At 50.4% G+C, this 57,671-nt stretch carries 52 protein-coding genes, 1 tRNA gene and 1 pseudogene (1 of these 54 cut by a window edge); 24 read left to right on the top strand and 30 right to left on the bottom strand.

Annotated elements, in window-relative coordinates:
- Together IE073_RS10930 and IE073_RS10925 are read right to left on the bottom strand one after the other, a co-directional pair.
- Positions 1-152, bottom strand: partial view of an MBL fold metallo-hydrolase gene (locus IE073_RS10930; protein ID WP_189585612.1) — the beginning only. Its footprint begins 790 nt before the window's first position; 152 of the gene's 942 nt are visible here — the first part of the coding sequence; it begins with the start codon at positions 150-152; the stop codon falls past the left edge of the window.
- Between the two features lie 75 nt (positions 153-227).
- Positions 228-1,229 (bottom strand): 2-hydroxyacid dehydrogenase, encoded by a 1,002-nt coding sequence (locus tag IE073_RS10925; RefSeq protein ID WP_189585609.1) that lies wholly within the window; start codon positions 1,227-1,229, stop codon positions 228-230.
- 93 nt (positions 1,230-1,322) lie between these two features.
- Between IE073_RS10925 and IE073_RS10920 the strand changes: the two genes are divergently transcribed.
- Positions 1,323-1,868, top strand: a complete 546-nt coding sequence (locus tag IE073_RS10920) for an SH3 domain-containing protein (protein WP_189585606.1) — start codon at positions 1,323-1,325, stop codon at positions 1,866-1,868.
- Positions 1,869-1,886: 18 nt separating this feature from the next.
- Here the strand turns inward: IE073_RS10920 and IE073_RS10915 are convergent, their stop codons facing one another.
- The 6 genes from IE073_RS10915 to petA (IE073_RS10890) all read right to left on the bottom strand — a co-directional run bounded on the left by IE073_RS10915 (position 1,887) and on the right by petA (IE073_RS10890) (position 6,943).
- Complete coding sequence (locus IE073_RS10915) at positions 1,887-2,798, bottom strand: S-methyl-5'-thioadenosine phosphorylase (protein ID WP_189585602.1); 912 nt, start codon at positions 2,796-2,798, stop codon at positions 1,887-1,889.
- A gap of 54 nt (positions 2,799-2,852) precedes the next feature.
- Positions 2,853-3,371, bottom strand: a complete 519-nt coding sequence (locus IE073_RS10910; RefSeq protein ID WP_189585599.1) for a CBS domain-containing protein — start codon at positions 3,369-3,371, stop codon at positions 2,853-2,855.
- 145 nt (positions 3,372-3,516) lie between these two features.
- Complete coding sequence (locus tag IE073_RS10905) at positions 3,517-4,380, bottom strand: cytochrome c1 (RefSeq protein ID WP_189585596.1); 864 nt, start codon at positions 4,378-4,380, stop codon at positions 3,517-3,519.
- Between the two features lie 46 nt (positions 4,381-4,426).
- Positions 4,427-5,710, bottom strand: a complete 1,284-nt coding sequence (locus tag IE073_RS10900) for a cytochrome b (protein WP_189585593.1) — start codon at positions 5,708-5,710, stop codon at positions 4,427-4,429.
- 4 nt (positions 5,711-5,714) lie between these two features.
- Entirely contained in the window at positions 5,715-6,254 is a 540-nt protein-coding gene (gene petA / locus IE073_RS10895; protein ID WP_189585590.1) for a ubiquinol-cytochrome c reductase iron-sulfur subunit, read from the bottom strand.
- Between the two features lie 137 nt (positions 6,255-6,391).
- Positions 6,392-6,943 (bottom strand): ubiquinol-cytochrome c reductase iron-sulfur subunit, encoded by a 552-nt coding sequence (gene petA / locus IE073_RS10890; RefSeq protein ID WP_189585586.1) that lies wholly within the window; start codon positions 6,941-6,943, stop codon positions 6,392-6,394.
- 80 nt (positions 6,944-7,023) lie between these two features.
- Between petA (IE073_RS10890) and IE073_RS10885 the strand changes: the two genes are divergently transcribed.
- The 9 genes from IE073_RS10885 to IE073_RS10845 all read left to right on the top strand — a co-directional run bounded on the left by IE073_RS10885 (position 7,024) and on the right by IE073_RS10845 (position 14,849).
- On the top strand, positions 7,024-7,485 hold the full coding sequence (locus tag IE073_RS10885) for a tRNA (cytidine(34)-2'-O)-methyltransferase (protein ID WP_189585584.1): 462 nt from the start codon (positions 7,024-7,026) through the stop codon (positions 7,483-7,485).
- A 9-nt stretch (positions 7,486-7,494) separates the two neighbouring features.
- Positions 7,495-8,670 carry a DUF2891 domain-containing protein gene (locus tag IE073_RS10880; RefSeq protein WP_189585581.1) on the top strand — a complete coding sequence of 392 codons (1,176 nt, stop codon included), beginning with the start codon at positions 7,495-7,497 and terminating at the stop codon, positions 8,668-8,670.
- A gap of 17 nt (positions 8,671-8,687) precedes the next feature.
- Positions 8,688-9,560 carry an oxygen-dependent coproporphyrinogen oxidase gene (hemF, locus tag IE073_RS10875; protein ID WP_189585578.1) on the top strand — a complete coding sequence of 291 codons (873 nt, stop codon included), beginning with the start codon at positions 8,688-8,690 and terminating at the stop codon, positions 9,558-9,560.
- Between the two features lie 400 nt (positions 9,561-9,960).
- Positions 9,961-10,575 carry an HAD-IA family hydrolase gene (locus IE073_RS10870; RefSeq protein WP_189585575.1) on the top strand — a complete coding sequence of 205 codons (615 nt, stop codon included), beginning with the start codon at positions 9,961-9,963 and terminating at the stop codon, positions 10,573-10,575.
- Between the two features lie 80 nt (positions 10,576-10,655).
- Positions 10,656-11,216 (top strand): tetratricopeptide repeat protein, encoded by a 561-nt coding sequence (locus tag IE073_RS10865; protein WP_189585572.1) that lies wholly within the window; start codon positions 10,656-10,658, stop codon positions 11,214-11,216.
- Positions 11,217-11,286: 70 nt separating this feature from the next.
- The gene (gene fabA / locus IE073_RS10860) at positions 11,287-11,817 is read left to right on the top strand and encodes a bifunctional 3-hydroxydecanoyl-ACP dehydratase/trans-2-decenoyl-ACP isomerase (RefSeq protein ID WP_189585570.1); all 531 of its coding nucleotides are present in this window, start codon (positions 11,287-11,289) and stop codon (positions 11,815-11,817) included.
- A gap of 2 nt (positions 11,818-11,819) precedes the next feature.
- Positions 11,820-13,034 carry a beta-ketoacyl-ACP synthase I gene (gene fabB, locus IE073_RS10855; protein WP_189585568.1) on the top strand — a complete coding sequence of 405 codons (1,215 nt, stop codon included), beginning with the start codon at positions 11,820-11,822 and terminating at the stop codon, positions 13,032-13,034.
- Between the two features lie 69 nt (positions 13,035-13,103).
- Complete coding sequence (locus IE073_RS10850; protein ID WP_189585566.1) at positions 13,104-13,913, top strand: MipA/OmpV family protein; 810 nt, start codon at positions 13,104-13,106, stop codon at positions 13,911-13,913.
- 105 nt (positions 13,914-14,018) lie between these two features.
- Positions 14,019-14,849, top strand: a complete 831-nt coding sequence (locus IE073_RS10845) for an enoyl-ACP reductase FabI (protein WP_189585564.1) — start codon at positions 14,019-14,021, stop codon at positions 14,847-14,849.
- 144 nt (positions 14,850-14,993) lie between these two features.
- On the opposite strand, the gene IE073_RS10840 is transcribed toward IE073_RS10845, so the two are convergent.
- The 3 genes from IE073_RS10840 to IE073_RS10830 all read right to left on the bottom strand — a co-directional run bounded on the left by IE073_RS10840 (position 14,994) and on the right by IE073_RS10830 (position 17,420).
- The gene (locus IE073_RS10840) at positions 14,994-15,974 is read right to left on the bottom strand and encodes a DUF3137 domain-containing protein (RefSeq protein WP_189585562.1); all 981 of its coding nucleotides are present in this window, start codon (positions 15,972-15,974) and stop codon (positions 14,994-14,996) included.
- A gap of 718 nt (positions 15,975-16,692) precedes the next feature.
- Positions 16,693-17,055 carry an aspartate 1-decarboxylase gene (panD, locus tag IE073_RS10835; protein ID WP_189585559.1) on the bottom strand — a complete coding sequence of 121 codons (363 nt, stop codon included), beginning with the start codon at positions 17,053-17,055 and terminating at the stop codon, positions 16,693-16,695.
- A 161-nt stretch (positions 17,056-17,216) separates the two neighbouring features.
- Entirely contained in the window at positions 17,217-17,420 is a 204-nt protein-coding gene (locus IE073_RS10830) for a zinc-finger domain-containing protein (protein ID WP_189585557.1), read from the bottom strand.
- Between the two features lie 94 nt (positions 17,421-17,514).
- On the opposite strand from IE073_RS10830, the gene IE073_RS10825 reads away from it, so the two are divergent.
- From IE073_RS10825 to IE073_RS10815, 3 genes are all read left to right on the top strand, one after another.
- Positions 17,515-18,465: an ABC transporter ATP-binding protein gene (locus IE073_RS10825; protein ID WP_189585555.1), complete on the top strand. Its 951-nt coding sequence runs from the start codon at positions 17,515-17,517 to the stop codon at positions 18,463-18,465.
- Positions 18,462-19,451, top strand: a complete 990-nt coding sequence (locus IE073_RS10820) for a Gfo/Idh/MocA family protein (RefSeq protein ID WP_189585553.1) — start codon at positions 18,462-18,464, stop codon at positions 19,449-19,451. Before IE073_RS10825 ends, IE073_RS10820 begins: the two co-directional genes overlap by 4 nt.
- 63 nt (positions 19,452-19,514) lie before the next feature.
- A complete protein-coding gene (locus IE073_RS10815) occupies positions 19,515-20,909 on the top strand; it encodes an MATE family efflux transporter (protein ID WP_189585551.1) in 1,395 nt (464 codons plus the stop codon).
- On the opposite strand, the gene IE073_RS10810 is transcribed toward IE073_RS10815, so the two are convergent.
- Entirely contained in the window at positions 20,854-21,228 is a 375-nt protein-coding gene (locus IE073_RS10810) for a DUF1491 family protein (RefSeq protein ID WP_189585549.1), read from the bottom strand. The genes IE073_RS10815 and IE073_RS10810 overlap by 56 nt on opposite strands.
- Before the next feature lie 118 nt (positions 21,229-21,346).
- Here IE073_RS10810 and IE073_RS10805 point away from each other — a divergent pair, with 118 nt between their 5' ends.
- Positions 21,347-24,064, top strand: a complete 2,718-nt coding sequence (locus IE073_RS10805) for a cellulose biosynthesis cyclic di-GMP-binding regulatory protein BcsB (protein WP_189585547.1) — start codon at positions 21,347-21,349, stop codon at positions 24,062-24,064.
- A gap of 91 nt (positions 24,065-24,155) precedes the next feature.
- On the opposite strand, the gene IE073_RS10800 is transcribed toward IE073_RS10805, so the two are convergent.
- Positions 24,156-25,769, bottom strand: a complete 1,614-nt coding sequence (locus IE073_RS10800; RefSeq protein ID WP_189585545.1) for a sensor histidine kinase — start codon at positions 25,767-25,769, stop codon at positions 24,156-24,158.
- Between the two features lie 190 nt (positions 25,770-25,959).
- On the opposite strand from IE073_RS10800, the gene IE073_RS10795 reads away from it, so the two are divergent.
- Positions 25,960-26,376 carry a SufE family protein gene (locus tag IE073_RS10795; protein ID WP_233350021.1) on the top strand — a complete coding sequence of 139 codons (417 nt, stop codon included), beginning with the start codon at positions 25,960-25,962 and terminating at the stop codon, positions 26,374-26,376.
- On the opposite strand, the gene IE073_RS10790 is transcribed toward IE073_RS10795, so the two are convergent.
- The 6 genes from IE073_RS10790 to hpf all read right to left on the bottom strand — a co-directional run bounded on the left by IE073_RS10790 (position 26,373) and on the right by hpf (position 33,067).
- The gene (locus tag IE073_RS10790; RefSeq protein WP_189585541.1) at positions 26,373-27,227 is read right to left on the bottom strand and encodes a hypothetical protein; all 855 of its coding nucleotides are present in this window, start codon (positions 27,225-27,227) and stop codon (positions 26,373-26,375) included. The two genes, IE073_RS10795 and IE073_RS10790, sit on opposite strands and share 4 nt — an antisense overlap.
- Positions 27,228-27,279: 52 nt before the next feature.
- Positions 27,280-27,873 carry an HNH endonuclease gene (locus IE073_RS10785; RefSeq protein ID WP_189585539.1) on the bottom strand — a complete coding sequence of 198 codons (594 nt, stop codon included), beginning with the start codon at positions 27,871-27,873 and terminating at the stop codon, positions 27,280-27,282.
- A gap of 212 nt (positions 27,874-28,085) precedes the next feature.
- A complete protein-coding gene (locus IE073_RS10780; protein ID WP_189585537.1) occupies positions 28,086-29,609 on the bottom strand; it encodes a Ppx/GppA phosphatase family protein in 1,524 nt (507 codons plus the stop codon).
- Positions 29,610-31,763: an RNA degradosome polyphosphate kinase gene (locus IE073_RS10775; protein WP_189585535.1), complete on the bottom strand. Its 2,154-nt coding sequence runs from the start codon at positions 31,761-31,763 to the stop codon at positions 29,610-29,612.
- An 87-nt stretch (positions 31,764-31,850) separates the two neighbouring features.
- Entirely contained in the window at positions 31,851-32,321 is a 471-nt protein-coding gene (locus IE073_RS10770) for a PTS sugar transporter subunit IIA (protein WP_189585532.1), read from the bottom strand.
- Positions 32,322-32,497: 176 nt separating this feature from the next.
- Positions 32,498-33,067 carry a ribosome hibernation-promoting factor, HPF/YfiA family gene (gene hpf / locus IE073_RS10765; protein ID WP_189585529.1) on the bottom strand — a complete coding sequence of 190 codons (570 nt, stop codon included), beginning with the start codon at positions 33,065-33,067 and terminating at the stop codon, positions 32,498-32,500.
- 109 nt (positions 33,068-33,176) lie between these two features.
- On the opposite strand from hpf, the gene IE073_RS10760 reads away from it, so the two are divergent.
- Positions 33,177-33,977, top strand: a complete 801-nt coding sequence (locus IE073_RS10760) for a TspO-related membrane protein (protein WP_505744192.1) — start codon at positions 33,177-33,179, stop codon at positions 33,975-33,977.
- Here IE073_RS10760 and IE073_RS10755 read toward each other — a convergent pair.
- Genes IE073_RS10755 through metG form a run of 4 tightly spaced genes read right to left on the bottom strand, consistent with a single transcriptional unit; the run spans position 33,974 to position 37,215 of the window.
- Positions 33,974-34,459, bottom strand: a complete 486-nt coding sequence (locus IE073_RS10755; RefSeq protein WP_189585523.1) for a DUF805 domain-containing protein — start codon at positions 34,457-34,459, stop codon at positions 33,974-33,976. The genes IE073_RS10760 and IE073_RS10755 overlap by 4 nt on opposite strands.
- Positions 34,459-34,893, bottom strand: coding sequence for a DUF805 domain-containing protein (locus tag IE073_RS10750; protein WP_189585520.1), 435 nt, complete (start codon positions 34,891-34,893; stop codon positions 34,459-34,461). The genes IE073_RS10755 and IE073_RS10750 overlap by 1 nt, the downstream gene beginning before the upstream one ends.
- A 27-nt stretch (positions 34,894-34,920) precedes the next feature.
- Positions 34,921-35,430 carry a DUF805 domain-containing protein gene (locus IE073_RS10745; protein ID WP_189585517.1) on the bottom strand — a complete coding sequence of 170 codons (510 nt, stop codon included), beginning with the start codon at positions 35,428-35,430 and terminating at the stop codon, positions 34,921-34,923.
- A 54-nt stretch (positions 35,431-35,484) separates the two neighbouring features.
- Positions 35,485-37,215 (bottom strand): methionine--tRNA ligase, encoded by a 1,731-nt coding sequence (gene metG, locus IE073_RS10740; RefSeq protein ID WP_189585514.1) that lies wholly within the window; start codon positions 37,213-37,215, stop codon positions 35,485-35,487.
- Positions 37,216-37,425: 210 nt separating this feature from the next.
- Between metG and IE073_RS10735 the strand changes: the two genes are divergently transcribed.
- From IE073_RS10735 to IE073_RS10725, 3 genes and pseudogenes are all read left to right on the top strand, one after another.
- Positions 37,426-37,501, top strand: a tRNA-Thr gene (locus IE073_RS10735).
- Positions 37,502-37,757: 256 nt separating this feature from the next.
- Complete coding sequence (locus IE073_RS10730; protein ID WP_189585511.1) at positions 37,758-38,765, top strand: hypothetical protein; 1,008 nt, start codon at positions 37,758-37,760, stop codon at positions 38,763-38,765.
- 467 nt (positions 38,766-39,232) lie between these two features.
- Positions 39,233-39,900, top strand: a pseudogene (locus IE073_RS10725) (IS6 family transposase).
- Positions 39,901-40,177: 277 nt separating this feature from the next.
- On the opposite strand, the gene IE073_RS10720 reads toward IE073_RS10725, so the two are convergent.
- The 7 genes from IE073_RS10720 to IE073_RS10690 form a co-directional block, all read right to left on the bottom strand.
- A complete protein-coding gene (locus IE073_RS10720) occupies positions 40,178-41,641 on the bottom strand; it encodes an SLC5 family protein (RefSeq protein ID WP_189585508.1) in 1,464 nt (487 codons plus the stop codon).
- A gap of 38 nt (positions 41,642-41,679) precedes the next feature.
- Positions 41,680-43,545, bottom strand: coding sequence for a beta-galactosidase (locus IE073_RS10715; RefSeq protein ID WP_189585505.1), 1,866 nt, complete (start codon positions 43,543-43,545; stop codon positions 41,680-41,682).
- The gene (locus tag IE073_RS10710; RefSeq protein ID WP_233350016.1) at positions 43,542-45,752 is read right to left on the bottom strand and encodes an alpha-galactosidase; all 2,211 of its coding nucleotides are present in this window, start codon (positions 45,750-45,752) and stop codon (positions 43,542-43,544) included. Before IE073_RS10710 ends, IE073_RS10715 begins: the two co-directional genes overlap by 4 nt.
- 9 nt (positions 45,753-45,761) lie before the next feature.
- Complete coding sequence (locus IE073_RS10705) at positions 45,762-46,523, bottom strand: SapC family protein (RefSeq protein ID WP_189585499.1); 762 nt, start codon at positions 46,521-46,523, stop codon at positions 45,762-45,764.
- Positions 46,524-46,532: 9 nt separating this feature from the next.
- Complete coding sequence (locus IE073_RS10700; protein WP_189586308.1) at positions 46,533-48,053, bottom strand: tryptophan halogenase family protein; 1,521 nt, start codon at positions 48,051-48,053, stop codon at positions 46,533-46,535.
- A gap of 87 nt (positions 48,054-48,140) precedes the next feature.
- Positions 48,141-50,909 (bottom strand): TonB-dependent receptor, encoded by a 2,769-nt coding sequence (locus tag IE073_RS10695; protein WP_189585495.1) that lies wholly within the window; start codon positions 50,907-50,909, stop codon positions 48,141-48,143.
- A gap of 327 nt (positions 50,910-51,236) precedes the next feature.
- On the bottom strand, positions 51,237-52,016 hold the full coding sequence (locus IE073_RS10690; RefSeq protein WP_189585492.1) for a DeoR/GlpR family DNA-binding transcription regulator: 780 nt from the start codon (positions 52,014-52,016) through the stop codon (positions 51,237-51,239).
- Between the two features lie 179 nt (positions 52,017-52,195).
- Here IE073_RS10690 and IE073_RS10685 point away from each other — a divergent pair, with 179 nt between their 5' ends.
- Genes IE073_RS10685 through IE073_RS10665 form a run of 5 tightly spaced genes read left to right on the top strand, consistent with a single transcriptional unit; the run spans position 52,196 to position 57,665 of the window.
- Entirely contained in the window at positions 52,196-53,278 is a 1,083-nt protein-coding gene (locus tag IE073_RS10685; protein WP_189585489.1) for a galactose-1-phosphate uridylyltransferase, read from the top strand.
- A gap of 2 nt (positions 53,279-53,280) precedes the next feature.
- Positions 53,281-54,345 carry a galactokinase gene (gene galK / locus IE073_RS10680; protein WP_189585486.1) on the top strand — a complete coding sequence of 355 codons (1,065 nt, stop codon included), beginning with the start codon at positions 53,281-53,283 and terminating at the stop codon, positions 54,343-54,345.
- Between the two features lie 33 nt (positions 54,346-54,378).
- The gene (gene glpD, locus IE073_RS10675) at positions 54,379-55,896 is read left to right on the top strand and encodes a glycerol-3-phosphate dehydrogenase (protein ID WP_189585483.1); all 1,518 of its coding nucleotides are present in this window, start codon (positions 54,379-54,381) and stop codon (positions 55,894-55,896) included.
- 1 nt (position 55,897) lies between these two features.
- On the top strand, positions 55,898-56,911 hold the full coding sequence (gene galE, locus IE073_RS10670; RefSeq protein WP_189585481.1) for a UDP-glucose 4-epimerase GalE: 1,014 nt from the start codon (positions 55,898-55,900) through the stop codon (positions 56,909-56,911).
- Positions 56,912-56,963: 52 nt separating this feature from the next.
- On the top strand, positions 56,964-57,665 hold the full coding sequence (locus IE073_RS10665) for an IS6 family transposase (RefSeq protein ID WP_189586305.1): 702 nt from the start codon (positions 56,964-56,966) through the stop codon (positions 57,663-57,665).
- Positions 57,666-57,671 lie beyond the last annotated feature (6 nt).

Below are 57,671 nucleotides of genomic sequence, written 5' to 3'. Positions count from 1 at the left end.
CCTAAATCCTGACTGGTGATATTCGGCTCCGACGGTTTTTCTAAAGATGCTTGCGCGGTCGTTTGAGCTGCGGGCTCGGTTGCATCGGCGCTAGTCTCGGTCTGGGAACAGGCTGCCAGCAAAAGTGTCGAGGCAAGTAAAATATGTTTCATCGGGCGTTCTCTTTAAATGGCGATAATTAAAGTACGGCGGCATAGAGCCCAAGGATTGAAAGACCCGTCCAGGACCTATGAGGCGACTTGAAAACTTGCTCCTGGGGGAAGGACACGGTTGGGGCATGCATGATGATCCATCATCGCACGAATATTGATCAGGACCAGTTCCCCCATCTCACGACGGCTCTCATGGGTGGCTGACCCAATATGCGGCGCGAGAATCACATTTGGCAGATCAAGCAGATCGGGATGCGGCTCTGGTTCACGCTCATACACATCGAGGCCTGCACCAGATATCGTTTGGTTTCGGATAGCGGCGGCAAGAGCCGCTTCGTCGATGATTTCGCCACGGGCTGTATTCACGATATAACTATCAGGGCGCATTTTTGACAAACGCTCTGCATTTATCAAATGGTGGGTGTCTGGAGTCGCGGGGCAATGAATTGAGACAAAGTTTACGTCACCTAACATCGCGTCAAGATCGGCATGCCATGTCGCGCCAAGTGTCGCCTCAATGCCTTTCGGAATACGACGACGATTATGATAGTGAATATCTAGACCAAAGGCGTGGGCGCGGCGCGCCAGAGCTTGGCCTATACGGCCCATGCCGATAATCCCTAATTTCCCGCCACGAACCCGATGACCCAACATATGCGTGGGGCCCCAGCCCTTGAATTCTCCTGCTCGCAAGCGTCGGTCGCCCTCGACAAGGCGGCGCGGTACCGCAAGGATAAGAGCCATAGCCAGATCGGCCGTATCTTCGGTCAAAACCCCAGGCGTATTTGACACAGTGATGCCGCGCCCGTGGGCGCTGGCGACATCAATGTGGTCTGTCCCTGCCCCAAAATTGGCGATCAAGCGCAGGCGTGGCGACGCATTGGCGATAACGGTGGCGTCAATACGATCAGTAACGGTAGGCACAAAAACATCACAATCCGAAATCGCCGCGGCTAGCTCCGATTGGCTCATCGGGCGATCATCAGGCCGTAAGACGGTTTCAAATAGATCCGCCATTCGAGTTTCAACCTCCTGAGGGAGGCGGCGAGTAACGACGACTTTGGGCTTAGATTTCATACGCTATGTTTGGACTGGAGTTGTCGCAATTGCAATGCAGAGCTGGTTAAGAATTAGGCATTGCTTAACCAAATCAACTGCACATCTGTGATTATGCGCAAGATCACTCTCACTCTCGTTTCCGCCCTAGTTTTGGTTTCGCCCGCTGTGGCGCAAGATCGCGTAGAGCGCGTCGTCCAACCTGTACCAGCGTCTACAACCGAAAATCTATATCGCGTCAACGCGGATCGCACCCCGTCGGGGTTTGACGTCCCACGTTTTGTGAGTTTGAAATTTTCTCGGGTAAACGGACGCACAGGACCTAGTCGTGACCATCCGGTTGCATGGCAATATCAACGCCGCGGACTTCCGTTGTTGATTGTTGCAGAAACGGAAATGTGGCGCAAAGTTCGCGATATCTCCGGCGACGAAGCCTGGGTTCATAAACCGACACTTTCCGGTGCACGCACGGTGATTGCGACTCGCCAAGCCACGCTTCGCTCGCGGCCAAACGCAAAGGCGCGCGAGGTTGCCCGAACGGACGAAATGGCGCTACTGCGCCTCGAGACATGCCGAGACGGATGGTGCGAAGTAAAAGCCGAAAACGGCCTGAAAGGCTGGGCGCGTCAAGAGGGACTATGGGGCGCTTCCCGGCCCTAAATTTCCCAGACGCCGCCGTTAGGATTGTGCGAGATACCGCTTTGCCACGGCATCTAACATGGCCATGCGTTTGGGGTCTCGCGCCTCTTGCGGTGTAATAATCGCAACATCAAGATTTGTCTCAATCCCCGACGCACAAGCCGAACGCGGCCTATCCTGCAAGGTTTTGATCAGGTTCAAAACAGTCTTTTGCGCCATCGCCGAGTTTTTCTGCATCATCGCAATGACGCTCGCGACATCCACATTGCCGTGCCCTGCGTGCCAGCAATCAAAATCTGTGACCATGGCCATTGTCGCATATGGAAGCTCCGCCTCGCGGGCGAGTTTGGCTTCGGGCATATTGGTCATGCCGATAACATCGCAACCCCATTGGCGGTACATATGGCTTTCAGCCTTGGTTGAAAACTGGGGACCTTCCATCGCGAGATAGGTTAGGGATTTGTCTTCTGTTGGGCGGTGAACATTTGCCCCCGCTTGATCGGCAGCATCGGCCGCCAGCGCGGACAGACGCGGGCAAATTGGGTCAGCGACACTGACATGCGCGACACAGCCTTTCCCGAAAAAGCTCTTCTCGCGGGCGAAAGTGCGGTCGATCATTTGATCAACCATCACGAAGTCACCCGGGACATAGTCAGCCTGCAAACTGCCCACTGCGGAGATGGAGAGGACGTCTGTACACCCAGCGCGTTTGAGCGCGTCAATATTCGCGCGGTAGTTCACATCGGATGGTGAGAGCGCGTGACCCCGCCCGTGGCGAGGCAGGAAACGGAGTCGGACACCCTCTATCTCGGCAAAAAGAATGTCATCTGACGGAGCCCCCCAAGGCGTGCTGATTGAGACCCATTCAGGATTCTCCAACCCTGGCAAATCATAGAGGCCAGACCCGCCCAGAATACCGAGGGTCCATTGGGTGTGAGGTGCGTTGGTCATGGGGCCCAATAGCCTTGAATTACCTTCACGCAAAGGGGCGGATTGCTTGTTTATCTAGCGTACCGACACCACGACAAGGATCAGACAGATTAAAGCATAAGCCAACATCCCGAACAGGATAATGCTTTGCTGAGAGTTTCTGGAAACCGTCGAACGCGCCAAAGTAGAGACCTGATTCAGAAGCTGTGGCCAAGTATAGGAGACAAAATCACCTTGGCTCATCACAGAGACGAGGCGGTCATCTGCGTCGACAATCGGGAGACGACGAAAACGCTCATTAGACATGATGCGAAGCCAATCTGTAAGATCATCGTCCTCGCGCGCCTTGCGCAATTCTGTCGACATAATGGTAGATACGGCTGTTTTTGCCGGGTCTAATTCAGGCGCCATCACGCGCTTGAAAATATCTCGCTCGGTCATAAGACCCAGAACCCGTTGCTCCGCATCCACAACAATGATGGAGCCAAAGTTTTTGTCCGCCATCAGCTTTACGGCGTCTAGAACGCTCGTATCGGGACTGCAGGTGAGTGGGATGGGCTTATTATCATATTCGGGGCGATCTTTGATTTTCATGACTGACCTTTTTTGAAGTTACAGTCTTTATACGCGCGAAAAGGCATCAGAGGTCGAAAACGCCCAAGTCTCTGAAATTTGCAATCCCCCAAAACAAAAAAACCCGATCGAATGACCGGGTTTTTTGTTCAATATATGTTGAAGCTTAGTGCTTCACATTTCGCCATACACGCTTGTAGGACAAGAAGAGTAGAAGCGAGAGGATGATTAGATAGATGAGTGTCATCAAACCTACGCTCTTGCGCTGTTCCATTTTCGGGTCCGCTGACCAAGCCAGGAACTGAACCAAGTCATGAGACATTTGCTCCACAGTGGCTTCAGGAGCTGCAATCGTCTTTAGCTCACCATGGTCGTTAATCTCTACAGGGTCATAATCAACTAAGCCTTCGGACAATGGTGCGGCCATCGCAATTTTGCCGCCATCCATGACAGGGTTCCAATGCAAGCCAGGCGTGATTTCGACACCCTTCGGAATTGGCGACCCGTAAGCGAGCATCAAATTATAGACATAATCTGCGCCATTATTCCGCGCTTTCACCATAGATGAAAGATCGGGCGGAATGGCACCGCCGTTTGACGCGCGCGCTGCGGCGTCATTCGGGAAGATCGGCGGGAAGTAATCCGCCGTAATACCGGGTCGTTCAATGACGTCGCCGGTCTCATTGTCGATGTCTTCAATCGTCCAATCTGCCGCGAAATTTTTCACATATGGATTATCATTCGGGTTTTCGAAATCGGCCAAATAGAAAGGCGCGCCTTTGTCGCCCAAGTGACGAAAGGCCACATATTTTAGGCTATGACAGGATGCACAGACTTCGCGGTAAACCTTATAGCCGCGCTGAGCCGCAACCATGTCATATTTACCGAATGGGCCGTTAAAGGACCAATCTGGATGCTCCATTTTATAATCGGATTCAACGCCGCCACCCGCTGCATATGCAATGCCGGTTACAGAGGCCGCGGCAACAATAGCGCCGAGGATGAAATTTTTCGTGGTCTTGAACGCCATGTCTACGCGGGTCCTAACGAGAAGGGAAAATAAGGGTCAGACCCGGCTATTCAGCCGGGGCTAGGCCTGCAGTTGAGTGATTTTCACCCAATACAGCTTTAGTGATGGAATCAGGTCGTTTCTTCGGCGTCTCGACCAGGCCGAGTATCGGCAAGATCACAAGGAAATAGGCGAAGTAATAAACCGTCGCCGCCTGTCCCAGACGATAGAATGTAATACCAGCGTCTTTGCCCAATGGAATTGCGATGTCATCGGGGACACCCGCACCACACCAACCAAGGATGAAACACATCACGATGAAGAGGATGAAGAACCAACGTGCCACGGGACGGAAACGCATAGAGCGAACTTTGTGCGTGTCGAGCCACGGCAAGACGAAGAGCACAACAATCGCACCAAGCATCAACAGGATACCGAAGAGTTTAGACGGCACAGCCCGCAAGATCGCGTAGAAGGGTAGGAAGTACCATTCCGGCACGATATGCGCTGGCGTCTTCATAGCGTCCGCTTCGATGTAATTATCTGCATGGCCGAGGGCATCTGGCAGGTAGAACAAGAAGACCGCAAAGATCACGAGGAAGACTGCAATCGCAAAGGCATCCTTTACAGTGTAGAACGGATGGAACGACAATGTATCGGACTCTGTTTTCTCAGAAATACCAATCGGGTTGTTTTGACCGACATGATGCAACGCCCAAACGTGCAAGCCGACAAGCGCAGCAATCACGAAAGGCAGCAAGTAATGTAACGCGAAGAAGCGGTTCAATGTGGCGTTATCAACGGCGTAACCGCCCAAGAGCCACTGCTGTAGGCTTTCGCCGACAATTGGAACCGCGCCAAAGAAGCCCGTAATCACGGTCGCACCCCAGAAGGACATTTGTCCCCAAGGCAATGTGTAACCCAAGAACGCTGTCGCCATCATGACAAGATAAATCGCACAACCCAGGATCCAGATCATTTCACGTGGCGCTTTGTAAGACCCATAATACAGGCCTCTGAACATATGCATGTAGACAGCAAGGAAGAACATCGACGCGCCAACAGCATGCATGGATTGTAGCAACCAACCGAAAGGTACGTCGCGGCGAATACGCTGTACGGACGCAAAGGCGAGATCGACGTCAGCAACGTAATGCATCGCCAAGATTACACCAGAGAGGATTTGAACCACAAGGCAAAGTGCCAAGATGCCGCCAAATGTGTACCAATAGTTCAGGTTACGGGGCGACGGAAATGTCATAAAGTCCGCACCCATGCGGATGATCGGCAAACGCTGATCCATCCATTTCGCGGCGGCGTATTTAGGCTCGTATGTTGAGGGGCCAGACATAAATCTATCCTACCTTGATCACTGTTTCGTTCACAAACGAATATGGTGGAATGACCATATTCGTGGGTGCTGGACCCTTACGGATCCGGCCTGATGTATCGTAGTGCGAACCGTGGCAAGGACAGTACCAACCATCATAATCACCTTGCTCGCCAACAGGCACACACCCGAAGTGAGTGCAAACACCCACCATCACAAGGTATTTAGGGTCTACGGCACCATTTGGCCCTGCGACCAATCGTGCATCATCTGTTTCTGGGTCTTTGAGGTCCGCCATATCAACTGACTCGGCCTCGGCGATCTCTTTTGGTGTCCGGTGACGGACAAATACGGGCTTACCGCGCCATAACATCTTCAACTGTTGGCCTTCAGCCACCTTGGACAGGTCGATCTCAATCGATCCAGCCGCCAATGTATCAGCAGCCTTGCCCATTTGCGCCACAAGTGGCCAGCCAACGGCAGCAGCACCGGCAGCTGTTACAGCTCCTGTCGCCAGAAAAATAAAGTCGCGCTTGGAGCCGTCTTCGGGTTGATTTTCGGACATGCGGGCGTCCACTCCTTGTTAGCCTGTGAACAGGCGAAATTTCATAATCGGGGCGGTGTTTAGACTGATAGAACGCGTATTGCCAGTGGGTTTTCGCGGCAATGCGACGCAATTTGGGGATGGATTGCAGTTAAGGCCTAAGACGGGTTTAAATAAGCGATGCTAATCACCGTGTCCGACACCCATTTATACGGCGGAATGGCCATATTTGTTGGGGCTGGAGGCTTCCGAACTCGGCCTGACGTATCAAAATGTGCGCCGTGACAGGGACAGTACCAACCGTCAAAATCACCGGCTTCACCGACCACGAAACAGCCAAAATGCGTACAGATCGGCACGAACACCAAGAATCGCGGATCAAATGATCCGTCGGGCTTGGGCCTCAATCTGGATCTATCCGTGGCGGGATCAATCATATCGGCGTCATCATCGGCCTGCGCCGCCGCGATTTCGGCAGGCGTACGATAGCGGATCGCGACGGGCCGCCCGACAACATGAACCAAAATTTGCTCGCCCGCCTGCAACTTGGAGAGATCAACATCTAACCCATATTTGGCAACAGTATCCCCAGCAGGTGACCATTGCCCCACGAGGGGTTTCGCCACCGCAGCCACACCGATCGCGGCAACGGCCCCCGTTGCAATGAATAAGAAGTCGCGACGGGGTTTTGCAGGCTTGGGGTCTTCCATATTACAACCCTAGCAACATATCTCCGATTTGCGGTACCTCTTATTTTGCAATTCGGCTTTGCGAGGGTTAAGCGCGCGGCATGTCCAAACCACTCACCGTCGTTTTATATCAACCCGAAATCGCCGGGAACGTTGGCGCCGTAATGCGGAGCTGCGCGTGTTTTGGCGCAGGGCTGACGCTGATCGAACCTTGCGGCTTTCCCTTGGGCGACAAACGCATGCGCCGCGCGGCGATGGATTATAAAGTCGCGGGCGGTTTGCAAACCGCTTTGGGTTGGGACGAATATCTGGCCGCGCCTCGCTCTGGCCGCCGCGTTCTGCTGACCACCAAGGGCGCAACGCCTTTGCAAGATTTCAAATTTGAGGCCGGCGACACGCTGATTTTCGGCGCGGAAGGCTCTGGCGTGCCGCAAGAGGTGCATGATTCAGTGGATGCGCGCGTTGTGATTCCAATGATGGCGGATGCGCGGTCGCTTAATCTGTCAAACTCTGTCGCCGTGACGCTCTTCGAAGCCTTGCGACAGACCCAGACGTTACCCTAGAGACAGCCCATGAAACATCTTATCCTGCCAACTCTGATTGCTTCAGCTTTGACCCTGTCCGCTTGCTCCCAAGCCGAAACGCCGAAACAGGATGCGCCCTCGGATGTGTCATTGGACGTGTCTTTATCAACACCAACCTTAACGCCTTTCTCAGGCCAGATTTCGCCAGAGCTCGCAGATCGCTTTTCGCGTTTGGCTTTAGACTGCGTGCAAAAGGAGTTTCCGAATAAAATCTCTCGTACCACCGACACAGCAGAAGAGATCGGCGCACCGCGAGAGCTCTTCCCCGTTTTTTACGGCTGTTTTGATTGGCACAGCGCCGTGCATGGACATTGGCTCCTCATTCGCTTGCTGCATGTTGGCGATCAAGACGCGGCGTGGCGTGACGAAGCTATCGCCAAACTCGACACAAATCTCACGCCAGAGAATGTTGCGGGCGAGCTGGCGAATTTCCGACGCGCCGCCCGTGGGTCCTGGGAACGCCCCTATGGCTGGGCCTGGGTTCTGCAACTGACGGCGGAACTGCGCGAATATGATGACCCGAACGCAAAGCGGTGGCTCGCGGCCCTAGAACCCCTAGAGGCTGATATTGTCGCGGCGACCAAAGACTGGTTACCCAAGCTCGCCTATCCGATCCGTCTGGGCACGCATAACCAAAGCGCGTTCGCCATGACGCTCATGTTGGATTGGGCAGAGACCGCAGGCGACGAAGCGTTCGCGACATTGATCAAAGCCAAAGCCAGTGAGTTTCACATGGGCGATGCAAATTGCCCCATCGGGTACGAACCCTCTGGAGAAGACTTCCTTTCGCCCTGCCTCATGACCGCTGATCTCATGCGGCGCGTGATCGACGGTACAGACGCTTATGAGGCTTGGCTCAACCTAAACCTGCCTGATATCCCGACAGACGGATCAACGGACTGGTTGCCACCCGCCATTGTTAAAGACGCAAGTGACGGAAAGCTTGTCCATCTCGACGGCGTAAACCTGTCTCGCGCGTGGAACCTTTACAACATCGCGCGGGCGCTACCTGAAACTGACGCCCGTCGCGCCAGCTTGATCGCGACAGCGGATATCCACCGTGATTCAGGTATCGCATCGGTATCAGACGAACATTATTCGGGCAGCCATTGGCTTGCGAGTTTTGCGACCTATCTTGTGACAGATAGAGCCGCGACTCAGTAACAGAAAAACGAGACCTCATGACCGACCCTTTCGCTCAGAAGAAAGAGACCGCAGCGGCTTGGTTCAAATCCCTGCGTGATCAAATTTGCGCAGAGTTTGAAGCTCTCGAACGCGAAGCCCCCAGCGACCTCTATCCCGGTGAACCGGGCACCTTCGTTTATGAAGATTGGCAACGCCAAGTCGAAGACGGCGGCGGCGGCACGGGCGGCATGTTGCGTGGTCGTTTGTTTGAGAAATGCGGTGTCCACATCAGTGTCGTCAAAGGCGAATTTAACGAAGAAATGGCGGCCCGCGTTCCGGGCGCTGATAAAGACCCGCGCTTTTGGGCAGCAGGCATTTCCTTGATCGCGCATATTGTCAATCCGCGCGTGCCTGCGGTACATATGAATACACGTTATATTGTGACGACCAAAGATTGGTTCGGCGGCGGCGGTGATCTAACGCCGACCCAAGCCGTTGATCGCAATCAGGACAGCCCTGATGCCAAAGCCTTTCACGCGGGTATGAAAGCCGCCTGCGACGCCCACGCAGTTGCGGATTATCCGAAGTTCAAAGACTGGTGCGATGAATATTTTCATTTGCATCATCGCGACGAACCGCGCGGCATTGGCGGCATATTCTATGATCGTCATAATAGTGGCGATTGGGACGCTGATTTTGCCTTCACCCAAGACGTCGGTCGCCATTTCATCAAAACCTATGCCGACATCGTCCGTGGACGGATGGATGAGCCATGGACAGAAGAAGAGCGCGAGGAACAACTCATCACCCGTGGCCGCTATGTGGAGTTCAACCTCCTCTGGGATCGCGGCACAACATTCGGTTTGAAGACAGGCGGGAATGTGAAGACGATTTTGAGCAGCATGCCACCGGTTTGTAAGTGGCCGTGATGAATCAAGAAGACAAAACAGCTTTTGTCAAATCATACAATCGAAACTGGTTCGTTTTTCTAGCCTTGCTCGCGATCCACGCACTAATTCTTATTGCCACATTTGGCTCCATTTTTGATGTGGTTTTTCGCGGTCCTGATTACAACTTGGAGCTTACGGCATTCTTATTGCTCATTAACTTCGGCTTCATTCCAATATATGCTCGAGTTCTAGGTAGATACAAAAACTTGGACTGCCCAACTTGCTACGCGAGTTTATTGGAATTCGAAAGGTATGAAAAATCAGGATTGAATGACCCTCATCCATCTCCTGATGGTAAACTTCTTTCAATTTATACCATTTGCCCCAAGTGTGGCTCCGATTGCCGAGATCAATTTCAAATTTCCAAAAGTTCGATATCATGACCAATAAACCCAAAGTCCTTATGTTCGATCTCGGTGGCGTTATTGTCCCTTGGGTCGGACTCATCGAGCTATCGAAAATCTGCGGTATCACCGCCGACGAGGTGAACGCCCGTTTTGCCGATAGTGATGTCTTTGCCGCCTATGAACGCGGACATGTACCAGACTTTATCTTTCTGGCTGAGCTTGTCGATATGTTTGATCTGGACCTAAAAGACCCGCGTTTCAAAGACCCTGCCGCGCTGTGGAACAGCTGGGTTCATGCACCTTATCCAAACACGTTAGAGACATTGGCCACGCTTAAATCGCGGTTCACGACCGCGTGTCTGTCCAATACGAATGCCCTGCATTGGGCGCATCTGAACACGATGTTCAATACGTCGGAGACGTTCCATCATGATTTCGCCTCCCATCACCTCAACGAGGCCAAGCCAGACGCGGCCTGTTATACCAAGCCTCTAAAAATTATGGGCGTCGAGGCGAAAGATGTTTGGTTCTTTGACGACACAATGGCCAATGTTGAGGCCGCCAGACGCGTCGGCATCACCACCCATCATGTCGACCGCGCCGTGGGCGTTTTACCCACATTACGAGAGCTAGGATTGATCGACTAAGCCCCTGAAACAGAGCGTGATTAGGAGAACGTCTAGATTTATGTTATGAGAAAAAGCAACATATCAGCAGGGAGATTATCATGCCACGTTTCGCCGCCACCCTTCTCACCCTCACCGCCGTCGCATTTGCATTGCCTGCACAAGCTCAACTTATCGTTCTTGGCAACGGTCAAGCCGCCATGTGCTACAATGACACCATTTCGGGTGACAAAGGCACGTTTTCAGCGATCCACACGTGCACGGAAGCCTTAAAAGAAACGATTTCTGCCAAGGACCAAGCCGCGACTTACGTCAATCGGGGCGTACTTTACATGCGCAAAGGCGATCAGGTTCGGGCCGAAGCGGATTACGCTAAAGCCCTGCAAATCCAGCCTAATTTGACTGAAGCCCATATTAATCGGGCCGCCTCCCTCATCCGCCTCAAAGATTTTGACGGCGCCCTCGCCGCGCTCGACACGGCGTTGAAAGATGAAGATTTAGCCAAGCGCCCCGAAGCGCTTTATAACCGTGCAATCGCGCTGGATTGGAAAGAAGATTATCGCGGGGCGTATTTTGATTTGAAAGAGGCTTTGGCCATTCGACCCAATTGGGCGCCGGCTCAAGAGCTAATTTCGCGCTATAATGTTCAACCCGCTGGATAAAGCCCATTTCGCTTTGCCTTGGCGAGCCTGAGCGTTTATGATCGAGGGACGTTACACGGACCCTCGATTCATGATTAAAATCCAATCTTCTTATGACTATGATGATCTTATCGTCAGCGGCAAAGAATCCCTCTTTGGCGAAGGCAATGCGAAACTCCCTGCCCCGCCGATGCTTATGCTCGACCGGATCATCCAAATTGATGATACAGGCGGCGCACATGGCAAAGGCCAGATCATCGCAGAACTTGATGTTAACCCAGACCTTTGGTTCTTTGGCTGCCATTTTATCGGCGACCCCGTTATGCCAGGTTGCCTTGGCCTAGACGCCATGTGGCAACTCGTGGGCTTCTGGCTCGGCTGGACAGGTGGTCAAGGTCGCGGTCGCGCACTGGCAGGTGAAATTAAATTTACAGGCCAAGTCACCCCGGACATCAAAAAAGTCCGTTACGAAATAGATATTAAGCGCTCCATCCGACGCAAGCTCGTCCTCGGCATTGCCGATGGCCGCATGTATGCTGATGACGAGCTGATCTATCAGGCCAAAGACCTGCGGGTGGGTCTGTTCGTTCCCCCCTCTGAATCCACAGAAGAGAAAGCATAGCTATGCGTCGTGTTGTTGTTACCGGACTGGGTATTGTCTCTTGCATAGGCAATGATGCCGATACCGTTGCCGCTAATCTCAAAGCTGGGAATTCCGGCATTGAGCGCGACGACAAAATGGTAGAGCTGGGCTTCCGCAGCCAAATTTCTGGCCGACCAGACTGCGATTATAAAGAGATCATCTCAAAGCGGTCCTACCGCTTCATGGGTGATGCTGCGGGTTGGGCCGCAGTTGCGATGAAAAATGCCATCGAAGATGCAGGATTGGAAGACGATCAGGTTTCCCACCCCCGCACAGGCATTATCGCGGGTTCGGGTGGTCCCTCATCGCTCGAAATCGTGCGCGCGGCCGATATCACGCGTAAGAACCTCAGCCCCAAACGCATTGGGCCGTTCGCCGTGCCAAAAGCGATGTCCTCGACGGTGTCGGCGACCTTGGCCACGCATTACAAAATTCTTGGCGTGAACTATTCCATTACTTCCGCGTGTACGACGTCTTTGCACTGCATCGGATCAGCTGTCGAGCAAATCCAATGGGGCAAGCAAGACATCATGTTTGCGGGCGGTGGTGAAGAGCTGGAATGGTCCATGTCTTCCCTATTCGACGCTATGGGCGCGATGAGCAGCAAGTATAATGACACACCCAAAGAGGCGAGCCGCGCATTTGATGAAAACCGTGACGGCTTTGTTATCGCGGGCGGTGCCGGCATGTTGGTTCTGGAAGAATATGAGCACGCCAAAGCGCGCGGCGCAAAAATCTACGCCGAAGTTGTCGGCTATGCCGCAACATCCGATGGCTATGACATGGTGGCCCCATCTGGCGAAGGCGCAGAACGCGCCATGCGTCAAGCGCTCGAAACTGCAGGTCTTGAAACCGTGGACTATATCAACCCGCATGCGACCAGCACACCCGTTGGCGACATTGCCGAAACCAACGCCATTGAACGCGTCTTCGGCCTAGATGGCCCCTATGTTTCGGCGACTAAATGTCTGACAGGACACAGCCTCGGCGGTGCGGGCGTTCAGGAAGCGATCTATACGTTGTTGATGATGGACCGTGGTTTCGTGGCCCCGTCAATTAATGTGACCAAGCGTGATCCTGAAATCCCAGCGATCAACATCGCCTATGAAATGGTAGAGACAGAAGTCAAAACAGCCATGTCCAATAGCTTCGGCTTCGGCGGCACAAATGGGAGTGTCATTTTCGCGAAAGTCTAACTCACGCTAAATTGACGCAACACTTTAACGTTCGGCGCGTAGGACATCTGTAACACACAGGATTGTTCTATGCGCCGTTTCTCCTTTATCGCTCCATTTCTCTTCGCCGCTTTGGTTTCCCCACTACCAGCGACAGCGCAAGATTCGATCTTTGACATCCCTGAAGCAGAACAACTGACCTTCGCCGATGTTGGGGTCGCGGCCGTTTCTCGGGAGACTTACGTCGGGTCGAGCGAAAGCGAGATTTCGGTCCTTCCCTATATCAACGCCCAATATAAGGGACGGTTCTTCGCCAATGCAGCCCTTGGCGCGGGCGCTTACGCTATTCGCAATAAGAACTTCCGCCTCGGCGGGTCCGTGCATTACTCGCTCGGTCGGGATGGCGCGGATACCCCGTTGAACTCGGATGCATTCGACGTGGACGGGGGCTTTTCGGCCAATCTCTCCTCCCGTCTCTATACGCCCGTCGCCGCCATTGATGTGGTGGGCAGTGTCCCGCTGTCGGGTGACTTGGACGGCTTCCGCGTTGATACGTTAGTCACGACACAATTCTTCCTGTTCGATAAAGCCCTTCAAATCACGCCCGGTGTTCGCGCGACCTATCATTCGGATGGATATCTGGACTCGCTCTACGGGATCACAGATGCGCAGCTGGCCAGTGCTGCCTTACCCGAAAATTCGGATATCACCGCGCTCGGCTTCAAATCAGAAGTCTCGACCTTGGGCGCGCACGCGGCAGCCTATTACGATCTGAGCCACGATCTTCAGCTGATCGGGATCGTCAATTACTCGCGCCTGATCGGCGACGTGCGCGATACACCGCTGGCGCCGAAGAAAAATGGGCTGACCGCTGCGGTCGCCATTGCGCGCACGTTCTAAAGGCGGGAAAAAGAGTTTCCGAAGTTGAAACTCTTCACTGGTTTTGACGGCCTGAACTGACTATCTTGAGCGCTATACTCCCGATGGTAAATGAAGAGACCTCACATGGCAGACCAATCCTTCCCAACTGGAACCCTGATGGCCGGCAAACGCGGCCTGATTATGGGCGTGGCGAATAAGAACTCCATTGCTTGGGCCATTGCTCAGCAACTTGCCGCACAAGGCGCAGAATTGGCCTTCACCTATCAGGGCGACAAATTACTTCGCCGCGTGAAACCGTTGGGCGAAAGCGTTGGGGCAGACACATTCCTAGATTGCGACGTGACAAATGACGACGACATGGACGCCACCTTTGCAGCGTTAGAGGCCAAATGGGGCAAGATCGACTTCCTCGTCCACGCCATCGCCTTTGCCGGCAAAGACCAGCTCGCAGGTTCCTTCATTGAACAAACAACGCGTGCAGGCTTCAAATCTGCGCTCGATATTTCAGCTTACAGCTTCGTCGACGCAGGCCGCCGCGCCGCCGCCATCATGAATGATGATGGGGCGATGATTACGCTGACCTATTTGGGTTCCGAACGTGTCATCCCGAACTACAACGTCATGGGCGTCGCCAAAGCCGCGCTTGAAGCTTGTACCCGCTATATGGCGGCTGACCTTGGTCCGCGCGGCATTCGCGTCAATGCGATCTCTGCGGGTCCGATTAAAACACTCGCTGCGGCGGGTATCGGCTCTGGCCGTCACATGTTCCGCTTCAACAAAGCCGCCAGCGCCATGCAGGACAATACAGATTCCAAAGGCGTCGCGGGCGCCGCGCTCTACCTCCTCTCCGACCTCGGTCTCTCCTGCACAGGCGAAACCCATCACGTAGATGGCGGTTTCCACGCCATCGGCATGCCGCAAGAAGATGCGCTTCGCGCAAGTTTGGCAGAGTAGTCAACTCACGCCCAACGCTTTCGCATTGCCGCCCACGTGGCGGCAATGCGCTAAGACATCATTTTCGGATAGGGGACCAATTAGGCTCCTAAGCAGGCCTTGGTTGAAAGGCTTTTATTAAGTGATTTTAAGCCGCTCGCTATTTCAAGCAGCGGTCGACTGTGGGGTCACTGAGATACGCGCTTGCGGTTTAGATACGCCGTCGACGACATCGTAAATCGCAGCGAGAGCATCCAGTACATTCTGCGTTCTTTCCGGCTTGTCTAAACTTGTGAACATAGACCCGACCCCCAGTCTAATACGGGTCTCGATCGCGATCAAAAGTTGGTTTTCTGCAAATCCAAATCGAATTGATTTCCCATCAAAGGCATGTTCCAGATCTACTAACCTCTGCATGAAGTCGGGGGCGAGCAAATATCGCGCCTCAACTTGGTCCGTACCATAGACTTCAAACATTTTTTCAAAAACCGGATCTGCAAAACCGATACGTTTCATACCGCGCCGTTTCCGTCGATTGAATACCCCTTTATCCGGAAACACGACTGTTTGGCCTTGAAACTTCTGCGGAAATGTTAGGGAAATAAACTGCCCCTTAAACCAATATTTCCATGGACAAAATTCATACACAGCCTCATCAGCTCTACTGAATGTGGCATAAAAAAATTGAAAATAGGCTCCGTGAATTTTACCTGTAATATGATCTTCAATTGTTGCTGAATTATATTTCGGAGCAAAACCTAGGTTGACGAAATCTGTTAACCCGTAAGATAATAGATCGGATTTCTTGAGCCGCTGATCATGGAAATAAGTCCAATTCCTAAATCGACAAAATCCACCTAGAATACTCTCTTTCGTTTCTACATCGAAACGACGTTGATGGTAGATAATGCAATAAGCTACGTAGAAGGGCATCTGAATAACGAAGCAAATTACAGCCAATTTCAATGAAAACCCTATAAGAAGGAAAATTAGAAAAAAGAGAGGCGAGATAGCGACACTGAAGAAAGTGTTTCTGACTATTGTTTTTCTTTTGACTTCTTCCCGCCTTAGCCTTGGGCCAATGACTTGGAAATAGAACGGACTAAAGCCATCGAACGCTTCATGATGTTCATTAAATTGATGCATTCAAAATACGTATATAAGAACTCTTAATTTTGGTTTATAGCTATCACCTTGCGTCGAAGCATCACATTTGAGTAAAAACGACCATTTTGATTAACATTGCCAACGGCTTATTTTGGGCACTTTAAGACGCTCACATTGTATGCGAACCTCTTATGAAAACTGCATAGGATCTCCGCTACATCGAAAAACCGTGATGTATTGCGCAATCATTCCTCTTTTAAACGCATGGATCCATTTCATAGATTGCAATCTTTTCAGCAACTTAAGAATTAGTTTGGGAGATGCATCCCCGCCCCCTCATTTGCATGGCATTTTAAGATGGTCTTCTTTCAACGGGCGGTCATGTGCACATTGACAAAGTGCATTTCTGTTTTCACAAAAAATAGAACCATCGAAAAATGGGCAGCCTTGGCCCAATTTTCGATTCCGAATAAACAGAATTGCACCAGGAAAAAGGCGTCGTCGCGTGGGTCCCTCTGGGGCCGAAAACCAAATTAGCTTATCCGGTTCCGCCGGGCCCTAGAATACCCACGCGAACATCCCGACCTTCGGGGCATTTTTCCAAAGTAAAAGATACAGGAACCCGGGTCAGTTAAGACGGCGGTTCCGAGGCGCGAGACACTCGCCACCCCCACGGCAGGTCAATTGCGGTGTGCCGCCGAACCGCGAAACAGTTCGGGCGTGTTCGCTTGCGCTATTCCTGTGCGCCTGCGCGAGCCTAATGTTTAGGCTTGATGATCTCTTCGTTATTATCGTCCAGCAAGACAACTTTCGGCTCATATTTGGCCGCTTTTTTTGCGTCCATTTGGCAATAAGCAATGATGATGACTTTATCGCCAATTTGCACGCGGCGGGCGGCTGCACCGTTTAGACCAAAGACTTTCGATCCGCGCGGCGCGTTGATCGCATAAGTCGTGAAACGCTCACCATTGGTGATGTTCAAGATATCAACCTGCTCATTTTCAAGAATGCCCGCTTTATCCAGCAAGTCCTTATCAACGGAGATCGAGCCTTCATAATGCATGTCCGCTTGGGTCACCACAGCGCGGTGGATTTTACCCTTCATCATGGTCAGCATCATAGTCGTCTCTTTTTAATCGCCCGTAATCGTGGGGTACCCGTGCAGAGAACTGTTCCCTGCGTCTTATACATAGGAATGGTTAGCGGCGTTCCAAAGGTGAAGCCGCGTTTTCGGAACCCTGCTCTGCGCGGCATTTAACTGCCGTTCAGAAAGCGGGTTGGTTAGTGGTGGCCACCTGGCACTGCATTTGGATCGAGCTTGAACACACGATCGCAATATTTGCAGGTCACGGACGTGTCATCGCCCATATCCAGATAGGTACGCGGATGTCCCAGCGCGCCGCCAGAGCCTTCGCACATCACGCGTGTCGACGGTACGATCACAACATCATCGTGGGCGGTTTGCGGCGTTTGACCTGTTTCCATGGGAGGCGTCCTTACATGTCGTCTATAGAGTCGTAAATTTTGGGCGTTTACAGCTTGCACTGGCGTTTAGGCCACGTCTAAAGCTCGGGTCAATATGAACACACAATCAACATCACCTGCAATCGAAATTATAGGACTGAAAAAGACCTATGCCGCGTCAAAGAAAGCGCCAGCCAAGACGGCGCTGCATGGCGTCGACCTCGTCATTCCGCGTGGCTCCATCTTTGGCTTGCTCGGCCCCAATGGTGCGGGCAAGTCGACGATGATCAATATTCTGGCCGGCCTCGTCAATAAAACCGAGGGGACCGCCAAGATCTGCGGCTATGATATTACGACGCAGACTCGCCATGCGCGCGCCTCTATCGGGATTGTGCCGCAGGAGATCGCGATGGATGTGTTCTTCACACCCTATCAAGCGCTGGAACTGCAAGCGGGCTATTACGGCGTACCGAAATCCGAGCGCCGCAGTATGGAAATTCTCGAAGCGCTAGGTTTAGCAGATAAACGCGACGCCTATGTGCGGCAGCTTTCGGGCGGGATGAAGCGGCGGTTATTGATCGCCAAAGCCCTCGTGCATAATCCGCCCGTTTTGATTTTGGATGAGCCGACAGCGGGTGTCGATATTGAACTGCGCCGCCAGCTTTGGGCCTATGTTGAGAAGCTTCACGCGGCGGGGACAACGATTATTCTGACGACGCATTATCTGGAAGAGGCCGAAGCGCTCTGCGATCAAATTGCCATTATTCACAATGGGACCATCGTCGCCAATGAGCCGAAAACGACATTGCTCTCGCGGTTGGATAAGAAGGTGCTGCGCATTTCACCGATGGACCCCCTGACAGCTCTGCCCGCCTCCCTGTCAGACCTGAACGCCAGCCTCGCGCCAGACGGACAAATCGTCATCGAATATCGCAGTGGCACGGATTCCGTCACGGACATGCTCAACCGCGTGAAAGATGCAGGCGTCTCCATCTCTGATCTGCGCACAGAGGAAGCCGACCTAGAAGATGTCTTTATGGCGCTGACGTATGCGGGGGATACATGATCCGCATTGGACTTCTTGGCGCCTCTAGGATTGCGCCTCAAGCCGTTATCCAACCCGCTGCAGACCGTAATGACTGCGTTATCCAAGCGGTCGCATGCCGCGACGCCGCGCGTGGGCACGCCTATGCAACAGAACATAATATCCCCCATGTCGAGACCTCTTACGAAGCGTTGATCGCACGCGATGATATTGATTTAATCTATAATGCCTTGCCGCCCAATCGCCATTGCGAGCTCAGCATTTTGGCCGCTCAGCATGGGAAAGCCGTCCTATGCGAAAAGCCGTTTGCGATGGATGCAGCGGAAGCCGCCCGCATGGTAGAGGCCGCACGAGACGCAGGCACGGTCCTGATCGAAGCCTTCCATTATCGGTTTCATCCTGCCTTCTTAGAGTTTGAAACGCTCGTGAAATCTGGGAAATTAGGCGAAATAGAGGAAGTTCGTGGCGTGTTTAACGTCCACATTCCAAATCGTGACGGCGAGCTGCGCTATCGCAAAGATTTAGGCGGTGGCGCGTTGATGGATTTAGGGTGCTACCCGCTTCATGCGCTGCGCACACTTTTAGGATGCGAGCCGACGCTGATCACCGCAGAAAACCATTTCGAAGACGACCATGACGTCGCGGTCGCCAGTGTCGCGGAACTTGATTTCAACGGCATTGCTGGGTTTATCGAATGCGACATGTCGACGGGTGCAATCTATGAGAACCACATCGATATTATCGGCACCCATGGCACGGCGCGCCTGTCGCGACCTGTTCATCCCTATCGTTGGAATCCGCATTTGGGTTTTGAGATTGCGACGGTCATTGACGGCGAAAAGTCGCTGAAGACCCTTCACAATAGTCCCGACGCCTACAAGCGTTCGACCTATGCTTATCAATTAGATCACGTGATTAACGTGATGCAAGGCGACGCAAAACCGCTAACAGGCGGTGCCGACGCTGTGGCAACACTGCGCGCTATCGATTCCATCTTGACGCAATAGACGGCACGCGTGATTTACGAAACACGGCTTGCACGGCCGTCACTGTCTCTATAGCTGCGGACCATGTCCGATAAATCGACATCGATGAAAGCGATCCTGCCCGAAACCTGGGGCGGCGAGATGCGTGCATTATTGACCATTGGTATTCCAATGGCGCTGGCGCAGCTCGTGCAATTTTCGCCATATATTGCCGACACATTGATGATCGGACGCATTGGCCCAACGGAGATCGCGGCGGCGGCCATTGGCTCTGTGCTGTATTTCTTGCTCTGGATGTTGGCCAACGGACCTATTTCGGCGGTAACACCGCTCGTATCTCAGGCGCTCGGTCGACATAGCGGCGAACGCAAAGACGTGCGCCGCACGGTTCGTATGTCGGTTTGGGCCTGTTTTTTGATGATGCCGCTGATCATCGGCCTCCTTCTGCTGACCGAGCCCATCATGATTTTTGCGGGTCAGGACCCTGAAGTCGCCGCGCTCGCGCAAAGCTATGTTTTGGTCTTAGCCCCAGGCTTGCCTTTTACCTTGGCCGTCATGTCGTTACGTAATTTTCTCGCCAGTATTGAGCGGACAATCGTGCCCTTCTTGCTCGTGGCCAGTTCTGCGCTGGTGAATGTGCTGCTCAATTGGGTGCTGATTTTTGGCAATCTGGGCGCACCAGCGCTGGGCCTTATTGGGGCCGGAATTGCGTCATCCATCGCCTGTATCTACAGCTTTTTCGCTTTCGTTACATATATCAAATGGGACTCCAAAGCGCGGAGTTTCGATCTGTTCTCTAATCTCTGGCACCCAGATTGGGACCGCATGCGGGATCTGCTGCGTCTGGGTTGGCCGATTTCCGTCACGGTCACATTCGAAGGCATGTTATTTAATGCAGGCGTCCTGATCGCAGGTGCGGTTGGCGTGATTGAGCAGGCGGGATTTCAAATCGCCCTGAACGCAGCCTCCACCGCCTTTATGATGCCCTATGGCCTGGCTATGGCGGGAGCGGTCAGAATTGGGTTGGCTCGAGGCGCAGGGAACAATGGCGCTGAACGCCGCGCCGCAACGACTACGATTCTGGCCTCCGTCTTGGCGATTGGTATTTTCGCGGTGCCGGTGGCCTTCGTCCCCGAAATTGTGGCCGCGTTTTATTTCAACATGGACGCTGTCGATACGCGGCCTGTCTTTGAGTATGTCGTTATTTTCCTGCCACTGGCGGCGGGTTTCATGTTTTTTGACGCAGTCCAAGTTGCCTGCAACCAACTTCTCCGCGGCCTTGCCGACGTGAAATGGCCGATGATCATTACGGGAATAAGCTATTGGATGATCGGTTTCCCCGTGGCTTATTATACCGCGCTCCACACCGACATCGGAGCCAAAGGAATTTGGTACGGCTTGATGGCAGGGCTCATTGCAGCCTTTATCGGCCTCGGAATAAGGCTTTGGCTGCAGATTCGGCGGCCGTCTCACACTTAGTCAACTCTCCATCCAAAAATGGGCGACCTTGCGGGTCTTCGATTTCAACGATCCACAAGTCAGGATCGCGATCCACCGCCTTATTCGTTTTCAAAGACATCTCGGATTCCTCGAATGGACCATCGCGATACCACTCTCGTTCCCCACTCATGCCCATCTGTTCTGTGAAGCGGAATAGATCTTGCCCTTGGCGCAGAATGACCCAGAATGCACCCGCGTCTGGGTCGCCGCGTCGGAGTACAGCCGCAAAAGCCCCTGCACCCTGCGCACGCCGAAGATGTGCGGAGACGCGAATATTTGTTTTGAGGCGCGGGGTCATCGTCTCGTCCTTAGATTTCACCAGATAAGAGAATAATCTGAAGTTTTTTCACCCTTAACATCATATCTGGCATCTCGCTTGCGTCTGTAACCTCATATTAACCTTGAGGCATCGGACTATGTTTCACCACAATACAAGTCGCGTCGCGGCAATGGTGCTTTTACTTAGCACAGCAGCCTTGCCACAGACAGGTTATGCTGCGAGCTATCTGGACGCTTTACCTAAGGCTCAGAAAACGTCCTACACGGCGTCACTGGCAGAAATCACCCAAGGTGACTCATCTCGCTCCACCCGGACATTGGATTGGCGACAACCGACGCTTCAACTTTATTTTGATTTACCGCCGGCAGAACGGACATCTGAAATTGTCCTGACTCTGTCAGCTGACCCCCTGACACGCGTCGCCGCCAACGCGCCATTGCAAGTTCAATTCAATAACGCCACACCTGTTCCTGTGCTTTCAAATGGTCGTGGGTTCGAAGCCCGCATTCCATTGGACGCGGCAAACGCACGAGATCACAGAAACTCTTTACGTATTATCTATCCAACGCCAGCGGGTTCCGAATGCGTCGGTCCAGCCCATGGGGAATGGTCAATTGATCTTGCCGCTTCAACGCTGCGGATGGGCGGGCGGGCCAAACGTCGGAATATGAGCCTTGCCGAAGTAGATGAACAATTAAGCCAACCCGCTTTGTCGCCAAAGACTGTCGGGCTCATCGCTCGCGGTGCCAATGGGACCGATATGCAAGCCTTGGCCGCGCAAGGTATCGCGTTGCGGACACCCGGCGTGCCGAAATTTTCCGTTACAAGTCACGGCAATGATTTTAATGTCGTGATGGTTAAACGAGATCGGTTGTTCGACATCACAGATGACCCCATGATCTTGAACTCCAAAGGCGCGCGTATTTTTGTCGGGAAAGGTCGCCCGACAGATCTGATCTTCACCGCTGATACAGATGCCGGAATTCTGCGGATGTTAGAGATTTTCTCCACACGCCAGCTCCCTAATACGCGACGCCCCATTACGAGCTTAGGCGAAATCAATCTTCAAAACCGCCTTGATGACAATGTCATGAAAGTTGACGGTAAAGTGCGACTATCTGAACTTGGGGGCGGACAAGCGATCTCGTCCTACAGTGGCGATAATTGGGCGTCTGGTGCGCAAACTTATCGCTTTAGCGTCCAAGACCCCGTTGCGACCAAGGCTGAACTTTTGTTACGTCTATCCACTACGGACGACGTTGCCGATACATCTCGGCTGCGGGTTGCGCTGAATGGCGAAGTATTGGGCGCGGCCAAACTTGATCGTAAGCGTAAATCTGTGGCCTTCGACATTGACGCTGGCAAATTAAATGCGACTTCGAACATCATCAGCGTTTTACCTGAATTAAATGCCAAGCCTGATTACAGCTGTGCGTCGGCCGAACTTGGCAGTCCTAGTTTTACCATTGGGCAAGGGTCGCGGTTGACGTTGAAACAGACTGCCCCATCGCCTCAGACCGAACTTTCTCGCCTGACCGCGACCGGTGGGGTTTTCGCAGAGGCCGAAAGTCACATCATCCTGCCGCGGGATACGCGTAATTATGAAGCTTCCCTTCGTGTTCTGGGCAAAATGGCCAAAGCTTCTGGGCAGGGTCTTATTTTGGCCGATTACACCCGCAAAGAAGACGCAAGTGACGCCAAACACAGATTGATCATTGGCCCATCTGACCTCGCCAAACGATACATCGATGGCGCGCCTAAATCCCTCCGCGAAGCTCTTCAAAGTCGTACCAGTGCAGGCGACAATATGCTGAGAGCCGACATAGAGCGCTTTGCCAGCACAGGCGCGGACGATTTCGCAGTTCAATATGCGTCGGCGCAGGCGCAAGCTCGGAAAGTCAACCAAGGCGGCGTTGCAGCGCTTTACAGCACTGGAAATGGAAAACTGACGGGCGTTATATCCGCTACGTCAGGCGCGAGCTTTATCCGCAGCAGCGGTCAGTTGGTTGAAACGGCTCATTGGAATGCGCTGCAAGGTGGTGTCTCCCGATGGAACAAATCTTCAGTGATCATGGCACAAACGGCGCAGCCGGTTTCTGGTCTTACCCTTCCGGCAAAGCCAGACTCATTCCGTCTGCCTGACCTAGACCTGCCCAGCTTTGAAATGCCAGACGTCGCGTGGCCTGATTTCGATTGGCCAGATTTTGAAATGCCAAATGTCAGCCTACCCGCGATCAATTGGCCAAGTTTCAGAAAATCTGAAGCCAAATCAGATGCCGCTTCAATTGAAACCGTGTCCGCGCCAGTGATCGTCACACCTGTGAATAAGGGTGAACCTTTCATCGCCACGCGCGACATTTTTGAAGGTGTGTCGCCCGCCGCGTCCGCCCCCAAATTTATCCCGCAACCAAACATCGAGAAAACTGTCAATGTGATGCCGCGCCTGAAGCCAACATTTCGCGATGCGGGAGCGGTCGCGCCTGGCTTGCGCGGGAGGTTCGATATGGATGCCCCCACTGTGAAAACTGTAGGATCATTCCACGAGGTACGTAGCCAAACCCGTGCAAAATGGACCGAAACAAAACGCTGGTTTAAAGCGAAAAAGACGGACATCTTGAATGCCGATTTGTTGAAAGAGGCAGCTCTGTTTACGGATCGACTACAAGATCAAGTCAAGCCCGCGGGTCGGTCAATACGGAGCACCATGAAGCAAGATATGCCCGGAAAAAGATTAGTTCAGCTCGGCGATCGGACAGTGTCTGTTTACGGTCTGTTGTTGATCCTCGCCTTTGGGATAGTCTTGTTTCTGATGAGCGTGTCTGGCCCATCCTCGCGCTTAGGCGGACGTCACTAAATTTTATCTCTGGTCCGAGAGATACATAAAGCCTGCTAATGCCTGGTCCGAGGCATTAGCAGGCTTTTTTTTGTTATGACGGCAAGTACAGCTAGTCGACTTGCAGGGGCAGAATGATCTTAACGCGCGTTCCCTCGCCTTTGATTGATCGCACATCCATCTTTCCGTGATGTAATTTCGTCAAAGATTGCACAAGAGAAAGACCCAGACCCGTACCGCGTTTATCAGAAAGCTGTCCTGCTTGGCCTTGCGCATATGGGTCTCCGATATGTGCGAGTTCCTCTGCGCTCATGCCTACGCCCGTGTCTGTGACCGTCAATTCAAGGTCACCGTCAATCGCTTGTGCATCCACGTCAACACGCCCGCCCTTATTGGAGAATTTCACGGCGTTAGAAAGCAAGTTGAGCAATATTTGACGCACGGCCCGACGGTCAGCCTGTATCAGTAAGGCTTGATCAAGATCGAGGTTCACATCGATCACAACTTCGGCGGCATCGGCAGCGGGTCGGATCATTTTAATCGACGAACGAATGACATCCGCTGCGTCAAATGTATCATAATTCAATTCATATCGCCCTGCTTCCACTCGAGACAGGTCCAGAACATCGCCGATGAGGTCCAACATATGTTGACCACTCTCGTGAATAAGATCGGCATATTCGGCGTATTTTCCAGGAAGGGGTCCAAACAGCCGAGACCGCATCATATCTGAAAAACCAATTATCGCATTGAGCGGCGTGCGAAGTTCATGACTTACACCCGCAAAGAACAACGTCTTATCTGTACTGTCCTGAGCGAAAGTCGCGCCTTGCTGGCGCAGCACTTCCAACTGCGCTTCATCATCAGTGCGGTCATGAGCGTGAACAAGCCACCCTTTGGACGCCAGAGGTGTGACCCGAATATCGTAATTTGCGGCAAGCCCGCTGGCATCATGCGAGATGCGAAGCGCCTGAGCTTGTCGCGTTCGACGCGCCGAATCGATTGACGCCATGAACGCAGAACGGTCAGCGTGCTCAGTCGGTAGAAAATTCAATAAGTAGTTAGGCGGTTGCCCCCCAAATTGGGCGGCCCCTTGCTCATTCGTTCCGATAAGACGGTCTTCAGCGTCATATTCAAATAGGCCGCCCTCGACGCCATCACGCCAATATGTTCGCTCCGTATCCATAGAAGCCTGCGACCGTCTGGACGCTGTCCCGAACAGGGTCGCTAAAATGAACGCGAGCAATCCGGACATCACGGCGAGATTTGCCACGCGGCCCAATGCGCTATCCATGAAGGGCGGCGCGGGAAGATATCCTAGACGCCCAGCAAACCATGTGATCGCCCCAATAAGGGATGCAATGATAATTGCTTCCAAAACTTTTTCGCGTTGAAACAAACTCGCGATTGCAGGAACGGCAATGAAAATCAGCGCTGAGGGCATAAAGCCCATCGTCACGCAAGCCATGACCGCCAGACCTGCCCAGCTCAACATCAGTAAAATTTGCGCCCATTCTCGGTTCGTAAAGCGTGAGAGTATCAGGCCCAAAAGACCTGGAATTGCGGCAGCCAAAGCAAATGGCAGCAAGGCCAGTATGTCCCCGCCCCGCAAGGCGACAGCTAAAAGTGTTGCCAGTAATGCGAGCAACCAAATAAGGCTCGGCAAGAAAACAGGCCACTTATCAATAATATTACTGCGGTCAGGCTGATGAATTGTGACGGTCAAATCCGGCTCCTTGCCCGTTGAGAAAACCCCTTTGTTTTCTCCAGAACGTGGTTAATCTGTATGACAAAGCAAATTCTTCCGTCCATGGCCATTCTATTCGCCTCTCACGCCCGTTGAGCACCGATTGCACACCCATTTGACGCGCTCCGCAACAGTATCTGGGGCAGACATTTAGCTTAACGCGCCCTATATGACCTGCATGACCTATCCTGAAAATATTCAAGACCTGATCGACGATTTCGCCTTTCTAGACGATTGGGAAGACCGCTACATGCATGTGATTGATCTTGGAAAGGCCCTTCCGCCTTTACCTTTAGAGGCCAAAACTGACGTAAATAAGGTCAAGGGCTGCGCCAGTCAGGTTTGGCTGGTCAGCGATCAGAAGAATGACGCATGGAAATTCAGCGGAGATAGCGACGCCCACATTGTAAAAGGGCTCGTCGCTATCGTGCTTGAAATCTATTCTGGGCGGACAGCCGAAGAAATCTCCAAACTGGACGCGAACGATATTCTGTCAAAATTGGGCTTGTCGGAACATCTTTCTGCCCAACGCGCAAATGGTCTTGCCGCCATGATTGCACGGATCAAGACCGAGGCTTTGGGTTAAGTAAAGACGTCTCCGACCGACGCGGTTCCACCATTGATCGTCTTGATCTCGACATATGCAGCGGTCAACGAAGCCGCGAACAACGCATACATGACGTAGCCCCCAAGGCCCGCGATCCCATTGTATATGAGCTGTTGACCCAACGACATATTAAACGCCGCGGTAGGGTCGCCTCCCATTACATTGACCCCTGTCAGAACCATCCCAATACCTAGCGCCACAGAGTAAACGGTCACGCCGATAAGCGTTATGACCAATAAGAGCAGTATGATGTAGCGCTTATTCCCTTTCGCAAACGTCCAAGCGGCACCTAGGGAACTGAAAATACCCTTATTTTCGTGCACCATCATCGGCCCAGCAAGAGCCCAGCCTGGCCAGACGAAAATGAAGCCGATGAGAAGTGGGATTGTCCCGATATAACAAACAATCGTATAGATGAGGGCCGTTACAAACATCGGGATGGTCAATCGCAACGCAAGGCTGTGGGTGTTTGCAGGAACGTCCGTACCTGTGATCGACGCGTAAGAGGTTTGTATTACGACAAGCTGAAACCAGACTGTCAGCAAAAGTCCAAAGAGGCTGACCGCAGCTGTCCATCCCCAATAGGCCCCTTCAAGTATAAACTCCTCGGGCGAGGAAGACGTAACAATTTCGCTTAGCTGCGTTGTCATCAAAATTGCGGAGGCGACCGTAAAACCTAACCCGACGATTAAAGCAATTAGAAGCGGTTTTGGAAATGCCAACAGACTTGTAAATGCGTTAGACATAACCCGACCAAAATCGAAGGTCTTTCGGTTTGGATTTTGCCAGTCAAATTCATATTCTGGCGCACCAGGGTCAGTGTAAGTCATTAGTTGTCAATCTCCCCATTTTGACCCTGCTACCGAATGCGCACGTATAGGTCTAGGGCTTCAATTCTACATCCCAATAGAGATAATCTAACCAGCTATCATGCAGGTGATTGGGCGGAAATCGACGACCCTGACTTTGTAACTGATGCATAGACGGCTGCAGGGGCGAGACGCTTGGGAACATGCGAGCCTCGCGCGGCAATCGCCCGCCTTTTTTCAAGTTACAATCGGAGCAGGCGGCGACAATATTGGTCCAGCTGGTCTTACCTCCGAGACGTCGAGGGATAACGTGATCGAAAGTCAACTCATGGGGCGAACCGCAATAAGCGCATTTGAAGCCGTCGCGCAAAAAGAGATTAAAACGCGTAAAAGCCGGTGATCTATTTTGCGGAACATAATCTTTGAGGGCCACGACAGATGGCATTTGCATCTCAAAATTGGGACTCCGAACGCATTGCTCATAATGGTCGACGACATTTACCCGATCGAGAAAAACAGCTTTTACAGCATCCTGCCAGGACCAAAGCGACAACGGAAAATAAGATAGCGGTTGATAGTCAGCGTTTAAAATTAAGCACGGATAATTTCCCTGAGTCACAGGCGCGGCCGCTGACAAGCGCTCTAGGCCTTGAGGCACGGCGCTCATTTACGTTCTCCGTCAAACAGGTAACTGGAATCCATGTAGCGAATGATAAGGCTGAAAGCGCGTCTCCATTATTCCTATTGCTATAATTCTCAGCCTACGCAGAAAGACGTTCGCATGACAAGTGCGACGAAACTGCCGGGCAAGGCCACAAATGATCGCGGTTTTCTGAACGAGAGCGGAGAACGCTCACAAAACCAAGTCAACCTTTGGCATCAAATCTCGCCTTTGACAGGCTTCAAATTGAGCATTTTCGCGAGTTTAGCGAGTCTGTAAAAAACCTGTTCCGTTACCATACGTGAACGATTGGCTTTGCAAAGCAAGTGGAGTTCACCGCCTCTCACATCCAACTCAAAGTCATCTAGCAGCGCCGGCGTACGGCCCGTCGCGACAATACCTAAACGAATGGCCTCACCAATGCAGGCCGCAGTGTGGCGTTGCTCCTCACTCAACAGGGCTTTGATCAGGCCCGGGACGGGCGATTTACGCTTTGCCGTGTAGGTTCGAAAAAGTGCGAGGGAGAGGAAGGCCCGTTCCGCATGTGTCAGTCCCGCAACGGGTGCGTATAACACATCTTCGAACACAAGTTCCGCCCGATAGTCCGGATGCAGGTTTTTCCCTAACCCAGCCAGGTGGCAGGCGGCGTGAATTAAACGGGCGTCATTTCTTTCATTAAAACCGCAAGGTAGTGACGCAAGCAAGGGCGACATGAAACGATAAAGTGGCGGTCCGAAATGTTCTGCTTGGACAGATCCGCGTGCAAAATCACGACATCCATCGATAAGCGCATCACGGCCCTTGAGGCTTTCGGGCAATGTGTCCCAAACAAGTCCTTCGCGCAGGCCCGCCATAGAAATGACGATCGATTTTGGCGCAAAGCGTTTTAACAAGCGTTCCAGCATTAAGCCTGCATAGGGAAGCGTTTCGGCGCGCGCTTTCCGCATTCCCGACCAATTCAGAACGTCATTGAGTCCCTCGGTCCAAGCCCAGTGGGCCAGTTCCGACGCAGCCTCGAATGAGAGGCGATAACCTTGCAAAGTGCGCATGGGGTAGTCTGTTCTCTGCTGGTGTATAGACGCTAGATTTCGCCATGCGCCCCCGATTAAATAAAGCGTGTCTTCGCCATCAAGATAATGCGGCACGTTGGACAACGCCGCGTCTATGTCTTCAACGCGCGCGGCGTAATCGTCAGTCTTCAAAACCGCGAGATTGCCCCCAACAGCATCAAATGGGCCTAAGGGAAGTGACACGCCTTGGACCTCCGCGTGATCGGCTTTGAGTTCCGGCCCTACCCGCATTAATTCTAGGCTAGCCCCTCCCAAATCCGCACCGATTCCGGCACGACGGTCATTATTTGACAATAATCCCAGCGCAGATAAGCGGGCTTCTTCCGCACCCGAAATCGGAGTTATATCAAGTCCTGTCTCTTTTTTGATCGAAGCGACAAAATCAGGCGCATCCTCTGCTTCTCTTAATGCGGCTGTCGCCCCGACAAGAGGGTCCGCCAAACCCCGGGCCGAGATGATTTGAGAAAATCGCGCTAAGGCATCACGGCATTGCGCTTTCCCGTCTTCAGACAATTGCCCCGTGCGACGTAAATCGCGACCCAGCCCAGCTAAGATTTTCTCATTATACACGGGAGTGAAGTGAGATCCGAACACGTCGTAGATTACGAGACGTACGGAGTTAGACCCGATATCGATGACTGCGAGCTGTCGCAGATGCGCATTTGCGGACAATTAACTAACCAACTTTGGATGAAAAATCTGGGAATCAGAAATATCGGCGTTTTCAAGATGGGCTGGAGCCGAATCGGCAAGCGCCGTTCCCCGCCCAGACAGCGAAGGGTTTTCCATGAAATACTCATGCGCTGAAAAACGAGGCACACCCTCTTTTTGCGCGACACGCACATATCTACCCGTTGCCTGCAATTCCCAACTATTTGCATTGTCGAGTAAATTCGCCATCATAATCTGATCCAAGATCTGGTTATGTACCGTTGGGCTCTCAACTGGGACGAAGGTTTCTATGCGACGGTTCAAATTTCGCGGCATCCAATCCGCTGAGCTGATGTAGACGAGAGCCTGATCTGATGGCAGCTCTTCTCCATTTCCAAAACAGACAATGCGAGAATGCTCAAGAAATCGTCCGATGATCGACTTTACCCGAATATTCTCACTCATGCCCTCGACGCCTGGTCGCAGACAGCAAATACCGCGAACAACGAGGTCAATTTTGACCCCCGCTTGTGACGCGCTGTAGAGTTTCTCAATAATGATTGGATCGACCAGCGCATTCATCTTTGCCCAAATCGTAGCAGGGCGCCCCGCATGGGCATGTGCAATCTCGCGATCCATATGTTTCAGTAAATCTTCGCGGAGAGTGAGCGGAGCAATAGAGAGCTTTTTTAAGCCCCGCGGTTCGTTGTAGCTCGTCATAAAATTGAACAACTTCCCTACATCTTCTCCGATAATTGGGTCCGCGGTAAACAAGGCTAGGTCGGTGTAAATTTTCGCATTTTCAGCGTGATAATTGCCGGTTCCCAAATGGGTATACTTACGCAATTCTTTTTGTTCACGGCGAATAACCAAGCTTACTTTCGCATGTGTTTTATATCCGACAAAGCCGTAGACGACTTGAACGCCGGCACGCTCTAAATCGCGCGCCCACCGCATATTGGACGCCTCATCAAATCGCGCCTTAAGCTCGACTAAGGCCGTTACATTTTTCCCAGACTCAGCCGCGTCAATTAAAGCCCCCACGATCGGACTATCTTCGCTGGTCCGGTAAAGTGTCTGTTTAATGGCAACCACATTCGGATCACGCGCGGCCTGCTGAAGAAATTGGATAACAACATCAAATTCTTCATAGGGATGATGAACCACGATGTCCTTGGCCGCAATTGCAGCTAGGCAGTCACCGTCAAATTCGCGAATTCGTTCAGGAAATCGCGCAGAAAAACTTGGGAATAGGAGTGCTTTCGGTCCGACTTTCACCAATTGGGACAAGTCACATAAACCCAATATATCGGCTTTGTTCGAGATCGTTTCCTCAGCGCAATCAAAACTACTCGTGAGGAAGTTTTGCAAGCTCACGTCCATTTGTCGGTTGACCTCAAGCCTAATAACGAGACCTCTACGACGTTGACGTAGCAAGTTTTCAAAATGAAGGACGAGATCCTCGGCCCGCTCATCCACCGCAATTCCACTATCCCGTGTGATCCTAAATACGCCTGAAGATGTAATCTCGAAGTCAGGATAAATTTCAGGTGCGAAAGCGTGCAAAGCGTCTTCGATTTTGACGAAGTTTCGATCTTTGCCAGATCCCTTAATTTCTACGAACCTCGGAACGTTTAAAGGGACTGTGATCAGACCAAATAAAGGGTCCCTACCTGCTTGCTGCAAACCTAACACAATCCCAAAACCTAAATTGGGAATAAATGGAAAGGGATGCGCAGGATCGACAGCAAGGGGCGTGAGCAGAGGTAAAATATCCGCATCAAAAGACTCGCGCAGGGTTACATGCTGAGCATCGCTCAAGGCATCCATATCCAGCACATTAATTTTTTCGGCCGCAAGCTCACGCTGAAGTTTCCCCCAACACCGATTTTGCCGAGCAACAATTTTACCCGCGCGGCGATCAATTTTTGTGAGCTGCTCTGCGGGCGGTGACTGGCTTGGGTCATCACCTTGAAGACCTGCACGGACTTGCTCTCGGAGGCCCGCAACGCGTACCATGTAGAACTCATCAAGATTAGAAGCTGAAATAGAAAGAAACCTGACCCGCTCTAGCAGCGGGACATCTTGATTTTCGGCTTCCTCCAAAACCCGCGTATTGAAAAACAACCAAGAAAGCTCTCGGTTGAATAGTCGGGACGGGTTGTTGGGTTTCACGTGAAAATAGCTCTAGTTTCGTGGCACAAGTGCGAAGTCTCACTATGACAGTGAGACACCTCTAACACAAGCTAGGGCTTATATTGGTTAAGCGGCTGCTGTCGCAATTGATTCATCAGAGAGAATAGTAAACACACTCAGGGCATCAGGCGCGGCGCGCAGTTTCGAGCGCTTATCTTCACGACGAAGTTGACGCGAAACGCGGGCTAACGCCCGCAAATGAGCGCCCGCCGCGTCAGCTGGCGCTAGCAAGAAAGCGACCAAATCAACTGGTCGACCATCAACACTGTCAAAGTCCATTGGTTCGGTCAGCCGCGCAAAACCTGCGACAACATGATCGAGCCCTTCGATACGCGCGTGGGGAAGCGCAACTCCATTGCCGACGCCCGTCGATCCGAGCCGCTCACGCTCGACAGCCGCGGCGACGATATCTCGACACGAAACGTTTAAGCCGTTCGCTGAGATAAGACGAAGCGCAATCTCTTGGAAAAGCTGTTTTTGTGACCCAACTTGCAGATCAACAATCACACTTTCCGATGAAAATAAACCGTCACTCATATCCCTGTTCACACTTTCACTAGGTCGTCCGGCGACTCACGTGGCATTCAGCCAGGCTGGTCGGGAAAGACTTCTCTTTCCCGACGGTTGGCGCTCCATATCTGCACCCGACAATAACGTCAAATGCAGTCTTCAGCGGTCAGTTTACAACGATGTCGGTAAAATTTTGACCCAATTCAGGTCGATTTCGGGTCGATCCAACCAATATGACCATCGGCACGTTTAAATACGACATTTATACCTCCGTGTCGGGCATTATTAAACACCACGACCCCAGAATCGGCCAAGCCGAGTTCAAGCGCAGCCATTCCAGGTGTTAAGGTTCGAATGTGCTTAACGCTTTCAGCGATCACCATCGGCTCGTCCTTGATCGGGGCGTCGTCTGCATCCAGATCATCGCTGACGGGATTTTCCAACACAAACATAGAGGCTTCTTTGGCTTTTGCCCGTTGACTATGGTCTTTTAAACGCCGCTTATAGCGCCTTAGACGCTTTTCCATATGCTCCAACGCCTCATCTGAAGCGGGATAGGCCTCCTGCGCCTCACCTTGCGCTTCCATCGTCGATCCAGACGGTAAATGCACAGAGCATATCGTTCGAAAACCTGATCCCTCTCGCGCAATGCTCACCTGAGCCTCGCCTTCGCGATGTATATACTTATCCATCATTTCCTCTAACCGGTCAGTGATACGCTCTCGAAGCGCTTGTGAAACATCGATTCCTTTGGAGACGATTTGGATTTGCATGGGCAACCTTTCTGATAGGGTTTCTCGGTCTTAGACCTCCCACATATCACATGAGAACAGTCTTGTGGAATAATTTGCAACATTTTGTTGGCTGTCACGTAGACACCATATGGATATTACTCACAAAAATTCGTATCTCGACTTTGCCCGGCAACTCTTAAATCTTTTAGCGGCTCCCCTGATCTGGGTTTGCTCTTCGCTAGGTTTTTTCATGGACTCTGCACGCAGTCCGTCGGAGTTTTCAGATTTGTCGGAGAACTTGCTTGTTCCCTATACCCTCGCCTTCTCGATTTGGCTGCCGATATTCATCGGAATACTGATCTACGCGGTCGTCCAAATGATGGGCACGAATAAGACACGTGAGGTCTTTCGTACAACAGGGTGGTGGGTCGCGGCTGGCTTGTGGGGGATTGTGTTGTGGGGGCTGGTAACTTCATTTGCCCCGAGTTCAGTTGTCGAACTTTTGGCGACTCTCATTTTCATACCCTCCATGATCGCGCTTGTAATTTCGATGGTGCGTTTGACCCACCGCAGGAAAGCTCTCGACACCATGGAGAAACTTTTCGTTCTCACGCCCATTAGTCTGATCGCGGGATGGTGCTCTATTGCCGTGTTTGTCGGTTTGAATGGATTGATTTGGAGCTATGTTGAAACACTGGGCTGGAGTGCGACAGGGACCGCCCTTTCGGTTCTAGGACTGGCACTCTGGTGGGTGATTTTCGTTCTGCGCCAAGGCGCGGCAAATATGATCTACGCCTTCCCTGTCGTTTGGGGACTGGGCTTTCTCGCGCTTCGGCATTTTGGCGCTGGCGGATCGACTTGGATCAGTAGCGTTGCCGTAATTGGCATCCTAGCTGTGATCTTGGCGGCCACTCTCAGGTCCGAAGCGCCGACAAAACACAAGGTCTAGCCGAAAACGTCCGGATCTTTGCGCAAAGGGTCGGGGCCGTAGCGATTTCCACCCACGGTGCCGGGAAATATAAACCAAATTATATTCACCAGTCCCGCAATATTGCCAACAACTGGTAAAACGCCAAGAATTCTGAAAACGAGCACGAGCCAACCAGATTGCCCCAAATCGTGAAAGCGTCTAATTTCCAGCATAATTTGCGGTAGGAAGTTTCCGATCGCAAAAAAGACCCCCAACGTCAAAGCTAGGTTTCCGCTGATCCCCAACTGAACGCCAAAATCGGGCGTGCCACCTTCTGCGGCATTCTTGATCATTTGATACCAGTCAGAAAAGCCATCTGACATGTACACAACGGTCGCGAGAACACCGTAGATAATAAGCTGAAATAGTAAAACCCACCAATAAGCCGAACGCTGGGCGCGACCATCTGCGTTGGTGTAATTCCGATAATAGCTTCGAACTGCTGTACCAAAATCAAGCATTATTCAAATACCTTCGTGTCATAGCCAAATGGGTCCGCTCCATATGCGTTGGGACCAACATCGCCGGGAAAAGCAAACCAAATCATTTGCGCAAACCAAGTCAGGCCAACAACAGCATTTAGGATCACGAAAACGAGCACTAACCATCCCGTTTGTCCAAGATCATGGAAACGGCGAGCCGCAATTGACAGGTTGGGTACAATGTTCACCAAATAAAACACCAACCAAGCGACGAGAACACCTAACGAAGCCTCTGAAAACTCGTCACCCTCCGCTGCGCCAAAATCTATTGTGGCCAAGAATGCCACAATCAAGCCCGTGTGCAAGATGGCTCGCATTAGGAAGGGCCACCAAAACTCCGCACGCGAGGCCCGACCCTGAAAATTGAAAAAATTACGATAGTATAATCCGACAGCTTCGCCAAACCCTAGCATTTGCAAGCCTCATTGCGACGGTCGCTTCTACCCGAAGACATCATAATTGCCCTCATTCTTTGGATTGGCGCCGTATCTATTTGGACCGTGCTGACTGTCTGTACACAGAAAAACCAACATTACGACGACATAAATCAGAATAGCCAAACCAGCAATTAGCATTAAACTCCCGGCAGCGGCGAAACCCGAATTCCCGCCTGAGCCTCCACCTAAGGACACAGCCATCATCAGACCCGCAAAGAGGGCTACAAAGAATAGAGCGAGATAAAAACCGCCAATCCACCAACCTGTTCGACCGATATCGTGCAGCCGTCGAAAGGTCACCGCGAGACCTGGGAAAAAGATGGCCAGATTAAAGGCCGTCGAGAGCGGCCCAGAAGCATCTGTTCCCATCCCCATCAAGGCCTCAATGATGGCGATAACGATTGCCACCAAAATCGTGGCTAGAATCCAGTACCAATATTCAGATCGTCGAGCTCGCCCGCGAAATCCAAAAAATTGCGTGAGTACGGATTTCACTGCATCGATCATGTTCATGGTATTTGTCCTATAAATTCTCCGCCCGAGAGGGGCGCGACCGAAGCGCGAGCCTTACACTCCACCACCAAATCGTTCCGTCCACGCCGTCACGTCATCATCTTCAATTTTAGTAAATAGAACCGGCGGTGCAGTTATCGCATGACCATGTGGCAGAGCGTCTAACAAATCTACCGTGTCGCCAAATTTCCAGCTTCGGCGATCTTCAGGTATTCCCATCGCTGCCAAAATTTTATCGGCGGCGTCTGGGATGATGGGTTGAGCCAATATGCCAAAGAGTGCGACGAGATTTAGACCTGTTCGTACGCCCATAGCCGCCTGATCGACATCTGTTTTATAATGCGTCCAAGGTGCAGCTTGAGTAAGATATTCATTGCCTGCGGCCCAAATGGCACGCGTTTCTGCCATGGCTTTCCTGAACTCACGCGCTTCATAATAAGAAATAAGCCTTGGCAGACGTTCTGAAAGGTCAGCTTCGATCCAAGACTCTGCCTCGGTTTTGGCCCCACCAGCAGGGACAGCACCGTCAAATTTTTTCACGCAATAGCTCGTGATACGGTTGACGAAGTTCCCTAGTACATTGGCGAGATCTGAGTTTACGCTTGCTTGAAACTCCTCCCAGGTGAAAGCCGCGTCAGAGCCTTCTGGCGCATTCGCCATAAGATGCCAGCGCCAGTAGTCCGAAGGTGCAATATCGACAGCTTGATCCATGAATACGCCACGCTTTTGACTTGTCGAAAACTTGCCGCCGTACCAGGTTACCCAGTTAAAGGCCTTAAGCTCATCCACCAGCTTCCACGGCTGCTGGCTTCCCATGATTGTCGTCGGAAATGACAGTGTGTGGAACGCAACGTTGTCCTTACCCATAAATTGAACGTACCGCGTATCATCCGCCCCCTTATCAGTCCGCCAGTAAGGCTCCCAATCGGTTCCATTTTTTTCGGCCCAATCTTGGGTCGCGCCAATATAAGCAATGGGCGCATCAAACCAAACATAGAAGACTTTCCCGTCAAAACCATCACGAACGTTTCCGTCGCTACCTACAACAGGAATACCCCACTCTAGATCCCGCGTTATCGACCGATCTCGCAATCCCTCATCCAGCCACTTCATCGCGATGGATGTCGTGAGTGCAGGCCAATCTTCGCGATGTGTTTCGACCCATTCCCGCAAGCGCCCGCTCATTTCCGATTGTTTTAGATAGAGATGGTTGGTGTCTCGGATTTCAACATCTTTGCTGCCAGAAACGGCGCTGTAAGGTTCGATCAAGTCGACGGGGTCCAAGAGCTTGCCGCAATTATCGCATTGATCGCCACGCGCTTTCTCAAATGCGCAATTCGGGCAGGTCCCTTCGACATAGCGGTCAGGCAAATAGCGGCCGTCTGTTACAGAATAGACCTGTTTCGAACTCCGTTCTTCAATAAATCCGTTTTCCTCCAGCGCGAGCGCAAAAGCTTGTGTCAGGCGCTGGGTACTCTCCGAACTTGATCGTCCGAAATAGTCATAAGACAACTTAAACGCAGCGCCTGCATTGGCTTGTGCGTCGTGCATCTGGTCGCAATAGTCAGAGACCGTAAGTCCGGCCTCCGCGGCGGCAAGCTCTGCCGGTGTCCCATGCTCATCTGTCGCGCATATATAAAGCACATCATGCCCGAGCAGGCGCATCACGCGGCTGTAGACGTCTGCGGGTAGCATTGATCCGGCCAAATTTCCTAAATGTTTGACCCCGTTGATGTAGGGAAGCGCGGAAGTGACGAGAATGCGTTGGGGTGTAGATGTAGACATAGCGCGCCTTCTACCTGCCATACGCCCGCATTCAAGTAGAATTGACGCGGATTACGTCGAACATACGCATTGTGAGAGGAGTGACAAAGCCGCGTTTTTCTACATGAAACCAAGCGTATTTCACATTGAGACAAAAAACCTGCAGTTTCATATGATAAGCGACTTGCCAGACCATAAAACACCCGCTAAACGCCCGCCACACCAGACAGTGCCCCTATAGCTCAGCTGGTAGAGCACCTGATTTGTAATCAGGGGGTCCGCGGTTCGAGTCCGTGTGGGGGCACCATTTTTACTAATTAATTCAATAACTTACGTGAAGATAAATACTTCGCATGCGAACCGTCCGACGGCCGTCCGACGCCCCCGTTGTTCGAGGTCAGGTCAGTATCGGTTATCCGCCCATAGCCACATGAAGCTAAATGAGGTGGAAAAGCAAGTTGATGAGCACCACAGAAAGACACTCGATTACGAGACACTGGCATAGCTGCTTGACTAATGTGTTATGACAACCAGTTAAACCTGCAACCACAAAGGGCAGTTTAATGAAAGAGTCTACAGCTAAGCATCGCAATCCGCCAAAAGTCGTCCCGACAGAACTTGCTGAACGACTGTTCACATGCGAAAAGTGCGGCTCGGAGCAGCCAATTGATTGGTTTGCCAAACAGCCAAGACCTGCGGAGTCGATTGCCAGTAACGTATCGGTTGGGTTTTGGATTCCCATATCTTTCTCCAACAAGTGTGCATGCGCGCATTTAAATCACATCGTGATAGAAAGGAAAGACACCTTGGGACGGATGGTCATTTCCGCAGATGAATCGTTTAGGCAATTGGATTACATTTATATGTTTCTATATGCAGGTTGTGGGATTGCTGGAGATAAACGAGCTGGTATCCAGTCTAAAATTAACGCTCTTGAGAAACGCTTGGCGAGGGACAGCGGCGGACTGCTGACATCTTTTCACGCAAAAAGTATAATGTCTGGAAAAAGTTGGCCTAAGGCTACACGGGCCATGCGTCTTAAATACATCCGCGATATGTGCAAGATTGCTAACTCTAAGTATGTATTAAGGTTCGTGACGACGGGTTCTCTTTACACAACCAGAGCTACAGCCAAAGAGATGAAGCTCCTTCGCGACAGGGTTTTTTCAGCATACACAATCCGGACGCTAGAGCGATGCACGAATGGTGGAGTTGCGCCTACCTTTGCTTTTGATCAAGCACAGAATGGCAGCAAGAATGGCTGGGCTGAAGAATGTATGATCGGCATTAGGAGATCCCCCCTTTTTATATGGTTTACCCGAGGAGCGCATATACCAGCAATCGAGCATGTAGCACCAGGCAGCACAATTGAAAGCAAGCTTGCCGACTGCCTAGCGTTTGTGACTGCGCGCGAATTTGATTGCCGTATTTCTGGGAAAAATATTGATGTTGATACTCAGTGGTACGGTTATTCGCAATTTTCTGGATTCAACAGCCAAGCGGACCTTATCTTCAATGACGGCGTAGGTTTTCCTTGGCGGCATGTGTTTGGCATGAAAGCCAAGCGATAGGCGAACAACCAAATAATCTGACGTAAAACCGTCCGACGAAACAAAACAGAATTAAACAGAGTAAGACGGAACAAAACAGAGTATAACCCCGCTAAGCCATTGAAATTACGTCCATTCGTCCAGATTTGTAATCAGGGGGTCCGCGGTTCGAGTTCGTGTGGGGGCACCATTTTGCTATCATAGCAAGTTGCGTAAGTCTCGGAAAATCCCTCTTTCCTGTACTTTCCACACGGTAACTCGCGCGATTTGCCTCACTTCTTGCCTTACAAAAGGCTGCACAGGAGATGGCAGGATGAAAGCAATTAGACGGCCCGACCAATACCTACGATTACGGGGCGATATATGGCATTACGTGCGGCGAGTACCCAAGGCAGTCAGTCATATAGACGACCGCACTTTGATATACCGCTCCCTTGAGGCTTTGTCACGTTAATGCCAGTTTTCAGTCATTCGGCTAAGTTCTAGCGATGAAAACATCAATCTACACCCGGCACCGCTTCCACCCGGACATTATCCGCCGCGCCGTTTGGATGTATTTTCGGTTCAATCTGAGCTTCCGAGACATCGAGGAGCTTCTGATCGAGCGCGGTATTGATGTTTCCTATGAAACAATAAGAAGGTGGGTTGATAAGTTTGGATCCACTTATGCCAAGCGGATAAAGTTACGAGCTGGAATCCCTTCACCTGTTTGGCATTTAGATGAAGTATACACTAGGATTAACGGGAAGATGACATATCTCTGGCGAACCGTGGATGACGAAGGGACTGTGCTCGACATTGTTGTCCAGCGACGGCGAAATACGAAAGCAGCGCTGCGTTTGCTGCGGAAACTTCTAAAAAACCAAGGTATAAAACTCACAAGAATAGTGACTGATAGACTTGGGTCGTACGGTGCAGCGCTTAAGCTGCTAGGGATGAAACATCTACAAGACGTTGGAGGCCGAAAGAGTAATCCCGCCGAATGTTCACATGTCCCCATCAGACGAAGAGAACGAAAATCACAAAGGTTCAGGTCAGTTATGAATGCTCAAAAATGCTCTCAGCCCATAGCCAAATCTATAACCTCTTCAATCATCGACGTCACCTCATCTCAAGAAATACACTTCGAAAGTTCCGGTCTCAAGCAGATACATAATGGAATTTGGTCACGGCACCAGTTTGCGCGTAAGAGGTCAGCTAAGGAAAAATGACGGCAGGTTCAGTTAATGTGACAAAACCGTCAAATCTACAATCTCTTCAATTTTCGACGCCATCTCATTTCAAGAAGCAATCTTCGCAAGTTCAGAGATAGAGCCAATTCAGAGTGAAATTTAGCTACGGCAGCAATCTACCCGCAAAAGTGCAGAATACGGAAAAACTCGCATAACACCTTTAACCTGACAAAGCCCCTTGGCGGCACCCTCGAAGACGATTTATTCTAACGCCGCACGCCCAAATACTGTTTTTGCGTCCCATATAACGGTCTTCTTAAACACAACTTTGTTCATTATTAACGCGCTAAGCACAGCCAAAATAAGCGTTATGGCCATTAGGTGTATATAGTGCAGATTGATGTTCTGCGCCTCACCCATCGGGTTTGTGGCATAAAAGTAAAACCCAACGCCCAAAATGACGCCCAAAATGACGGATCGCGCATCAACGTTTTTGAAAAGCAATCCGACGATAAAAGCTGACAAAATCGGCATGGAAAGCAAGCCATAGAGTTGCTGCACCGTATTAATGATACTCTGTTCGGGGTTGTTGAAAATTGGGATCATCGCAAACGCCATCAAGACCATCACAATAGACACCCAAAATGAAAGGCGCTTCACGTTAGGTTTTTTGCTGAAATAGGCCTCATGGATATCGCAAACCCATAAGGCGGCCGAAGCGTTTAAGATCGAATTAAATGTGGTTAAAACCGCTGCCGCGATTGCTGCCGCGAAAGCGCCTGACAAATAACTTGGCAAGAGGTCACCTACAATTTGGCCATAGGCGGCATCACCAATATCTCCATATAATTTATATGAAACAATGCCCGGCAAGACTATAATCGGCGGTACAACAAGCAGACGAATAGCCGCCGCAGCCAATATGCCTTTTTGAGCCTCTTTCACATTCGGCGACGCCATTGCCCTTTGAGTGATCGTTTGGTTAGTTGACCAATAAAACATCTGAATAAATATCATACCGGTAAATAGCGTCGCAAATGGTATGTCTGAGTCTGGCGCTCCGATTAACGTTAAGCGTTCCTTTGGGATACCAGTGAAATCGAAATTGATTGCATTTAACGCAATTAGGGTAACCGCTATGGCCAAAGACAATAGCAACACTCCAGAGAATGTGTCTGAGACAGCAACCGCCCGTAACCCACCAAAGATCGCATAAGCTGAACCTACAATGGCGAAGATTGCCGCGATGATATAAATGTTTACATCTATTCCAAACATGCTCTGCATGAAAAGGGCGCCGCCATATAGAATTGCGGGCAGGAAGATGAAGATATTCCCGAGAAGGAACAGGACTGAAATCAAAGCACGGATGTGTTTATTATTATATCTTTTCTCCAACAACTCAGTCGTGGTCGTGCAATTATATTTATAATACACAGGGATAAACACAAAACACAGCATCATGAGACCCACTACAGCTGCGAGTTCCCACCACGCCAGCAGCGCCATCTGATTGCCGTTCATTCCGACAAGCTGGTCAGTAGATAAGTTTGTGAGTGTTATTGAGCCAGCCACAAAGTACCATTTCAACGAGCCGCCTGCGAGGAAGTATTCTTGTTCGCCATTCTCGCTATGTCGCGCACCTCGGCAATACCAATAGGTCACCAGCCCGATCAGGGCGGTTATCGCTAAAAATACGATGACTTGAATGTTTTGCAGTTCCATAGGTTCCCCTTGCTCGGTTCAGTCCGTGCTTACGTATTTTATTTTTTTATTATTTGAATTTCGCCAGTGTCGTAATCTGAATGTAGGACATATGGTCCAAACTCACGACGTCTTTGTCCACCTTCAACTGGAAAAGTTTCGAGGTCGGATTTTTTTGCGACCTCGCCCAGTAATCTTATCATCGCTTCATCATCAGGCCAGCCTGCAAGATACCAGATATTCGCTTTCACAATCAAAACGGCATTGCCGTCTTCCGTTTTTTCCGTGACCTCTTCTGATGTTTCGATAAATTCACGCCAAGAGGCTATTCCCCCACCATCTTTGAGAGGCAAAACGACACTTGGCCTCAGTGTCTCAACAGACTTTACCTTACAGGCAAACCCAGGAACGTTTGGAGGCAAGGTTTCAGGAATATTGAAATCTGGCGTTTTCGACCCAAAACGAGGCCCCATTAAAACTTGCCCTGAAAATTTAGAGACAGCTTTTTTTAGTTCAGGCGACCACGTAAATAATCCTGGAATACAGACTAACCTCCTTTCACCAAAATCGGTGGTACTTGGAGGCAGAATGTCCACGGACAGGCCTAACCTTCTTAGTCCGCGATAAACATCGTAAACGAGTTTAAAATAGTCAAAAGTCAGCCCTTGTGGTTGGGTGTCCCATGCCCATGCAGACTCATAATCAAACACAAGTCCAACAGGTGCGGTCTGTAGGTTTATATCCGATATTTCAGACAGTTCTGAAACAAAATTCCGAACGTCTTGCGCGCCATCAGCCCACTCATTATCCGATCGCTTTAAACCCGCATGCATTTGCTCCTGTGCAAAGGGTGCCTGGCGCCAACGAAAATAGCTTACAACCTCGGCGCCATGTGCGACCGCCTCCCATGTCCATAGATTGACCATGCCTGGCAACGGAGCAGGATTGAATGGCGCCCAGTTTACTGGCCCTGGCTGCTGCTCCATGACCCACCAACGCCCCTTGCCTACGGCGCGATACAGATCGTGATGAAAAGCCTGAAAATCTGGGTCTCCCTGTCGCATGTATTTGTGCTTGAAGTCGTCGTCCTGATCTGAGCGGTCTTCAAGGAAGCCTAGCGGGTAACTATCCCAGCTTGCGATATCTAGGTCCTTACCGACGTCAAAATGATCAAACTCGGTAATTCTGCCCATATAATTATGAATTAGCGGTTTTTCAGAAAAGCGGCGTAAAACCTCACACTGGGCACGATTGAAACGTACAACTTGATCAGAGCTAAAACGTCTAAAATCCAGAACATGAGAAGGATTAGCTTCAGTTACGGTTAAATTTGGCAAGTCGATTTGCGTAAAATCACTATATTCCATTGACCAAAAGATATTGCCCCATGCTTTGTTGAGAGCATCAGCCGTCTGATATTTTTCTTTCAACCAACTCCGGAATGCCAAGGCAGCTGCAGGACTATAGGAAACAATAGTCTCGTGACATCCATATTCATTATCTGTCTGCCAAGCCCGAACATATGAGTTGTCACCATACCGTTCTCCAAGTAATTCGGTAATCCGAACACTTTCTCCGCGATAACCGTCATGCGAAAAACAATAATGTCGCCGCGATCCAAATTTTCGTGGCCGTCCATTGACGTCAAATGCGATCATATCTGGATGCTTATCAAGCATCCATCGAGGAGGTGTAGCTGTAGGTGTTCCCATAACGACCTTTAGTCCGGCTTCGCCTAAAACAGAGACCGCACGATCTAACCACTCCCACTCAAAATGCCCCGGCCTGGGTTCAATTTTACTCCATGCAAATTCACCAATCCGAACCCAATCGAGGCCAAGTTCACGCATCTCGCGCGCGTCAGTTTCCCACGAGGTCTCGGGCCAATGTTCAGGATAGTAGCAAACGCCGAGTTCGGGTCTCATTGCGCGACTTTCTCAAAGACAAACAAATAGGATGAGAAATCACCCTTCGCCATATAACGAACATTTTCGTTGACTTGGCCCGTAGCAACGTAGGGCAAAGGCATGCCGCTTTGCATTAGCGCATCACCAGCATACCGAACGCCATCCTCCACGAGAGTATAATCAGCATTCGGGTTTAATCCGACCATACGCGCGCGTCGGAAGGGTAGGTTTGGGGCGGCAAGAATATGGAAATAGGCCAAATAGACTTTCGTTTCATCTCGGGTGGTATATTGCCAACAGACCTCAGTGTCAGTTTTAATCAGCCGATCAAAACGTCCGCCAACCATATCTTCGGCGGAGTTTTTGGCAAATTGCATGAGATTTTGGAGCTGATCTTTGTTCTCCTCAATGTCAGTCTCATTCAAGGAAATCCCCCGAGCCGCACAGAATGCGCCGGCGTTAAACCGCGTATCGATAGAACTTTTCCGACCATTTTGATGATTAGGTGACGGACCAATATAAGCGGCCGTCACGTCGAGGGGAAAGAGATACGAACAGCCGTTGATAATCTCCAATCGACCGATGGGGTCGCACATATCGCTCGTCCAGTTTTGCGCCATAAAGCTAAGCATTCCGAGGTCAAATCGGTTCCCTCCACTTGCGCAATTTTCGAACAAGATATCTGGATATTTCTTGGTCAGCCGTTTGAGCAAATCATATAAACCAATCATATACCTGTGAGAGACTTCCCTCTGCCGATTTTTAGGTAGTCCAGCCGAACCAACCTCCGTCATGTTTCGGTTCATGTCCCATTTTACGTAATCAATATCCCCGCAAGATAGGATGTTGTCTATCTGTCCATATAGATAATCAATGACTTCTGGCCGTGACAAATCGAGCGTCAATTGATTCCTTCCCAAAGACGGCTTGCGCCCGGGAACGTGAAGAATCCAGTCAGGGTGATTTTTAAACAATTGGCTTTTCGGGTTGACCATTTCAGGTTCAAACCAAATTCCGAATTTCAACCCTTTGGCTTTCACTTTGGCGGCGAGAGCCGGAATACCGCTTGGAAAACGTTTCTTATCTGCGGTCCAATCGCCCAAGGATGAAGTATCATCACGGCGTCCTTCAAACCATCCATCATCGAGCACGAGCATATCTACGCCGATATCCTTTGCCTTATCCGCGAGATGAAGAACTTTGGTCTCATCAACATCAAAATATGCGGCTTCCCACGTATTTAAATATGTCGGACGAGGCTTGTGTCGGAAACGTTCAGGAGAAACTTTATCACGGACGAATTCGTGCCAGATGTGACTCATGCTCCGTAGGCCTTTATCTGCATAAACATGCAGAGCTTCAGGTGTGCAGAATTTTTTACCAGGCTTTAGACGCCAATGAAAATTATACGGGTTTATCCCAGCGAGAAGACGTACATCTTCGAACTCGCCCTTTTCAACGGAGAGAGCGAAATTGCCACTATACATCAATGTCGTTGCATGCACCCGTCCATGCTCCTCAGTCGCACCCTTTTGTACGATTGCGATAAATGGATTATGCGCGGCGCTAGAGGTTCCCCGTGCGCTGTCCACGACAAAGCGACCTTTTGGAACGTCAATACGCTCTTCATTAAATTCCCTTGACCATGTGCCATGCAAATGAAGAATTTCGTAGTCTTGCGGAGGAAGATCTAAGGCCGAGCTAAATGCATGCTGCAGCTGTATCTCTTTATCGCCTTTGTTTTTCAGTTTGGTGGAACGCACAAGAACGCCATAATCTTGATAAATCGTATAATGAAGTTCGACCTCTAGCTTGTGCAGAACATCCTCAAGCGTGACGATCAAAGTTTCACTGTCGCCACCACGCGCGGAGGGGAGCTTTTTCAGCCGTGGTTTATCCGTAACAATTTTATGCTTCTTATAATGTAGGGAAAAGACAGTATTTCCGTCAGAGTTTCTACCATGCAAAGCAGGAAAACGGAAATCGGATGTCCCAAAACTCGGATATTCTTGCGGAGTATCTGACAGACTAAAATATGGTCCACCTTGAAAGTTAGTGGCCACTTCTCTTTGTGTTCGTAAATGATGGGTCGCGACTTTTAGTGGATCACGCAAGGAGCCCCCATAGTGGAGATGTTCCAAAATCCCTTCTGGAGACACGCGGAAAACATATGAGAAATATGAATTCGTCAAAGCAAATATGTTGTTTTCAGAAACGGTTATCAAGGCAAGCTCCTATGCAAGACGAGTGTCTTTGCTAACTTCCAAATTAATGCTTTTAATGTGATCAATATCGTCAACTTGGTTGTTACGACGGATCAACGCATTTAACTGGAATACGGAAAACAACATCGCGTAAATGGGTGCTAGATATCCTCGATCCCGAAGGTCAGCCAGATTCTCCGCGCTCAGCGACTGGAATTTGTCTTCATGTATCATGCTCAATCCGCGAACACGGTTTGTTTTTCCGTCGCTGTAGTTCAGTGACATATCTATAGGCACGACTAGACCATAAGATGTTAAGGTCTCAAAAAACTGGACGGTGTGAACGATATTTCTAGAATCCTCCATTAGCTGAGTTTTCAACTGCTTCAGGGGGAGCGACAACTTTCCTTTACTATCAAAAATCGCCTGACCTTCAGTTGTGCTGAGAGCCTCGCTACCTTCGTCTATGCCCATGACAGGTTCCGAGTTCCCGTCCATAGGTTTCATAAGGAAGATCGGATAAGTCTTCATGGCTGTTGGCGTGAAGCTAGAGACCCACTCACCTTTGGAGACGAACAAATTTTTTCCAGGTTCAAAACTCGTCAGAGCTGAAAGGCTCATTGAGCCGTTGCCCATCCGGCTGATAAACACAGGAAAGGCGACAGTGGCTTGGGCGACTTCAGTCACTCGAAGCGATAACATATGCGCCTTCTTTGCGTAGAAAATTCCGTTGTCGCTTTTAAGCTTCAAGGTTCGGTGCGCATCTGGGGATAAGGCTTTCAGAGTGGCCATAATTTTGTCCTACTGATTGAGCCAATGCTCAATGTAATCTCTGTGGGGCGGAAGGTTGTTTAAGAGTTGCTGCGTCATAAGTTGGTTCTTCTGACGAATACGATTGGCCTGAACTTCTTGGTTATACAAATATGACTGACGAGAATAATCAGGCTTATACCCCATTCCATACATAACATATTGATAGCTAGCGGCGGGAAAGAGCTCTGCAACACCGTCAAAATCCGATTTGGTTGGTCCGCGATGCTTCCAAATTTCTAAATCTTCCTTCAGGCTCGCTGGTATGCTACTGTCTTCACAATGGGCCCTCCAATACGGCTCTTTTCGCTTTGTTAGCATGTAGTGAAGTTTCAAAAAATCTGTGATCCGAGACCAACGATATTCCATTTGCCGATTAAATCGCTTTGCAGTTACCTGCATTATAGATTCATTGGCCGGTAGATTTTCAGCAACATATCGCGCGGCGACCTCGACCAGCATAATCGCTGTCGCCTCGAGGGGCTCTACAAACCCGCAAGCCAAACCGATAGCAACGCAATTGTTCTTCCAAGTTTGCTGTCGGTAACCAGATTGAAATTTAAATTGCTTGATCTCGAACCCGTCGAGCGGTTGGTTGATGTAATTTCTCAGGTTTGCTGCAGCTTCTTCATCGGACAAGAACTCATCAGAATAGACATGACCAACGCCTCGCCTATTGGTGAGTCCAATATCCCAAGTCCATCCTGCATTTTGTCCTGTCGCAATCGTATGACAAGCAACAGGATCATCCTCATTTTCATAGGGTACATGTATTGCAATGGCCCGATTGTTAAAAAGGTATTGTTCGTTGGACACAAACGGAACGTTGAGCGCTTTTCCAAGAAGTAGAGACCGAAACCCGGTACAATCAACAAATAGATCGGCATCAAGAACAAATGGGCCCGCGGCGCCTTCTAAACTCAAGGATCCGATATACCCTTGGTCGTTGAAGTGTACGTCATTAACTGACCCTATAACGTGCTGAACACCGAGTTCAGTTTTGCAGTGTTCTTTTAGCAAATTGGCAAAGGCGCCAGCGTCAAGGTGGTAGGCGTAATTACAGATACTTTGGAAATCTCCTTCTGACAAAGACCTGGGGGCGAGACCTGCCTCACAAATCTCTTGTTGGTAATTAGCCTCTAGAGCGAATTCTTCGATGTCTTCAATGTAGGGTGCCATGTCGAGCTGCCCATATCCAAGAGGAACTGTGAAAGGGTGGTAATAATAATCGTCCTCTGTCACCCAATTCACAAATTTTCCGCCTTGTTTGAATCCAGCGAAACATTCTCGAAAAACCTTCTTCTCATCTAGGCCTAGCATACGGACTGTATTACGGATGGTCGGCCAAGTCCCCTCTCCCACACCAACAGTCGGGATGTCGGAAGCCTCCACAAGCGTAATGGTCAGAGAACCATCAGGACGATCTTTGTGGTGGGCCGCTATAATAGCCGCACTTAACCAACCGGCAGTTCCTCCGCCAACGATGAGTATTGATTTGATTGGGTCCGACATCATCCAATTTCTGTAGGCCAAAAAATAGGGGCTGATAAGAATATTCCTACCAGCCCCAAGGTTAGGGTTGCGATAAAGTAGAGGGGTTTACCACTTTCCGCGCACTCCAATTGCGTAACGCGATCCATTATCTTCGATCGAGTAAATTTGGTTTTCAAAGCGTCCAGTTTGGCGCAGCTCTTCACCCGTAATATTAATACCTTCAACGAAAATACTATATTGTTCGTTGATGTCGTAACTTGCGCTGGCATCAAATTGGCCAAATGTTTCCGTATTGATTGGCTCACCATTGAAGCCATTATCGATGCGACGAAGGAAACCTTCACGACGGTTGTAAGCAACGCGAGCCTGCAGTTTCTCGTTTTCGTAGAAAAGAACAGCATTCTGCGAATCCCCAACACCCTCTAGAGAGAAGTTGGTCGCCGAAGTCGGGTCAAGAACCACATTACTATCGACAAAAGTTGCGTTCGCAGAGAAACCAAAACCGTTATCAAGCACGTGAGTGATCGCAACTTCGATACCGGTAACCGTGGCCGACTCGCCGTTTTGCGGGCGACTAACGCGATAGAGTTCACTCTCGCCGTTCAACTCTTCAGTATTTGCGATGACGTCAAATCCAGAACGACTAGGGTCGATATCACCCGGAGCCGCACAGCTCGGTGTGGTTCCGGCGCACCGGAAACCATCAGCAGCTGAACGATTTGCCAACGTGAAAGATTCATTGCCCGTGAGATTCACAATGATATCGTCGATATCTTTGTGAAACGCAGCAACAGAGAAGACACTATCGTCACTGTAGTACCACTCGTAAGCCGCATCAAAGTTGGTAGACTTGAACGGATTGAGAGCCGGATTACCACCGCTGGCTGTGAGGTTTTGACGACGCGGCTCACCAAAGTTTGTCGCGGGGGAGAGCTCGGACATTGTTGCCCGAGTCAGCGACTCATAGGCCGCAAACCGAAGCTTCATGTCCTCACGAACCTCAAAGGAGACATCCACGTTTCCAAGGAAGTTGGAGTAAGACCCCCCCTCTGTGATATCAGTAGCCGGACCAAAGACGTTAGAAAATAGCGTCAGATCGGTTGTTGGAACGACATCAGCAATGAAGCTCTGAACGGCTGTGACATCAATGTCCGTGTCGGAGTAGCGCATGCCCATATTGATTTCGACTGGCACATTACCCGCGTCGAAACCGACAGTGACATCCGTATATGCACTTATGATGTCTTCGTTGATTTCATAGCGGTTGTTTTGAAGAGACGTAACAATTGGCACACCCTGATCTGACAAATAATCAACATAGGCATCACCGTCATAGGTGTAGAATGTATCAATCAATCCGGGGAAGAAGTTTCCGGCCGTGAACGGACGGAAACTTATCACATCATTCGGCGCCGCGACTTGATAACCACAGAACGCACACTGGTTGCCGAATATCTGGAAACGGGACTTTTCACGCATTTGATTATACGCGCCAAAACGCACCGCTTTGATTGCATCCACATCAGGCGTGTAAACAAAGTCGGCCTTGAATTCTGTAATCTGATCCTCATCCGTTGGGACGTTTCCTTTTTCGTTATAATGTAAACGACTCAAATTTGCGTCTGGAAGCGAATTCCCGGAAAATCCGTCATGCTGAACCGTTGGATATTCGCCCGTTCCGTCGAAAGAATAATTATTGATAATCCCCACAACATTAAACCGATCCTTACCAGCGCGATCGTTTTCGGCAGTTGAATGAAACGCATCCAAGCTCACGCTCAAATTTTCTGTTGCGTCCCAGTCAATGTTTGCACCGAAACCTGTGTTGGTAACATCGCGAGAGTTTCTTGTAGTAGAAACAAAATCTGAAGCAGGATCGCCAGACCCTTGGTTTAGACCAATTTCTTGAGTAAAGCTGGTCAATGTTCCGTTTGCATCAATTGTTCCACTCCCGACACGATCAGGCTCAAACCACGACGCCAAATCCGTTACTTCAGAATCCACCTCGAACTTTGAAATAAAACCATCCAACGTCACTGTTATGTCATCGTTAGGCGCAAATTGCGCTGCAAGACTTGCGTTTAACCGCTTTCGCTTTTGTCGATCCACGATCTGATCCCAATTTCGAGGAATATAAGCATTCTCAAACAATACGCCGTCATTCACATTTGAAATGGTTTGCCCAGGACGCCAACCAGCCGTGGCGATCTGATTGATCTGCACATCACGCTCTGAGTAGCTTACCGCCCCCAACAAACCAAATTTGTCATCATTGAAGGTATTGCTGATCAACAACGAACCAGCTGGAGAAATTTTCTCAGAAAGGCTTTCATATACGCCCTTGACCGTTCCGGCCATCTGGAAGCCCGGATTGTCAAATGGACGAGCTGTCGTCACATTAATAGTGCCGCCAATTCCACCTTCCTGCAAATTCGAACGACCTGACTTGTAGACCGTAGCACCTGTAATCTGCTCGGCCGCCAAAACATCAAAGTTGAATTCACGACCACCAGAATCCGTGGCAATCTGCCGGCCGTTCATTAGCACAGTGTTGAATTGCGGCCCCAAGCCCCGAATTGTAACAGCCTGACCCTCGCCGCCAGAACGGTCAATCGCTAAACCACTGATACGCTGCAGCGACTCAGCAACGTTAAGGTCAGGAAACTTACCAAGATCCTCGGCTGCAATCGCATCTACGACACCAATCGCCTCTCGCTTGATATCTTGCGCGCGCTGGATGGAACTACGAATACCCGTTGCCACAACGACATCTTCCGAATCCTGCCCTGAAACCTGCGCAAAGGCCGGAACCGCAACCATCATCGCCGCCGTGCCGACCGTGCATACCAATAAACTTTTCGTGCCTAGACGCATTACTTCTCTCCCAAAGGTCTGTTTTGTTACCGTCGCTTATTTTGCGATATTTGCGACCACCCTAAATTCAAGCTCGATTTCGTCAAGAAAAAATCTTCTAATTCGAACATTTTCATAAACTTGTTGTAATTTTGCACCATTTTCTTGCCGATTTTTGCATGTTAAGTGGATCAATCGTTGAATTGCGTGCAAATTTGAACGCGCTTCAGCTTGCAGGAACACAATAATATTTGCAAACGCACATGCTTTAATTGCAATTTGGGAAAATTGGCTCGCGAAAGAGGTGTTGAGTGGAAAATTTAGCCGAAAGCCTGATGCGTGAATATTTTAGGCCACCTCTACAGGCACGATCACCTCAACATTCTCGACTTCACACACACTCTTGAAATGAGGATTTAACTTACTGTCGGTTATGATCACATCCAACTCTCTAATATGACCGATACGGTTCATCGCACGACGTCCAAACTTGTGCCTGTCCGCCACCATGAAAACTTTCTGCGAATTTCGGAGGATCGTCTTTGCGGTCTTCACCTCCTGAGGGTCATACTCCAGGAGTGAACCGTCTTCATCAACTCCGCTGATCCCGACAATTCCTATATCCATTCTAAAGTCACCGATAAAGTCATCGGAGGACGAACCAATAATACCTCCATCCGAATGCCTTACCTGTCCACATGATACGATAATTTGAAAACTTTCGTTCTTTGTCAATATCCTAGCAACATGCAGATTGTTGGTAAATACATGCAGTTTATCGTGTCCAAGCAAAGCCTCTGCGATCGCCTCGATGGTCGTTCCAGTACTTAAAAAGATGGAAGCCCCATTGGGAATTAAAGCAGCCGTAGCGGCTGCAATTTTCCGTTTCGCCTCAACACCCGATTGCAAGCGGTCTTTATAAGGCGGGTTCTCTGCGCTCTTGATTTGACCTGCGCCGCCGTGAAACCTTGAAAGAAACGAATGTCGGCTGAGCTCGTTGAGGTCCCGCCGAATTGTTTGCGGGGTTACATTAAAGGTCGTCACCATCGCTTCGGTCGCCACAAAGCCAGCCTCCGCGACCATTTCCAAAATGGCTGACTGACGTTTGGACGGTTCAAATTTGCTCATACGACTCGTTTAGCAGAGACCTTCGTTTTTGCAAAAGCTGTTTTTTACGAACATTCTGTCCAAAATTGCCACATAATTCAGCTCTGAACGGATATAATTTCTCCCTAATCTACTTTTTCTCTAGCCATTCATGCTCCTCACGGTTACGAAAATGTTCGTTTTCGCAAATGATGAGTCAGATGACAGTCAAAACTCCAAACTCACGATATGCCGCTGATGGAGAGGCAGTATACCGCCGACGCTTTGTCAAAAAGGATGGCCGAGATTTGTTTCTATACGGCTATCAGCCTCACACTCTTCCTCCGCTGGACGAAGATGTAGGTGCGGTTGCTAAAGGCGGAGAGCTCCGCTTTCACCCCCTCAGGAATGAGTGGAATATATATGCGCCTCATCGCCAAAATCGTACATTTAAGCCCTCTGCCGCCAACAACCCTTTAGCGCCATCGGCACTGGGCTGGGCGCCGACGGAAATACCTTTTACGGATTTCGAACTCGCGGTTTTCGAAAATAAATTTACCAGCCTTCACTCTGAAGCTCCGCAACCATCCGAGATTGATAGTGTCCAACTGCGGCGCGCAGGGGGCAGATGCGAAGTTATTGTCTATGGGCCTGAAGATTTTGGAAACTTGTATTCGATGGGCCAAGAAAAGCGTCGCTTGCTCTTGGCCGCATGGAACGACCGATACACAGAACTTTATGACCAAGGGGCTGAATTCGTGCTACCTTTTGAAAATCGAGGGGATGAGGTAGGCGTCACCCTCCACCATCCTCATGGTCAAATCTATGCCTTCCCATTCGTACCGCGTGTCCAGCAGGACGCCATGAATGCTTTTGGAAAAGGATACAGCCTGGCGGCAAATCTTCAGGACTTCAGAGAAGATTATAGCGTTGCTCACGCAGGTGGTCTCACCGCTTTTTGCCCACCCTTCGCTCGTTTCCCTTTCGAAACTTGGATTGCACCCGATAAGTGCACCCGCGGACCTTGGGATTTCTCCTCTGATCAACTTGATGGTTTTGCTCACCTGCTAGGCGACGTAACCCGAAGATATGATGAGTTTTTCCAACGACCAACTGCTTATATGCTTTCTCTGCACGCAGCCCCGCGCAGCGCAGATGATCGCTTTCATTTCACTGCGCAATTCTACCCCCTTTTACGCGCGCCTGGGCGAGTGAAATATCTCGCATCCGTCGAGCAATCCACTGGGGCATTCACGGTAGATGTTATGCCCGAGATGGCGGCAAAAACCTTAAGAGCTCTTTAGATATGATTGCCCAGCGTTTCGAAAAAGTGTTCGATAAGAAAGCCCAGATAAGTGGCTTTACCCCCGGACGTGTCAATCTAATTGGCGAGCATACAGATTACAATGGAGGTATGGTTTTACCAACGGCTTTGCCTCTTGGTGTCAGCATCGCATTCAGCCCACGGAATGATGATAGAATTCAGATTTGGTCGGACAAATTTGAAGATTTGGCCAGGCGGAAAACTGACGACGCACCAAATGACCATTGGTCTGACTATATTGTGGGCGCAGTCAAGATGGCGATTGAGGCCGGATATCTAAAGCGCGGCGCGGATATTGCTGTTGAAACAAATTTGCCATTTGGCGCCGGAATTTCATCTTCAGCGGCTGTTACCGTTGGTCTTTTGAAGTTAGCCCGAGACTTGGCTGGCAGTACTAGTTCTGAAAAAGAGATCGCTATTCTCGCCCGTCGCGTTGAAAATGAATATATTGGGATGCCATGTGGGATCATGGATCAAATGGCCGTTGCCATCGCCCATCCAGGACAAGCCTTGGCGCTCGATACAAATACCCTGAACTACCAGCTTATTGATCTTCCCACGACCCATGACATGGCAGTTATCCATTCAGGGCAATTCAGGCAACTGAATGAGGGGCGTTATAAGGAGCGCAAGGAAGAATGTGATGCGATCAAGGTAGCCTTGGGGCGCGAAAACATCTGTCAAATGACCGATGTAGAATTTGCGAGTCTCAGCTCGCTTCCAAACACTCTTCGGCGCCGCGCGCGGCACTGTATGACGGAACACCGACGGACAGTTGAAGCGGTAACCTGTTTGCGCGACAGTCATATTTCTCGGCTAGGTGAGCTGATGAATGAAAGCCACGTCTCCATGCGAGAAGACTTCGAAATTACCATTCCACCTGTCGATGCTTTAGTCGCGGACGCCATTTCGTTTGGCGGTATAGGTGCGCGTCAAACCGGAGGCGGTTTCGGAGGCTGCATCGTAGCATGTATCGAACGAGGCAAACGTCAAGCATGGCAGAGTGAGCTCTTATCCAAACATACCGACGCCTTTCTTGTCTGTTAATTTACGAACAACGCCGCTTTTCAGGTTAAAGCTATGACCAGTTCTTTTGACTTATTAATCATCGGCGGCGGTATCAACGGAACCGCGATTGCGCGAGATGCTGCAGGCCGAGGTCTCTCCGTCGTTCTGTGTGAAAGGGACGATCTCGCGAGCCACACCTCCTCTGCCAGTACAAAGTTAATCCATGGTGGGCTTCGCTATTTAGAATATTTCGAGTTCGGACTGGTGCGCAAAGCTCTTCAAGAACGTGAGGTCCTTTTACGCTCCGCGCCGCACGTTATTTGGCCCCTGCGATTTATACTTCCGTATGACAAAGGCCTTCGTCCAGCTTGGCTATTACGCTTAGGGCTGTTTATTTATGACCATTTGGGAGGGCGAAAAATTCTCCCTGCTACGACGACAGTCAATCTGCAATCTGGTCCCTTTAAAGGCCAACTGCGTTCACGTCTGACCAAAGGGTTCGAATACTCAGATTGCTGGGTGGAAGACGCGCGTCTCGTCACATTAAATGCAGTAGATGCTCATGAACGGGGTGCTCGAATAAGAACACAGACAACAGTAAAAACGATAAAGGCGATGCACGACGGATACGAAGCGGAGGTATACGAGAATGAAAAATCCAGTACCATACATGCAAAGGCCGTCGTAAATGCAGCTGGACCTTGGGTCGAAGATATCCTGCAAAAGATGAAACCAGGAAAAAGCACAGCCGAACTTCGGCTTGTGAAGGGCAGTCATATTGTGACTAAAAAGCTATTCGATGGTGATCATTGCTACATTTTTCAAAACTCTGACGATCGTATTATTTTCGCAATACCCTATGAAAGTGATTACACTCTTATTGGGACAACCGATAATCCGTATGAGCCCAGCGACCGAGTCGTTGAAATTTCCGAAGAGGAAAAAATCTATTTGTGTGAATCCGCTAGCGAGTATTTCAGAAAGCCAGTAACACCGTTAGAAATCGTCTGGACCTACTCAGGGGTACGTCCTCTCTTTGACGATAAGAATAGCGATGCATCTGCGGTCACTCGAGATTACGTATTAAAAATTGATGAGTTTTCTGAGAATGCGCCGTTTTTATCTATCTATGGGGGCAAGATCACGACCTCAAGAAAACTTGCCGAACATGTTCTCGAAAAACTTTCCTCCTATCTAAAGACAAAGTCAGAACCGTGGACACGGGATGCCATACTCCCTGGCGGAGATATTAAAGACGCGGACTTCGATGAGTTTTACGAGGGATTGAAAATCAAATACTCGGCCATTGATTTTACCATCCTCAAACACCTCGGTCGAGCCTACGGAACGCGCGCGGAAAAATTACTTGAAAATTGTTGTGGGAATTTAGGACAGCGGTTTGGCCCTGTGCTAACAGAAGCCGAAGCAAACTATCTTGTTGAGTATGAATGGGCAAAGGCTGCCGATGACGTCCTTTGGCGGCGAACCAAATCGGGGCTTCACATGACGCCATCGGAACAATTTGACTTCAAAAAATGGTTTGAAAAAACCCATAGACCTAACAGCCCCACAACGCTGGACGAGATTTAAAATGACGTCACCTCATCAAACACTCGCTGGCCGAGATTTTATCGTCGCTGGTGGGGCAGGGTATATCGGCAGCCACGTTTGCAAATCCATTGCTGATCTGGGGGGGGTCCCAATTACATTCGACAACTTGTCAGCGGGCCACGCGCATGCGGTGCAATGGGGTCCCCTTGTCGATGTAGATTTGCGAGATAGAGAAGCTACATCGCAAGCTTTCAATCACTATGAGCATGTGAAAACAGTCATTCACTTGGCCAGCTCTATTGAAGTCGGCACTGGAGAAAAAGAGCCTGCCCAATTTTACGACAACAACGTCTCGGCAGCGTTGAACTTGCTTCTGGCTATGAATGAAACCCAAGCCGATAGATTGATATTTTCGTCGACCTGCGCGACCTACGGCGAAACACAAAATATGCCTCTAGTCGAAACGGAACTACAAAACCCCGTTAGCGTTTACGGCAAAACCAAGCTAGCAATTGAACATATGATTCAGAGCTTTCACAAAGCATATGATTTGAAATATGTCACGCTCCGGTACTTCAACGCTTCAGGCGCCGACGAAAGTGGCCTCATCGGTGAAGAGCACAATCCAGAGACCCACCTAATTCCAATCGCTTTAGAGGCGGCCGCCGGGCGCCGTCCAAAGATGAAAATTTTCGGCACAAATTACCAGACGCCAGACGGAACATGCTTGCGAGACTACATTCACGTTAATGACATAGCTGAAGCTCACATATTGTCCGAATTTGCGTTTGATAAAGGTCTGACGCATGCGGAGGTGAACATTGGTACAGGCCGTCCCATTAGTAACCTAGAAATTTTAAAGACTGTCGAGGCTGTCACCGGGCTTGCCGTACCCTTTGATGCCGCACCACCCCGAGCAGGAGATGTCACTAAGTTATACGCCGATAGCGGCCGTGCAAAAGCAGTCCTTGGCTTTACTCCGTCTCACTCCGATATCACAAATATCATAAAAACGGCTTGGCGTTTTCATTCTCAAAAGTGGAACCATGATTAAACGACTTTGTCACGTTGATGCCAGTTTCCAGACATTCCGCTAAGACATAGCGCTGAAAACGTCAATTTACGCCCGGCATCGCTTCCATCCCGATATAATCAAACGTGACGTCTGGATGTATTTTCGGTTCAACCTTAGCTTCCGCGATGTCGAAGAGCTGATGACCGAACGCGGCGTCGATGTGTCTTATGAAACGATAAGAAGGTGGGTTGATAAGTTTGGATCTACATATGCAAAGCGGATAAAGTTGCGAGCCGAACCACCCTCGCCTGCTTGGCATTTAGACGAAGTTTATACGAAAATAGACGGCGAGATGGTCTATCTCTGGCGAGCCGTCGATGAAGAAGGCACAGTATTAGATGTAGTTGTGCAAAGACGACGTAATACAAAAGCAGCGCTGCGCTGGCTGCGGAAACTGCTGAAAAACCAAGGTATCAAGCCTACAAGAATAGTGACCGATAGACTTGGTTCGTACGGTGCAGCGCTCAAGCTTCTAGGGATGAAACATTTGCAAGACGTTGGAGGTCGAAAGAACAACCGTGCCGAATGTTCACACGTTCCTATCCGGCGAAGAAAACGAAAATCACAGAGATTCAAATCAGTCCATAAAGCTCAAAAGTTGCTTTCGGCTCACGCTCAAATTTACAATCTTTTCAACTATCGACGCCACCTCATTACAAGGGATACACTCCGGAAGTTCAGACACCAAGCCAACCTGAACTGGAACTTAGCGTCGGCATCAATGTGTCCTTAAAGTTCT

The organism is Litorimonas cladophorae, assembly GCF_014652455.1.
GTDB lineage: Bacteria > Pseudomonadota > Alphaproteobacteria > Caulobacterales > Maricaulaceae > Litorimonas > Litorimonas cladophorae.
The sequence above is the reverse complement of the archived record's forward strand: the minus strand, read 5'-3'. Positions and strand labels throughout refer to the sequence as shown.

Excerpts from the sequence above, each read along its gene's own strand:
- glpD (WP_189585483.1), top strand. The coding sequence starts at position 54,379 with ATGACCAGTTCTTTTGACTTATTAATCATCGGCGGCGGTATCAACGGA.
- IE073_RS10720 (WP_189585508.1), bottom strand. The coding sequence starts at position 41,641 with ATGGAACTGCAAAACATTCAAGTCATCGTATTTTTAGCGATAACCGCC.
- hemF (WP_189585578.1), top strand. The coding sequence starts at position 8,688 with ATGACCGACCCTTTCGCTCAGAAGAAAGAGACCGCAGCGGCTTGGTTC.
- IE073_RS10750 (WP_189585520.1), bottom strand. The coding sequence starts at position 34,893 with ATGCTAGGGTTTGGCGAAGCTGTCGGATTATACTATCGTAATTTTTTC.
- IE073_RS10825 (WP_189585555.1), top strand. The coding sequence starts at position 17,515 with ATGAACACACAATCAACATCACCTGCAATCGAAATTATAGGACTGAAA.
- IE073_RS10815 (WP_189585551.1), top strand. The coding sequence starts at position 19,515 with ATGTCCGATAAATCGACATCGATGAAAGCGATCCTGCCCGAAACCTGG.
- IE073_RS10920 (WP_189585606.1), top strand. The coding sequence starts at position 1,323 with ATGCGCAAGATCACTCTCACTCTCGTTTCCGCCCTAGTTTTGGTTTCG.
- IE073_RS10865 (WP_189585572.1), top strand. The coding sequence starts at position 10,656 with ATGCCACGTTTCGCCGCCACCCTTCTCACCCTCACCGCCGTCGCATTT.
- IE073_RS10755 (WP_189585523.1), bottom strand. The coding sequence starts at position 34,459 with ATGCTTGATTTTGGTACAGCAGTTCGAAGCTATTATCGGAATTACACC.
- IE073_RS10695 (WP_189585495.1), bottom strand. The coding sequence starts at position 50,909 with ATGCGTCTAGGCACGAAAAGTTTATTGGTATGCACGGTCGGCACGGCG.
- IE073_RS10840 (WP_189585562.1), bottom strand. The coding sequence starts at position 15,974 with ATGCATCAATTTAATGAACATCATGAAGCGTTCGATGGCTTTAGTCCG.
- fabA (WP_189585570.1), top strand. The coding sequence starts at position 11,287 with ATGATTAAAATCCAATCTTCTTATGACTATGATGATCTTATCGTCAGC.
- IE073_RS10760 (WP_505744192.1), top strand. The coding sequence starts at position 33,177 with ATGGATATTACTCACAAAAATTCGTATCTCGACTTTGCCCGGCAACTC.
- IE073_RS10845 (WP_189585564.1), top strand. The coding sequence starts at position 14,019 with ATGGCAGACCAATCCTTCCCAACTGGAACCCTGATGGCCGGCAAACGC.
- galE (WP_189585481.1), top strand. The coding sequence starts at position 55,898 with ATGACGTCACCTCATCAAACACTCGCTGGCCGAGATTTTATCGTCGCT.
- IE073_RS10880 (WP_189585581.1), top strand. The coding sequence starts at position 7,495 with ATGAAACATCTTATCCTGCCAACTCTGATTGCTTCAGCTTTGACCCTG.
- IE073_RS10805 (WP_189585547.1), top strand. The coding sequence starts at position 21,347 with ATGTTTCACCACAATACAAGTCGCGTCGCGGCAATGGTGCTTTTACTT.
- IE073_RS10795 (WP_233350021.1), top strand. The coding sequence starts at position 25,960 with ATGACCTGCATGACCTATCCTGAAAATATTCAAGACCTGATCGACGAT.
- IE073_RS10770 (WP_189585532.1), bottom strand. The coding sequence starts at position 32,321 with ATGAGTGACGGTTTATTTTCATCGGAAAGTGTGATTGTTGATCTGCAA.
- IE073_RS10690 (WP_189585492.1), bottom strand. The coding sequence starts at position 52,016 with ATGAGCAAATTTGAACCGTCCAAACGTCAGTCAGCCATTTTGGAAATG.
- hpf (WP_189585529.1), bottom strand. The coding sequence starts at position 33,067 with ATGCAAATCCAAATCGTCTCCAAAGGAATCGATGTTTCACAAGCGCTT.
- IE073_RS10925 (WP_189585609.1), bottom strand. The coding sequence starts at position 1,229 with ATGAAATCTAAGCCCAAAGTCGTCGTTACTCGCCGCCTCCCTCAGGAG.
- IE073_RS10785 (WP_189585539.1), bottom strand. The coding sequence starts at position 27,873 with ATGAGCGCCGTGCCTCAAGGCCTAGAGCGCTTGTCAGCGGCCGCGCCT.
- IE073_RS10705 (WP_189585499.1), bottom strand. The coding sequence starts at position 46,523 with ATGGCCACTCTGAAAGCCTTATCCCCAGATGCGCACCGAACCTTGAAG.
- IE073_RS10850 (WP_189585566.1), top strand. The coding sequence starts at position 13,104 with ATGCGCCGTTTCTCCTTTATCGCTCCATTTCTCTTCGCCGCTTTGGTT.
- IE073_RS10900 (WP_189585593.1), bottom strand. The coding sequence starts at position 5,710 with ATGTCTGGCCCCTCAACATACGAGCCTAAATACGCCGCCGCGAAATGG.
- IE073_RS10685 (WP_189585489.1), top strand. The coding sequence starts at position 52,196 with ATGACAGTCAAAACTCCAAACTCACGATATGCCGCTGATGGAGAGGCA.
- IE073_RS10910 (WP_189585599.1), bottom strand. The coding sequence starts at position 3,371 with ATGAAAATCAAAGATCGCCCCGAATATGATAATAAGCCCATCCCACTC.
- IE073_RS10885 (WP_189585584.1), top strand. The coding sequence starts at position 7,024 with ATGTCCAAACCACTCACCGTCGTTTTATATCAACCCGAAATCGCCGGG.
- petA (WP_189585590.1), bottom strand. The coding sequence starts at position 6,254 with ATGTCCGAAAATCAACCCGAAGACGGCTCCAAGCGCGACTTTATTTTT.
- fabB (WP_189585568.1), top strand. The coding sequence starts at position 11,820 with ATGCGTCGTGTTGTTGTTACCGGACTGGGTATTGTCTCTTGCATAGGC.
- petA (WP_189585586.1), bottom strand. The coding sequence starts at position 6,943 with ATGGAAGACCCCAAGCCTGCAAAACCCCGTCGCGACTTCTTATTCATT.
- IE073_RS10700 (WP_189586308.1), bottom strand. The coding sequence starts at position 48,053 with ATGTCGGACCCAATCAAATCAATACTCATCGTTGGCGGAGGAACTGCC.
- IE073_RS10870 (WP_189585575.1), top strand. The coding sequence starts at position 9,961 with ATGACCAATAAACCCAAAGTCCTTATGTTCGATCTCGGTGGCGTTATT.
- metG (WP_189585514.1), bottom strand. The coding sequence starts at position 37,215 with ATGTCTACATCTACACCCCAACGCATTCTCGTCACTTCCGCGCTTCCC.
- IE073_RS10810 (WP_189585549.1), bottom strand. The coding sequence starts at position 21,228 with ATGACCCCGCGCCTCAAAACAAATATTCGCGTCTCCGCACATCTTCGG.
- IE073_RS10790 (WP_189585541.1), bottom strand. The coding sequence starts at position 27,227 with ATGACTTACACTGACCCTGGTGCGCCAGAATATGAATTTGACTGGCAA.
- IE073_RS10715 (WP_189585505.1), bottom strand. The coding sequence starts at position 43,545 with ATGAGACCCGAACTCGGCGTTTGCTACTATCCTGAACATTGGCCCGAG.
- IE073_RS10820 (WP_189585553.1), top strand. The coding sequence starts at position 18,462 with ATGATCCGCATTGGACTTCTTGGCGCCTCTAGGATTGCGCCTCAAGCC.
- IE073_RS10830 (WP_189585557.1), bottom strand. The coding sequence starts at position 17,420 with ATGGAAACAGGTCAAACGCCGCAAACCGCCCACGATGATGTTGTGATC.
- IE073_RS10905 (WP_189585596.1), bottom strand. The coding sequence starts at position 4,380 with ATGGCGTTCAAGACCACGAAAAATTTCATCCTCGGCGCTATTGTTGCC.
- IE073_RS10745 (WP_189585517.1), bottom strand. The coding sequence starts at position 35,430 with ATGAACATGATCGATGCAGTGAAATCCGTACTCACGCAATTTTTTGGA.
- IE073_RS10915 (WP_189585602.1), bottom strand. The coding sequence starts at position 2,798 with ATGACCAACGCACCTCACACCCAATGGACCCTCGGTATTCTGGGCGGG.
- panD (WP_189585559.1), bottom strand. The coding sequence starts at position 17,055 with ATGATGCTGACCATGATGAAGGGTAAAATCCACCGCGCTGTGGTGACC.
- IE073_RS10730 (WP_189585511.1), top strand. The coding sequence starts at position 37,758 with ATGAAAGAGTCTACAGCTAAGCATCGCAATCCGCCAAAAGTCGTCCCG.
- galK (WP_189585486.1), top strand. The coding sequence starts at position 53,281 with ATGATTGCCCAGCGTTTCGAAAAAGTGTTCGATAAGAAAGCCCAGATA.